The 57671-nt window shown below is 55.2% G+C and carries 46 protein-coding genes and 1 pseudogene (1 of these 47 running past the window's edge); 22 read left to right on the top strand and 25 right to left on the bottom strand.

Annotation, left to right across the window (positions count from 1 at the left end; translation table 11 throughout):
• Window positions 1-781, top strand: partial view of an adenylate/guanylate cyclase domain-containing protein gene (locus AACY09_RS11075; RefSeq protein ID WP_339487986.1) — the 3' portion only. 608 nt of this gene lie to the left of the window's left edge; the window shows 781 of its 1389 coding nt (coding positions 609-1389); its start codon lies off the left edge, out of view; its stop codon occupies window positions 779-781.
• 63 nt (window positions 782-844) lie between these two features.
• Here the strand turns inward: AACY09_RS11075 and AACY09_RS11070 are convergent, their stop codons facing one another.
• Together AACY09_RS11070 and AACY09_RS11065 are read right to left on the bottom strand one after the other, a co-directional pair.
• Complete coding sequence (locus tag AACY09_RS11070; RefSeq protein ID WP_339487984.1) at window positions 845-1876, bottom strand: glycosyltransferase family 4 protein; 1032 nt, start codon at window positions 1874-1876, stop codon at window positions 845-847.
• Entirely contained in the window at window positions 1876-2697 is an 822-nt protein-coding gene (locus AACY09_RS11065; RefSeq protein ID WP_339487981.1) for a UDP-2,3-diacylglucosamine diphosphatase, read from the bottom strand. Before AACY09_RS11065 ends, AACY09_RS11070 begins: the two co-directional genes overlap by 1 nt.
• 514 nt (window positions 2698-3211) lie before the next feature.
• On the opposite strand from AACY09_RS11065, the gene AACY09_RS11060 reads away from it, so the two are divergent.
• Window positions 3212-4063 carry a DMT family transporter gene (locus AACY09_RS11060; RefSeq protein WP_339487979.1) on the top strand — a complete coding sequence of 284 codons (852 nt, stop codon included), beginning with the start codon at window positions 3212-3214 and terminating at the stop codon, window positions 4061-4063.
• A 129-nt stretch (window positions 4064-4192) separates the two neighbouring features.
• Here AACY09_RS11060 and AACY09_RS11055 read toward each other — a convergent pair whose 3' ends face one another.
• From AACY09_RS11055 to recQ, 4 genes are all read right to left on the bottom strand, one after another.
• Window positions 4193-4486 carry a SelT/SelW/SelH family protein gene (locus AACY09_RS11055; RefSeq protein WP_339487976.1) on the bottom strand — a complete coding sequence of 98 codons (294 nt, stop codon included), beginning with the start codon at window positions 4484-4486 and terminating at the stop codon, window positions 4193-4195.
• A gap of 77 nt (window positions 4487-4563) precedes the next feature.
• On the bottom strand, window positions 4564-6732 hold the full coding sequence (locus AACY09_RS11050; protein ID WP_339487975.1) for a FimV/HubP family polar landmark protein: 2169 nt from the start codon (window positions 6730-6732) through the stop codon (window positions 4564-4566).
• Window positions 6733-7081: 349 nt separating this feature from the next.
• The gene (locus AACY09_RS11045) at window positions 7082-7516 is read right to left on the bottom strand and encodes a MarR family transcriptional regulator (RefSeq protein WP_339487972.1); all 435 of its coding nucleotides are present in this window, start codon (window positions 7514-7516) and stop codon (window positions 7082-7084) included.
• A 141-nt stretch (window positions 7517-7657) separates the two neighbouring features.
• A complete protein-coding gene (gene recQ, locus AACY09_RS11040; protein WP_339487969.1) occupies window positions 7658-9793 on the bottom strand; it encodes a DNA helicase RecQ in 2136 nt (711 codons plus the stop codon).
• 254 nt (window positions 9794-10047) lie between these two features.
• Between recQ and AACY09_RS11035 the strand changes: the two genes are divergently transcribed.
• The 4 genes from AACY09_RS11035 (at window position 10048) to lapD (ending at window position 13952) form a co-directional block, all read left to right on the top strand.
• Window positions 10048-10635: a YecA family protein gene (locus tag AACY09_RS11035; RefSeq protein WP_339487968.1), complete on the top strand. Its 588-nt coding sequence runs from the start codon at window positions 10048-10050 to the stop codon at window positions 10633-10635.
• Between the two features lie 15 nt (window positions 10636-10650).
• Window positions 10651-11052 (top strand): YbaN family protein, encoded by a 402-nt coding sequence (locus AACY09_RS11030; protein ID WP_339487967.1) that lies wholly within the window; start codon window positions 10651-10653, stop codon window positions 11050-11052.
• A gap of 242 nt (window positions 11053-11294) precedes the next feature.
• On the top strand, window positions 11295-11984 hold the full coding sequence (gene lapG / locus AACY09_RS11025; protein ID WP_339487966.1) for a cysteine protease LapG: 690 nt from the start codon (window positions 11295-11297) through the stop codon (window positions 11982-11984).
• 9 nt (window positions 11985-11993) lie between these two features.
• On the top strand, window positions 11994-13952 hold the full coding sequence (lapD, locus tag AACY09_RS11020; RefSeq protein WP_339487965.1) for a cyclic di-GMP receptor LapD: 1959 nt from the start codon (window positions 11994-11996) through the stop codon (window positions 13950-13952).
• Between the two features lie 213 nt (window positions 13953-14165).
• On the opposite strand, the gene AACY09_RS11015 is transcribed toward lapD, so the two are convergent.
• Window positions 14166-14504 (bottom strand): tryptophan synthase subunit beta, encoded by a 339-nt coding sequence (locus AACY09_RS11015; RefSeq protein ID WP_339487963.1) that lies wholly within the window; start codon window positions 14502-14504, stop codon window positions 14166-14168.
• A 98-nt stretch (window positions 14505-14602) separates the two neighbouring features.
• Entirely contained in the window at window positions 14603-21916 is a 7314-nt protein-coding gene (locus AACY09_RS11010) for a retention module-containing protein (RefSeq protein WP_339487961.1), read from the bottom strand.
• A 467-nt stretch (window positions 21917-22383) separates the two neighbouring features.
• Here AACY09_RS11010 and AACY09_RS11005 point away from each other — a divergent pair, with 467 nt between their 5' ends.
• From AACY09_RS11005 to AACY09_RS10995, 3 genes are read left to right on the top strand one after another with little or no spacing between them, the layout of a single operon-like run.
• The gene (locus AACY09_RS11005) at window positions 22384-23739 is read left to right on the top strand and encodes a TolC family outer membrane protein (protein ID WP_339487959.1); all 1356 of its coding nucleotides are present in this window, start codon (window positions 22384-22386) and stop codon (window positions 23737-23739) included.
• 31 nt (window positions 23740-23770) lie between these two features.
• Window positions 23771-25921 (top strand): type I secretion system permease/ATPase, encoded by a 2151-nt coding sequence (locus tag AACY09_RS11000; RefSeq protein WP_445323843.1) that lies wholly within the window; start codon window positions 23771-23773, stop codon window positions 25919-25921.
• A 9-nt stretch (window positions 25922-25930) separates the two neighbouring features.
• Window positions 25931-27286: an HlyD family type I secretion periplasmic adaptor subunit gene (locus AACY09_RS10995; RefSeq protein WP_339487958.1), complete on the top strand. Its 1356-nt coding sequence runs from the start codon at window positions 25931-25933 to the stop codon at window positions 27284-27286.
• Window positions 27287-27289: 3 nt separating this feature from the next.
• Here AACY09_RS10995 and AACY09_RS10990 read toward each other — a convergent pair whose 3' ends face one another.
• Window positions 27290-27889 carry a tRNA-uridine aminocarboxypropyltransferase gene (locus AACY09_RS10990; RefSeq protein ID WP_339487956.1) on the bottom strand — a complete coding sequence of 200 codons (600 nt, stop codon included), beginning with the start codon at window positions 27887-27889 and terminating at the stop codon, window positions 27290-27292.
• Window positions 27890-27899: 10 nt separating this feature from the next.
• Window positions 27900-28811 (bottom strand): LysR family transcriptional regulator, encoded by a 912-nt coding sequence (locus tag AACY09_RS10985; protein WP_339487953.1) that lies wholly within the window; start codon window positions 28809-28811, stop codon window positions 27900-27902.
• Between the two features lie 156 nt (window positions 28812-28967).
• On the opposite strand from AACY09_RS10985, the gene speB reads away from it, so the two are divergent.
• Entirely contained in the window at window positions 28968-29927 is a 960-nt protein-coding gene (gene speB, locus AACY09_RS10980; protein ID WP_339487950.1) for an agmatinase, read from the top strand.
• 178 nt (window positions 29928-30105) lie between these two features.
• Window positions 30106-31500: a sodium:solute symporter gene (locus tag AACY09_RS10975; protein WP_339487948.1), complete on the top strand. Its 1395-nt coding sequence runs from the start codon at window positions 30106-30108 to the stop codon at window positions 31498-31500.
• Window positions 31501-31777: 277 nt separating this feature from the next.
• Here AACY09_RS10975 and AACY09_RS10970 read toward each other — a convergent pair whose 3' ends face one another.
• The 4 genes from AACY09_RS10970 to AACY09_RS10955 all read right to left on the bottom strand — a co-directional run bounded on the left by AACY09_RS10970 (window position 31778) and on the right by AACY09_RS10955 (window position 36779).
• Window positions 31778-31912, bottom strand: a complete 135-nt coding sequence (locus AACY09_RS10970) for a PA1414 family protein (RefSeq protein ID WP_010483193.1) — start codon at window positions 31910-31912, stop codon at window positions 31778-31780.
• Between the two features lie 109 nt (window positions 31913-32021).
• Window positions 32022-34046: a TonB-dependent receptor family protein gene (locus AACY09_RS10965; RefSeq protein WP_339487945.1), complete on the bottom strand. Its 2025-nt coding sequence runs from the start codon at window positions 34044-34046 to the stop codon at window positions 32022-32024.
• A gap of 60 nt (window positions 34047-34106) precedes the next feature.
• The gene (gene aceK / locus AACY09_RS10960) at window positions 34107-35831 is read right to left on the bottom strand and encodes a bifunctional isocitrate dehydrogenase kinase/phosphatase (protein WP_445323816.1); all 1725 of its coding nucleotides are present in this window, start codon (window positions 35829-35831) and stop codon (window positions 34107-34109) included.
• Window positions 35832-35912: 81 nt separating this feature from the next.
• Entirely contained in the window at window positions 35913-36779 is an 867-nt protein-coding gene (locus tag AACY09_RS10955) for a LysR family transcriptional regulator (protein WP_339487941.1), read from the bottom strand.
• Window positions 36780-36883: 104 nt separating this feature from the next.
• Between AACY09_RS10955 and AACY09_RS10950 the strand changes: the two genes are divergently transcribed.
• From AACY09_RS10950 to AACY09_RS10935, 4 genes are all read left to right on the top strand, one after another.
• Window positions 36884-38227 (top strand): acyclic terpene utilization AtuA family protein, encoded by a 1344-nt coding sequence (locus AACY09_RS10950; RefSeq protein WP_339487938.1) that lies wholly within the window; start codon window positions 36884-36886, stop codon window positions 38225-38227.
• Window positions 38227-38550: an AtuA-related protein gene (locus tag AACY09_RS10945; protein ID WP_339487936.1), complete on the top strand. Its 324-nt coding sequence runs from the start codon at window positions 38227-38229 to the stop codon at window positions 38548-38550. Before AACY09_RS10950 ends, AACY09_RS10945 begins: the two co-directional genes overlap by 1 nt.
• Window positions 38551-38620: 70 nt before the next feature.
• A complete protein-coding gene (locus AACY09_RS10940; RefSeq protein WP_339487934.1) occupies window positions 38621-39922 on the top strand; it encodes a CitMHS family transporter in 1302 nt (433 codons plus the stop codon).
• 252 nt (window positions 39923-40174) lie between these two features.
• Window positions 40175-41110, top strand: coding sequence for a DMT family transporter (locus tag AACY09_RS10935; protein ID WP_339487933.1), 936 nt, complete (start codon window positions 40175-40177; stop codon window positions 41108-41110).
• Between the two features lie 70 nt (window positions 41111-41180).
• Here AACY09_RS10935 and cysK read toward each other — a convergent pair whose 3' ends face one another.
• On the bottom strand, window positions 41181-42155 hold the full coding sequence (gene cysK / locus AACY09_RS10930; RefSeq protein ID WP_339487930.1) for a cysteine synthase A: 975 nt from the start codon (window positions 42153-42155) through the stop codon (window positions 41181-41183).
• 366 nt (window positions 42156-42521) lie between these two features.
• Here cysK and AACY09_RS10925 point away from each other — a divergent pair, with 366 nt between their 5' ends.
• From AACY09_RS10925 to AACY09_RS10915, 3 genes are all read left to right on the top strand, one after another.
• Window positions 42522-43586 carry a DUF748 domain-containing protein gene (locus tag AACY09_RS10925; protein WP_339487927.1) on the top strand — a complete coding sequence of 355 codons (1065 nt, stop codon included), beginning with the start codon at window positions 42522-42524 and terminating at the stop codon, window positions 43584-43586.
• Window positions 43587-43729: 143 nt separating this feature from the next.
• Window positions 43730-44575, top strand: a complete 846-nt coding sequence (locus AACY09_RS10920) for an AAA family ATPase (protein WP_339487925.1) — start codon at window positions 43730-43732, stop codon at window positions 44573-44575.
• Window positions 44576-44671: 96 nt separating this feature from the next.
• The gene (locus AACY09_RS10915) at window positions 44672-45850 is read left to right on the top strand and encodes a vWA domain-containing protein (RefSeq protein ID WP_339488695.1); all 1179 of its coding nucleotides are present in this window, start codon (window positions 44672-44674) and stop codon (window positions 45848-45850) included.
• Between the two features lie 45 nt (window positions 45851-45895).
• Here AACY09_RS10915 and AACY09_RS10910 read toward each other — a convergent pair whose 3' ends face one another.
• The 3 genes from AACY09_RS10910 to AACY09_RS10900 all read right to left on the bottom strand — a co-directional run bounded on the left by AACY09_RS10910 (window position 45896) and on the right by AACY09_RS10900 (window position 47944).
• The gene (locus tag AACY09_RS10910) at window positions 45896-46420 is read right to left on the bottom strand and encodes a DUF2937 family protein (RefSeq protein ID WP_339487922.1); all 525 of its coding nucleotides are present in this window, start codon (window positions 46418-46420) and stop codon (window positions 45896-45898) included.
• A 33-nt stretch (window positions 46421-46453) separates the two neighbouring features.
• Entirely contained in the window at window positions 46454-47230 is a 777-nt protein-coding gene (locus tag AACY09_RS10905; protein WP_339487920.1) for a class II glutamine amidotransferase, read from the bottom strand.
• Between the two features lie 240 nt (window positions 47231-47470).
• Entirely contained in the window at window positions 47471-47944 is a 474-nt protein-coding gene (locus AACY09_RS10900; RefSeq protein WP_339487918.1) for an MFS transporter, read from the bottom strand.
• A gap of 107 nt (window positions 47945-48051) precedes the next feature.
• Here AACY09_RS10900 and AACY09_RS10895 point away from each other — a divergent pair, with 107 nt between their 5' ends.
• Window positions 48052-50082 carry a S9 family peptidase gene (locus tag AACY09_RS10895; RefSeq protein WP_339487916.1) on the top strand — a complete coding sequence of 677 codons (2031 nt, stop codon included), beginning with the start codon at window positions 48052-48054 and terminating at the stop codon, window positions 50080-50082.
• A gap of 173 nt (window positions 50083-50255) precedes the next feature.
• On the opposite strand, the gene AACY09_RS10890 is transcribed toward AACY09_RS10895, so the two are convergent.
• Window positions 50256-50606, bottom strand: coding sequence for a hypothetical protein (locus AACY09_RS10890; RefSeq protein ID WP_339487914.1), 351 nt, complete (start codon window positions 50604-50606; stop codon window positions 50256-50258).
• A gap of 132 nt (window positions 50607-50738) precedes the next feature.
• Here AACY09_RS10890 and AACY09_RS10885 point away from each other — a divergent pair, with 132 nt between their 5' ends.
• Window positions 50739-51110: a YajD family HNH nuclease gene (locus AACY09_RS10885; protein WP_339487912.1), complete on the top strand. Its 372-nt coding sequence runs from the start codon at window positions 50739-50741 to the stop codon at window positions 51108-51110.
• Window positions 51111-51176: 66 nt separating this feature from the next.
• Entirely contained in the window at window positions 51177-51644 is a 468-nt protein-coding gene (locus tag AACY09_RS10880; RefSeq protein ID WP_339487910.1) for an RNA methyltransferase, read from the top strand.
• 141 nt (window positions 51645-51785) lie between these two features.
• Here the strand turns inward: AACY09_RS10880 and AACY09_RS10875 are convergent, their stop codons facing one another.
• The 5 genes from AACY09_RS10875 to rnd form a co-directional block, all read right to left on the bottom strand.
• Window positions 51786-53021: a hypothetical protein gene (locus AACY09_RS10875; protein ID WP_339487908.1), complete on the bottom strand. Its 1236-nt coding sequence runs from the start codon at window positions 53019-53021 to the stop codon at window positions 51786-51788.
• Window positions 53022-53168: 147 nt separating this feature from the next.
• A complete protein-coding gene (locus tag AACY09_RS10870; RefSeq protein WP_339487907.1) occupies window positions 53169-53618 on the bottom strand; it encodes a YcgN family cysteine cluster protein in 450 nt (149 codons plus the stop codon).
• Window positions 53619-53772: 154 nt separating this feature from the next.
• Window positions 53773-54717 (bottom strand): D-2-hydroxyacid dehydrogenase, encoded by a 945-nt coding sequence (locus AACY09_RS10865; protein ID WP_339487905.1) that lies wholly within the window; start codon window positions 54715-54717, stop codon window positions 53773-53775.
• A 3-nt stretch (window positions 54718-54720) separates the two neighbouring features.
• A complete protein-coding gene (locus AACY09_RS10860) occupies window positions 54721-55014 on the bottom strand; it encodes a YcgL domain-containing protein (RefSeq protein ID WP_339487904.1) in 294 nt (97 codons plus the stop codon).
• Window positions 55011-56159 (bottom strand): ribonuclease D, encoded by a 1149-nt coding sequence (gene rnd, locus AACY09_RS10855; protein WP_339487903.1) that lies wholly within the window; start codon window positions 56157-56159, stop codon window positions 55011-55013. Before rnd ends, AACY09_RS10860 begins: the two co-directional genes overlap by 4 nt.
• 280 nt (window positions 56160-56439) lie before the next feature.
• On the opposite strand from rnd, the gene AACY09_RS10850 reads away from it, so the two are divergent.
• Complete coding sequence (locus tag AACY09_RS10850) at window positions 56440-57498, top strand: SMP-30/gluconolactonase/LRE family protein (RefSeq protein ID WP_339487902.1); 1059 nt, start codon at window positions 56440-56442, stop codon at window positions 57496-57498.
• Window positions 57499-57563: 65 nt separating this feature from the next.
• On the opposite strand, the pseudogene AACY09_RS10845 reads toward AACY09_RS10850, so the two are convergent.
• Window positions 57564-57671 (bottom strand): annotated as a pseudogene (locus tag AACY09_RS10845) (IS110 family transposase); the annotation flags it as partial.

Below are 57671 nucleotides of genomic sequence, written 5' to 3'. Positions count from 1 at the left end.
GTCTCCGCAAGTATGGGAATCGATTTTCAGCGGTAAAAAAACCGTTCGCTTGGAAACTCAGCGCAAAAAACTCACGGTGTTCTTCTCCGACATCAAAGGTTTTACCGAGCTGTCAGAGGAGCTTGAGGCTGAAGCGCTGACCGACCTACTCAACACCTACCTCAATGAAATGTCGAAGATCTGCCTGAAATACGGCGGTACCATCGATAAGTTCATTGGCGACAGCGTTATGGTGTTCTTTGGCGATCCGGCCAGCAAGGGCGCGAAAAAAGACGCCATGGCCGCCGTATCAATGGCCATTGCCATGCGCAAGCATATGAAAGTATTGCGTCAGCAATGGCGAGCCCAAGGCATCACCAAACCCCTGGAAATTCGCATGGGCCTCAATACAGGCTACTGCACCGTGGGCAATTTCGGCGCAGACACGCGGATGGATTACACCATCATCGGCCGCGACGTAAACCTTGCCAGCCGCTTGGAAAGCGCCGCTGAGTCTGGAGAGATCCTGATCTCGCACGAGACTTATTCGCTGGTTAAAGACCTGATCATGTGCCGCGACAAAGGCCAGATCACCGTCAAGGGCTTTACCCGCCCGGTGCAGATATACCAAGTGGTCGACTTCCGCCGTGACTTGGGCGCGACCTCAAGTTATGTCGAGCATGAGCTGCCCGGTTTCTCGATGTACCTGGACACCAACGGCATTCAGAATTTCGATAAAGAACGGGTCATTCAAGCGCTGCAACAAGCTGCCAAAGAGCTGCGCGACAAAGTGATCATGTAATCCCCCGATTAAAAAAGCAGCCCACAGGCTGCTTTTTAATGGATAAATCACCGAGGTGTGCTGCTAGGTAAGCAACACACTCGGCATATACAGTTCACCATCCAGTAAAGGTTGCTCGGCCAAGAACTCATGCGCCGAAACCGTCCATGATTGTTTGGCCGCCTCGCGCGCGCAGCCCTCGCGACTTAGCTGCAAGGCCTGCCTGCATGCTGCGCCCAGATCCTCATGCATATACCCGGTGATGCCCTGCTGCAGTACATCGAGTGGGCCGCGCACCGCAAATGCAGCAACCGGCGTACCACAGGCCAAGGCTTCAAGCATGACCAGGCCATAGGTATCAGTCAGTGAAGGAAACACCAGCACACTGGCTTGTTGATAGGCCTCGGCCAAGGCGTGTCCGTGCTGATAACCGCAAAACTCAACACGCGGATAACGCTGCTGCAAAGCATGGCGCTGTGGTCCGTCGCCCACTACCCGCTTGAGGCCGGGTAAATCCAAGCTGAGAAAGGCGTCGAGGTTTTTCTCAGCGGCAAGTCGCCCCACATAAAGAAATACCGGATCAGACTGCGCATCGCCGGCAACGGGCAGTGGCTTAAACAGGCTGCAATCGACCCCTTTACGCCAGAGTTTCAACTGCCGCAAACCCCGGGCAAAAAATTCACCGCGCAAATGCTCAGTGGTCACGAGCACCGCCTGGCTTGGCCGATGAAAGTGGCGCAAATATGCATAGCCCCAACTCAAGGGAATCAGGGGGCAGCGGGTGCTGACATACTCAGGATAACGGGTATGTATGGCGCTGGAAAAAGCCAGATTGCGCTTCTTCAGCCAGCGTCGAGCGGCCCAACCGAGCGGCCCTTCCGTTGCCAGGTGTACACAATCAGGCTGAAATGCTCTGATTGCGGGGCCTACCCGCCAAAGATTCCAGACCAAGGGAATTTCCGGGTAAGTTGGGCAAGGGATTGAGCGAAAATCACCCGGTGACAAGAGCTTTACTTGATGGCCCATGCCCCGCAACTGACTGATCAACGCCTGCAAACTGGTCACCACACCGTTAACCTGCGGCGTCCAAGCATCACTGACAATCAGAATTCTCATTAAACCGGCTCGGCAGCGGGCGAGTTTTCAGCAGTTTGCAGTGCTTGACGCGCTTGATCCTCAGCTAAACGGTACAACTCGATCTTGCCGTCAAGGTGTTCGATCAGCGCCGTGCATGACTCGACCCAGTCGCCACAGTTCATGTACTCAACATCACCCATTGGGCGAATCTCGGCGTGGTGAATATGACCACAGACTACGCCATTGAAACCGCGCTTGGCACATTCGTGGGTAATCGCCTGCTCGAAATCACTGATGAAGTTAACCGCACTTTTCACCTTGTGCTTAAGGTAGGCGGACAGCGACCAGTAACCGTAACCATAACGTCGGCGCCAGTGATTCAACCAGCGGTTCAACGTCAGGGTAAACTCATAGGCTGAATCGCCAAGAAAGGCCAGCCAGCGGTGGTATCGGGTGATCACATCAAATTGATCACCGTGAATCACCAGCAAACGGCGGCCGTCGGCAGTGACATGCTCTGCCTCGTCAACCAGATGAATATTGCCGAGAATCAGCTTTGAGTAGCGACGTAGAAACTCGTCATGGTTGCCGGTGACATAGATCACTTCGGTGCCACGTTTGCTCATGGTCAGCAGTCGCCGAATAACGTTGCTGTGGGACTGCGGCCAGTAAACTCCGCTGCGCAGCTTCCAGCCATCAATGATGTCGCCAACCAAATACACTTTGTCAGCCTGATAACGCTTAAGGAAGGCTGACAAATGTTCGGCCTGACAATCGCGTGTACCCAAGTGGACATCAGAAATCCATAAGGTCCTGACACGTTGCTTGCGGCTTGGCTTGATCAACTGTGCGCTCGTCATCCTGGCATCCTCAGGCAGAGTTTTATTGAGCTTGCGCGAGGCTGGTGAAAACAATATGACGCTCTGGCTTCAATTCAATGACAGCTGCACAGTTGTGCACTGACCCAATCACACAGCTGATAGAATGGCTGACGCTCTCGCCGGGGAATGACGCTTTTTGTATCCACCCTTTATATCGGCCAGCCCGTTCGTTCATTACGACGCGATGGTGGACAAGCTTCGCGTTGTCGCACCCTACAAAGGCCACTATTTGCGGTCGGATGGATGACCCTTTCGTAAGGTGGATGACGCTCTTTTCATCCACCATTGCGCTCGCGAATATGCCGGCTATTTACATGGCCGCGTGCAAAGAAAGCTTTTCGTAGCGGTACCTTACACTCCACCCAAAACAGTGATTTTTCAGAGGCTTTCAAGTGGTCTATCGGAATGCATCAATGCCTATCATTTCCTCACCAAGCGTCGAGGTGATGCTGCCCCGCTTCAACAAGCCAGTGGCCAATAGTGCGCGTCCGACATGACTGAACGTAAGGCGTTAATGGCCATTCACCTGGGGGCACTGCTATTCGGGCTTTCAGGGATTTTTGGTAAATTGGCCACCACCACCCCCTTGAATATTTCGGCCGGCAGAGCTGTTTTTGCGGTGCTGGCATTGGCCTTGTTTGCACAGCTCTCCAGTCAATCTCGTGGCCTGCGCCCAAGCGTGCGCCAGTTGGGTTTACTGGCCCTCGGCGGACTTCTGCTCGGCAGTCACTGGATCACCTTCTTCGAGTCGGTGAAAATTTCCGGCGTGGCCATCGCAACCTTGGGGTTTGCCAGTTTTCCAGCATTCACCGTGCTCCTGGAGGGCCTGCTGTTCCGCGAGCGTACGCCCAAGCGTGAATACCTGATGGTTGGCGTGGTGTGCTTGGGTTTGATCTTGGTAACGCCTGACTTCAACCTGAGCAGTGAGGCCAACATTGGCCTGTTGTGGGCGGTGTTATCAGGCTTCTTGTTTGCCCTGCTGTCCCTGCTCAATCGCGCGAGCACGCAAGGCTTGGACCCAGTAAAAGCTGCGCTGTGTCAGAACCTGACGGTGATGTTGGTGTTTATGCCAATGGCGTGGCAACAATTGCCCGAAATCACCTTGATCAATTGGTTCTGGCTGGCGTTATTGGGCGTATTTTGCACCGGGCTTGCGCACAGCTTGTTCGTCGCCAGTTTGCGCGTGATTAAGGCCCGTACCGCTGCAGTCATTTTTGCCTTGGAGCCGGTCTACGGCATTGCCTTTGCCTGGTGGCTGTTCAGCGAGCAGCCAACTTTGCGCATGCTCGCAGGCGGCAGTTTGATCATCTTGGCGATCGTTGTATCAGCGCGAATGGCCAAGTAACTGGCACCGTAATGCTGGCCACCGTGGATCAGGCAACACAGGGTTTGAAGTGGGGTCATTAAGCCAGGTTCTGCGATGGAAATGGTGGCCGAAAAAAGCGTCGACCACACTCAAGCTTTACAGGCTGTATCAATGGATCTTGCGATCATCGTTATGGCCAAGATCACGCTGGGGATCAAACTGGTCGCGAACCCGCTGCTTAAGAATCTTGGCCTCGGGAAAGCCGCCGTCCGCCTTGCGCTCCCAGATCTGCACGCCGTTGCAGACGATCTTGAACACACCGCCCGAGGAGGGTTCAAGGCTCACTTTGCCCAGGTCGTCGGCGAAGGTTGAAAGCAGCTCTTGGGCTAACCAGGCCGAGCGCAGCAACCACTGGCACTGGGTGCAGTAAGTGATGGTGATTTCAGGTTTAGCGCTAGGCATGGTCATTCTCAACTGTCACGGGTAGGCCATAGTAGCGCGTGTTAGCCAGCTTGATCTGGAAAAAGGCGACAACTCAGTCAAGCAATCTTGGCCAACAACTTGCGTGCTTCCTGTTTTTGCAGATCGTCTCCGTCATGCAGCACTTCATTGAGGATGTCACAGGCACTTTCGATACTCCCTTGATCGATGTAAGCCAGAGCCTGATTGAGCTTGGCAACATTGCTGGCGTTACCTTCCAGATCTGCCAAGTCATCTAAATTGGCCAGGGATCTTTTCGGCTCATCCTCAAACCAGGCGTCAAGGTCCGCATCATTTTCTGCCGTCAGAGTGGCGAGCGTATCCTCCTCATGGGGCAGCTCTTCAAGTGTCGGCAGGTCGTGCAAGTTGGAACCTATATCAACCTCTTCTGGCTTAGCCGGTTTGGCCTTGGTTTTTGGTGAGAATGGACTCATCAAATCCCAGTCCGCATCGAGGGACAAGTCATCGAGGTTTAATTGGTAATCATCCCCTGCAGTCACTTCGGGTTGCGGCACAGGCGGCTCATCCAGCTCCAATGCATCGAAATCAAGCTGAAGCTCTTCTTCGTGCAACTGCGGATAGCGTGCATTCAATTGATCGATCCGCTCTGAAGCAAAGTTGCTGTGGCGCAGCAATTGTTCTTCTTCCTGATAGCTGGCGGCATCGCCTTGCAGCGCCAGCACTTCAAGTAGGCGGAAGCGAATATCGTGACGCTCCGGGTGAGCCTGCAGCGCTTTGCGTAAAGCGCCTACCGCCTCAGGATAACGACCGTAGGTGATATAAAGGTTGGCAGCCTCAATGGCATCAACCGGGGCGGCTGGACGCTTTGCAGCCGCCACAGCTGCCGGTGCAGCTGCCGTAACAATGACCGGTGCCGCAGGCTGGAAAAGTGGCTCCAAGGTTTTCGGCGCTTGAGTTTCTTCCGCTGTCGCGGCAACAGGCAGGTCCGCCTGTGGCGGCTTCTGCTCACGCTTGGAGCGCCACAATAACAGCAGCAACCCGGCCAATAACAACGCGAGCAGACCGTACAGGTAGTTCATCCAGTTGGTTGGCTGCTCGTCCTCCAGCACCGGCGCAGGTGCAATGGCTGGCGGCTGTTCATTGGCTTGCGGTTGTTGCGCAGGCCCTGCGTCCAATTGTGATTGCAGTTCGGAAAGCTGCTGATCTTTGGCATCGACTTGGCTTTGCAGGGCCGTAACTTGCGCTTGCAACTCAGCAAAGCTTTGCTGCAGGCGCAGGCTTTCGTTGGTCTGATTAGCCAGTTCAAGATCCAGTCGGCGTTGCATCTGCGCCAAGGTTTCAGCCTGAGCATCAAACCCGACGGCCTCTGCGCTTTGCGCCGGGCCATTACTCGCGCTATCTGTGCCAACACCTGACTGAATGGAAGTTGTCTGATCGACACTGGCGGGCTCGGTGTTCGCTTGCTCAGCGCTAACCGGGGCTTCGCTTGAGCCGCCATTGGCAGCGGGCTCACGGGTAGTTGAGCTGGGCACCGAGTCAGCTACAGCACTGTCTGGCAGGCGCAACTCAGCCCCAGCCTTGAGTCGACTGATATCACCATTGGTAAAGGCTTGAGGGTTGAGGGCGTAGATTTCATTCATCAGCGACTGCTGCGACGCCGTGCTGCCTTGATCGCGCAACTGCGATGCGATCTGCCACATGCTATCGCCACTGCGCACCAGATGCGTCTGACCAAGGGTGGTTTCCGGCATCACGCTCGGCGCTTGCGGCACATAAGCGGGCGCAGAAGCAGGCAAACGGGTGGCTGAAGGCGCGGCTACAGGGTTGTACTCATTACGAACCGCAGCAGAACCGGCGCCGTAAGTCGAGGTGATGGGCGGGTCTAGCAGCACCGTGTATTCACGTAACAGCTGGCCATTTGGCCGGGACACTTCGACGATAAAATTCAAGTACGGCTCGCGCACGGCCTGGCTAGAGGTGACCTTGACAATATTGCGACCGTTACTCAGCACCGGAGTAAAACTTAGGTTATTGAGAAAAACAAAACGCTCCACACCGGAGCGATTGAACACATCTGCAGATGCCAGCTTTACCTTGATCTCATTGGCACTCAAGTCACCCACCTGAAGCAGCTGAATTTCAGCCTCAAGCGGTTGATTCAATGCCGAGTGCAAGGTTATTTCACCGAGTCCAAGTGCTGATGCAAAACTGGAATAAAGTGCCGAGCTAGTGACTAGACCGATTAATACGTGACGAACTCGAGACATGGATGCTCCCCTAACGCTTAACAACTCAGCATTCATCATTCACGCATTGCGCGCGTCCTGCCACGCGATGAAACTGTCTGTAGCTGTAGATCCTTTATCGGGGGTAACGTTCCGTGTGCGACCCGGCTGCAACAACAGTATAGCCACTATTCAAACATGCAGCCTACAAGGGCGCGCTGCTTTTTGAGGCAAATAGCCATCACCCAATCAAGCCTAGGCGCGAAAACTCACTCCTGCTGACGAAGTTGATCCAGCTCACAGTTTTCACAAGACGAAAGTACACCTAGATGCAGCGACTCAGGTTGCACATTGAGCCGCTAACATCATCGGGACTTGAAATAGACGGGGTTTAACGCCGTTCCAGGTTGCTGAGGATTTTCGCGTGGACCTGTTGGCAGCGGTCTAACTCTTCTTCGTCGATGCCGGCAAAGAGTTCCTGGCGTAACTCGGTAGAAATAGCTTCGATTTTCTTGATCAGGGGTTCCGCTTGTGGGCTCAAGGCAATTTTCTTCGCCCGACGGTCTTCTGGTACTGCCTGACGACTCACCAAGCCTTGCGCTTCCAAACTGTCGAGCAGGCGGGCCAATGTGGGCCCTTCTACACCGACGCTTTGTGCTAACTCACGCTGTGTCGGCAACTCGGCAAAGCGAGCCAAATGAAGCAGCACAAGCCAACGCGCCTGGGAGAGCCCTAGACCGACCAGACGGCGGTCTAGTTCAGCGCGCCAGGAACGGGACATCTGCGCGATTTGCATAGCAAAACGGTGTTGATCGGATAACGACATGACGGGACGACTCTTATAATATGAAAAACTAATTATTAGTGAGCTAATCATAACCTCAGCGGCAGAGCAAGGTTGATATCTGCCAATGACTTACAAGATGTACCAGACTGTGCGTCAGGATAAATAAATGTCGCTTTAAAACTATTCCAGTCCGCCTTCAAACTCGGCATGCAGCGCTGCACGTACACAATGCAACACTCCTTCTTCAATGCGTCCGGTAAACAAGGGGCTGATGTCATTAACGCTTGGCAGTTCGCCGTCGCCATTGAGAAACACGTCCTGCACTTCGGCTAACAAGTCTTCTGGAATATCCAGGGCTTGATCCAGTGATAACTGCTGACGGCTTATGGCCTCTGCCAGCATGCCATACACACTTTTCGTGCCACATTGCAGCTGGCTGGCGATCTGTTCTGGCGTCATGCCCGCGCGTGCCAGACTCACCAGCTCATGACGCATGTCGGTGACCACCCGCGGGGCGTCTGCCTTGCCGCCGAGTACGTCTAGGAAAGCCTCGCCGTAGCGCTCAAGCTTACGCGCACCAACACCACTGACCTGAGCCATCTCACTCAGGCTGCCAGGCTGGCTGCGCAGCATCTCGAGCAAGGTGGCATCTGGAAAAATGACATAAGGCGGTACTGCATGTTCTTCTGCCAGCTTACGCCGCAGGCTGCGCAGCGCCTCCCACATCTCACGCTCTTCACCACGCACCAACTGACTGGCGGCGCTGCTTGATGCCTTGGCGCTTTGCTGAGGCTTGAGGTCACGACGCAATTGAAGCTGCGCCTCGCCCCGCAGCAGTGGCCGACAACTGTCAGACAGGCGCAAACCGCCAAAGCCTTCCAGGTCAACGTCAGCCAAACCGCGGGCAACCAACTGGCGGAAAAGCGAGCGCCAGTCGCCTTCAGCACGATCCTTGCCCACACCGAATATTGACAGGTGCTGATGCCCCAAACTGCGTACTTTATCGTTGTCCCGCCCCAGCAGCAGATCGACCAAGTGGCCGACGCCATAGCGCTGGCCACTGCGATAAATAGCCGACAATGCCTGACGAGCCGGTTCGGTGGCGTCCCAGGTTTGCACGCCATCGATGCAGTTATCGCAATGCCCGCACGGGTTTTCGAGGACTTCATCAAAGTAGCCCAACAACACCTGACGCCTGCAGCGCGTCTCTTCGCACAGGGCCAGCATCGCGTCGAGCTTATGCTGTTCAACCCGCTTGTGACGTTCATCGCCATCGGAGTTGTTAAGCATTTGCTTGAGCAGCAACACATCTTGCAGGCCATAGGCCATCCACGCATCGGCGGGTAAACCATCCCGTCCTGCGCGACCGGTTTCCTGATAATAAGCCTCTAATGATTTCGGCAAATCCAAGTGCGCGACGAAGCGCACGTTGGGTTTGTCGATTCCCATGCCAAAAGCAATGGTGGCGACCATGATCAAGCCTTCCTCATTCAGGAAGCGCTTTTGATGGTAGGCGCGCAACTCGCTCGGCAAACCCGCGTGATAAGGCAATGCAGGAAAACCCTGGGCGCTGAGAAAGGCCGCGACTTCATCGACCTTCTTGCGCGACAAGCAATAAACGATACCCGCATCGCCTTTGCGCGCAGCGAGAAAACCGAGCAGCTGTTTACGCGGCTGTTCTTTGGGCACGATCCGGTAAAAAATATTGGGCCGATCAAAGCTCGACAAAAAGCGCTCGGCATTCTGCAGGTGCAAGCGGTTGATGATTTCTTCGCGGGTGCGCATGTCTGCCGTCGCGGTCAATGCGATACGCGGCACCTGGGGGAAGAACTCGGCCAACTGGCCAAGCTGCAAGTACTCCGGTCGGAAGTCATGCCCCCACTGCGAAACGCAATGAGCCTCATCAATGGCGAACAAGGCAATATCCAGACGCTGAAGAAAAGCCAGCATGCGCGGCTGAACCAAACGCTCGGGCGCCAGATAAAGCAGTTTGACTTCGCCACGGCGAATCCGATCCGCAATGTCCCGCTGCTCGTCGCTACTCAAGGTCGAATTCAATGCGACTGCCGCCACCCCGAGCTCATCAAGGGTAGCGACTTGATCATCCATCAAGGCAATAAGTGGCGAGACCACCACTGCCAAACCTTCACGCATCAGCGCCGGAACCTGGAAGCACAGCGATTTACCGCCGCCAGTAGGCATCAGCACCAAGGCATCACCACCGCTGGCCACACGCTCGATAATCGCGCCCTGACGGCCACGAAAACTGTCATAGCCGAAGATGTCTTTGAGGATGCGTTGTGCCGGGTCTTGCATGAAAGGTCTCCAAATCGAGGACGGCATTATACGCATGTGCTCGCTGCAGAATATTTTGCATCTGGCATTAGTCGTCGATTAATCCATGCAAATACGCTTTTCGGCCGGCATTTAGCCTTGCAGCCGAGCGATTTCAGTAATTTGCCCACAATCGGCCTGCAACCGTTTATGCATGGGTTAAACTTGAGCTATGGCCGCTGCGCGCTGTCTAGACTAGAATCCAGCCTCGTTTACTTCTTCAAGGTAGCCCCACGATGTCCTTTGCCGAGCAACTGTCCCGTCTACAAGACTTCCTCGATGCTGATGAGTTGCATGAAGAAGCCTTGGACTATGTCGCCGCCCACGGCTACCTCACTGCCCTGTCGATTTGTACCGAGCAGGTGCCTGAGCGTGAGTGGATCGACGCCCTCTTCTCAGAAGCTCCACACTATCGCAGTGACGCCGAACGCGAAGAAATCGAAGCCACACTGGTGCTGCTCAAGGCGCACATCGCCCGTCAACTGGCGAGTGATGATGATCCTGAGATGCCATGCGAGCTTGATCTGGGTGAAGATCCAGATGACTCTGACCTGCGCGGCTGGTGCATTGGCTTTATGGAAGGTGTATTCCTGCGTGAGTCGGTCTGGTTCGAAGACTCCGAAGATGAAGTCAGCGAATTGTTACTGCCGATCATGGTCGGTTCAGGCTTGTTTGATGAGCAACCTGAGTTTGACGAAATCGCCGATGATCGCGATTTGGTAGACAGCATGGTCGAGCAGATTCCCGAGTTGCTGACTGCGCTGTTTCTTCTGTGCAATGCCCCAGAAGAAAAGCCAGCGCTGCTCAAGCCGCGTCAACACTGATCCCCCTCCGTCCGCATGACGGGTAAGGTCAGGCAAAGTCGTAATCCCGCTGTTCGCTACGCCCTGCTGGCCATTGGCTGGCTAAGCGTAGCGCTCGGGGTCATCGGTATCTTTTTGCCAGTATTGCCGACCACCCCGTTTCTGCTGCTCGCTGCCGCCTGCTTTATGCGCAGCTCCGAACGCTTTTACAAGTGGCTGGTCTTTCACCCCAAGTTAGGGCCGTGGATACGTGACTACCTTGAAGGTGAAGGGATTCCGCGCAAGGCAAAAATCTACTCAATAACCCTGATGTGGCTGAGTATTGGTTTGTCCTGCTATCTGGTGCCCATGTTCTGGGCCAGACTGTTTATGCTGATCAGCTCGGTCTGCGTGACGGTCTACATCTTGCGTCAGAAAACCCTGCCAACCCCGCCTTAGATGGATGACGCTCTGTTCATCCACCATTTCTCACCGCAAAACCCTTCAAACTGACCCAACCCTAACCCCCGTATTGCCTGACACATGGTGGACAAGCTTCGCGTTGCCACACCCTACAAAGGCCTTCATCTACGCCCGGATGGATGACGCTTTGTTCATCCACCATAAATTTACCCGCACCCTGAGGCACAAAGCCATTACTGCACCTAGACTTTGTCTCACCCTCCGTCGAGCGGATACAGATGCAGCCACGCGTGTTCAACCGTGCTTCCCAGTACCTCGGTCTGCTATGGCTGGGTGGGTTGGTATTTGCTCTGGGAATTGCTACGGCTGTCGCCAACTGGGATTTCGCCCTGATTATCCAAAATGCTCAATCGCGTTATGGCGCGCTTGGGCCCGCCGAGCAACGCTTGCAACAATGGCAACAACTGATTGAAAGCAATCTCAACACCCCTGAAAGCCAGCAACTGGAAACTGTTAATCGCTTCTTCAATAAACAGTTGCGCTTTACCGACGACCGTCGCAACTGGCGACAAGCCGACTACTGGGCAACCCCTGTCGAATCATTGGTCAAAGGCGCCGGTGATTGTGAAGACTACTCAATCGCCAAGTACTTCACCCTGCGCCGCTTGGGCATTCCCAGTGAAAAGCTGCGCATCACCTACGTCAAGGCGTTGCAGCAAAATCAAGCACATATGGTGCTGACCTATTACTCAAGCCCGAGCAGCGAACCCCTGGTACTCGACAATCTGATTGGTGAAATTCGCCCGGCCTCGCAACGCAAGGATTTACTCCCGGTGTATGCATTCAACGCCGAGGGGGTGTATTTGCCGGGCTCTAACAGCATGAAAAGCGATACCAAAAAATTATCGCGCTGGCAGGAATTACTGAAAAAAATGCGCGCGGAAGGTTTCGCCATAGGCGAAGGCTAGGAGAGAACAATGTCGTTACTTAAACAGCTATTCATTGCCATCTGTCTATTTCTGGTGGTGGCGTTCACGGGCAGCTTTATCACCGGCATGGAGAGCTCACGCGAACAATTGCTGAGCCAGTTACGCTCCCATGCGCAGGATGCGGCAACGGCACTGGGCCTATCCTTGACACCCCATGTTGATGATCCGGCGATGATCGAACTCATGGTTAGCTCGATATTTGACAGCGGTTACTACGCCACGATCCGGGTGGTAAATATTGCTGACAACAGCGTCATTGTTGAGCGCCGCACAACCACTGCGCCGGAAAACGTGCCGACTTGGTTCGTCAACCTGGTGGACCTGACGCCTGAAGGTGGCGACGCTTTAATCATGCGTGGCTGGGAGCAAGCAGCGCGTGTTGAGGTCCTCAGCCACCCGCAGTTTGCCCTGACAAAGCTCTGGGACAGCGCTGTGGGCAGCCTCACTTGGCTGTTAGGGTGTGGCCTCGTCAGTGCGGTACTGGGTGGATGGCTGCTGCGCACCCAGCTTCGCCCGCTGGACAACATGGTGCAACAAGCTCAGGCGATTACCCGGCGTGAGTTCCTGACGCTGCCTAAAGTACCGCGCACCCCCGAATTAAAACGTGTAGTGCTGGCCATGAACCTGATGGTCGAGAAGCTCAAAAATTTGTTTGCGGAAGAAGCGGCGCGCAGTGAAAAGCTGCGTGAAGAAGCCTATCAAGACAGCCTTACCGGCCTTGCAAACCGACGCTTATTTGACCTCAAACTGACGCATCAACTCGACCTTAGCGAGCAAAACACCGACGGCTATTTGATGTTTCTGCGGGTCAATGATCTTGGCGGCCTCAACCAGCGTCTTGGTGGGCAAAAAACCGACAGCCTGATTCAGGCTATTGGCCAGCAACTCACTCAGGTTATGCAACAGCATGAAAGTAGCGCCTGGCTGGCCTCACGCAGCCGTGGCGGGGAGTTTACCTTGCTCGCTCCCGGGCTGAGCGGTGAAGACGCCGACAAGTTGGCGCAACAGCTCAGCGAGCAACTGTTGAACCTGCGCCAAACGGGCGCCAGTGACTGTGATCCGGTGGCACACATGGGCATTGCCGCTTACCGTCCTGGAGAAAGCCCGGCAACGGTGATCGGCCGCGCCGATCAGGCACTGGCTCAAGCACAGAGTAAAACACCCGAACAACCTTGGGAGCGCCTTGATGACTTTAATCAAGCCACTGGCCAAGGCATTCACCAATGGCGTACCTGGATTGATGAGGCGTTAACCGGCAACAAAATCCAGCTGTACTTCCAGCCGGTCACGCACTGCGATGACATTAGTCGCCTCATGCACCACAAGGTGCTTGCACGTTTGCTGGATGCACAGGGTGAAGCAATCCCCGCCGGGCGATTTATTCCCTGGATTGATCGACTCGGCTGGGCAGCAAGGTTCGACTTGGTCATGCTTGAACACAGCCTCACGCATCTGCAACAACACCCTACTCCACTTGCCTTGAGTCTATCGGCAGCGACCCTGCGTGAACCGGAAAGCTGGGCAAAACTCCTGGAGGTGCTTAAACAGCATCCCGAACAAGCCGCATTAATGACGCTGGAGCTTGATGAACGTCACTTGCCGCCCGCTGCTGAGTTAATGGCGCTGGGCCAGCAGATTCGTAGTTCTGGCTACCAGCTAGGCCTGCAGCACTTTGGTGGACGCTTTAGCTTGATTGGCAACCTGACCCACCTTGGGCTGGCGTACCTTAAAGTGGATGGCAGTTACATCCGCGCAATCGATCAGGAGGGCGACAAACGCCTGTTTATCGAGGCCATATTCCGTGCGACCAACAGCATCGACCTGCCGCTGATTGCTGAGATGGTAGAAACCGAGGGTGAACTTGATGTGCTCAAGGAATTGGGCATTGAAGGTGCAATGGGTCGCCTGATCGGCCCACCAAGCCCTTGGCAAGAGGAGCGCGGCTAACGCTTCTGTAGGGTGGATATCGCTTCTCCCATCCACCATTAATAAACACAAAACCCTATCAAACTGACTCAACCCTAGCTCTTGCACCGCTCGATCCATGGTGGCCAAGCTTCGCGTTGACCACCCTTGTCAGCCGCCATTTTGCGCCGTAAAACGCCGCGATACCGACTCACCATTAACCCCCGTGTTGGTCATAACTACCGGCATAACTATCTACGGAATACGCTCCTCGGCATCACCCAACAAGCCACTCAAACCATCCAGGGTGGCCCGCGCTTCGGCACGAACATGCAGCTTACGCCGGGCTGCTTCAGGTAAATCGGTGTAGCGGATAACGCCACGATCCACCAGCACCGTAACCAGGTCTTCCAGTACCCGAACCATTTCCAGGTCGGAGCGCTGCAAATCAATCAAGCGATTATTCAAGGCGTGGCTGGCCAGCCATGCCTGAACATCAGGGTTATCTTGGGCCAGGGTTTTTGTCATGGTCGCAAATGGTTCTTGCTCAACCCGCAAAATTCGTTGTTTCTCATCCAGCTGAACATAAACCATGAACGCCGCCTCACGCAGAATCGAAAAAAGCCCGCCAGTTTTTCAACTGACGGGCCTGGTTAAGGTTAGACGTTGTTTTAGAAGCTGTACGACTGGCCTCAAGAAACCAATGTGTGATTATCCAGCATGTTTTGAATAATGCCTGCTGTATCGCCTCCCGACAGCGTGACGTTCGCCAGGGTCACGGTCTGATCTATGCTGCCTGGGTCGGCTATATGGCCTGAGCTGGAGATATTGATTTGCGTGTCTGCCCCGCCACCGCTTGGAGCAAAATTCAAATAGGCGCTCAGCTCACTGGCACTGCTGTGATCAACCACCCCCACCAGCAACGACGACAGATCCAAGGCATCACCCGGGGCGAAGTCATGCACCACATCGTGGGAACCGCTGCCACGATCGTCTGCGGTCCAGACAAATTTATCCGCTCCGGCCCCGCCAAATAGCTGGTCATTGCCAATACCACCAATCAGCAAGTCATCGCCGCCCTGGCCGAACAACCAATCATTCCCACTGCCGCCTTCAAGTTTGTCATTGCCCCCCGAGTTCAGCACTGATTGCCCAAGGGCTTCGGCATTAGCTTCGATAAAGCTGACAAGTTGCGCCTGACTAGGAGCCGTGCCGCCATTGACACTGGTCAAATGGTCAACCAGCACTTGGAAACCCGGCGCGGTGGTTTCGTAACCGCTTATCCAGCTTGTGTTCAATGCATCACCAAAGATCAGATCATCACCCGCACCACCCACTAGATGGTCATTACCCAGTGGTGACACCGAGCCCGGAGTTGAATGCCCCGGATCAAGCGATACAAAGAGCTGGTCCGCGCTGAGTACAATCTCTGGCTGGCCAGCCACTGCATTCACCGTACCGCCTTGGACCTGGGTGCTGACATTGCCAGTTAGATGGTCGGTATTATCAAAGTAACGCAACACATCACTATTAACGCCAGAACCGATGCCGATGGCATGCAACTCGGCGCGGTCCATCAATACAGTGGCGTCATCCAGCGCACGATTGACGTCCCTGATATTGACCACATCGCTGGTATCGCTGTTGTCGTTGTTATAGGTGGTGGGGTCACCATCAGTCAGAAAATACGCCATATTTTCATAATGATTACCTTCAACCCCGGCAAACCACGCATTGGCGGTCTTGAAGGCGGCCTCATAATTAGTGCCACCATCGGCAGTGACTTTGCTCAGGGCATCTTGATTGCCGTGCAATGCCGCTTGCACATCATCCAGTGAGCCGCTTAGCAATAATGATGAGGTCGATGAAAAAATCACCAGCGCGACGTTGATGTTGCCCGGATGTGATTCGAGCTTATCCAAAAATGAACGCACGGCATCCTTGAGCAGGCTCAGACGACTGCTATATCCACCCAACCCATCCGGGTCGTCGGCCATGCTGCCCGAGCGGTCGAGAATAAGCGCGATGTTGTAGTTTTTCGCCGGATCAATATCGGGCTCTGAACCTCCGCCAACATCACCGATCAAGGTGTCCTTGCCACCGACACCAGTAATCTGGCCCTTGCCATCACTGTCGAATGGGCTGGCAATAAAGTGCGGTGTAGTCGAGCTGTCAGCACCGCTGCCAAAGTCACTGGCGTTATTGCCGACCACCAGCACCGATTGATCGCTGCGAATACAGATATCCAAATTGGCGCTGCTTGGATCGCCATCCCCATCGACCACTGTATAGGTGAAGGTTTGGGTAATCTGCCCCGTTTCGCCAAACACCAGATCGGCATTGGCGGCGAAACTGAAATCACCCGCCGCGTGGCCGGGCGAGTTATCGAGATAGATTGTTAGCTTGCCGGTGGCAGTGGTCAGTACCAGCTTATCGGTCGCGGCGTCATAACTGGCGCTGACGGAGCCCGAGCCGCTGGTGACAATGGCATTGCCAGCCTCATTCAAGCTAAAGGTTTGCGAACCGACAGTGATCGACTGGATATGGTCAATGCCATCGGCTCCAGGCTGATCATTGAGCAGCACATTGCCCGAAACATCGCCGCCTACGCCCGCAAGATCGGCCAAGGTGGCAGATAGATTTTCCGGTGCGGTGTTGGTCACTCCGTGGCTGCTCGAAATTTGGCTTAAATAGGAGCCGGTGAAACTAATCCCAACCGAATAGGCTTGAAAGCTGTTCGTTGCCGGGTTGCCATCACCGTCAATATTGCCGATGAAGTTAGTGCTCCAGTTGTCATTGATCCAATTGGTCAGCGCCTGACCCGTTTTACCTGTAGTCGGCTCACCATCGGAAATAAAGTACAGCTTGTTCTGCGTCGAAGGGTCCGCGCCAAGTGACGCCAAATCATGGCCAATTTCAGTTTTCGCGACATTAAGCGCCGCTTCGTAGTTGGTATTGCCGTTGGCACTCAAGGTTTGCACCTTGGCGATCAAGTCCAGATAGCCCTGATCGGTGGTCGATGAAAAGCTGTAGTCGCCAATTTCCGAGGCCGAGGCTGCAAAAGCAATCAAGTTGATATGGACCGCAGTGCCCAACTCGGCGTAAGACTGGGCCAGATTGCTTACAGCCGCTTTCAACGCCGCCAGTTTGGCACCTTGCATGCTGCCGGAGACATCCAGCACCAAGGTCAGATTCACCGCGGGTTGGGCGGACTGAATGATGCAAGCCGGCTTGTCATCAACCGCTGTCGGCACGTCGTCGATCACCGTCACATCGAGGGTTGCGCTGCCAGTGTCGCCATCCAGGTCGGTGACCTTGACTGCAAACTGCTCAATGATCGAGTTTTCACCATCGGCATTCGGGTGCATCGACGGGTCTTCCAAGGTATAGGCGTAACTTACAGTGCCACCTGCAATGGTCCCGGTGTAGCCCGTGATATGCAGCACACCGGCGGGACTGTCGACAGTCAATGGCGCCCCCGGTGCTGCGGCCTGCAGTTGCGCGAAGGTAAAGCTACTGCTGCCAATCTGAATGCTGGCAATACCATCGCCAGCGGTAATGGTGAAGCTGCCTTCATCGCTGAGCAGGCCGGCATTCGGTGAGCTGCCATTGATCAGGTTTTCCTCATTGAAGGTCAGTTCGCCGCCCTCAATTGCCAAGCCTTCAACCGTCACGCCGGTGTCGCTGCCAACAATGTTGATGGTCAGGGTCGCAGTCGAGATATCACCATCGAAATCGCGCATGGTGTATTCGAGGTTCTGACTGACGGTTTGTCCTTGGGCCAGCGCGATAGTGTCAGGATCGCTGTTATCGAGGGTGAAGCTGTACTGGCCAGTGGCACCGTCAAGCACCAGCGTGCCGTACTTGCTCAGTTCGGTTACGGCCGCAGCGTTAAGCGTGCCATTCCAGCCGACGAACGCCTTACCGCCGTCGTTACCGGCCAAGTCATTAGTCAGGACGAAACCCGAAGCGACATTGTTTGGGTTGCCTTCAGTGAGGGTCTGCGCAACATCGTCAACCGCTGTCGGCGCGTCATCCCTGAAGCTGATCAGTTTGCCCAGATCAAGGGTGCTGCCGACCGAGTCACCGTCATTATCGGTTGCGGTTGCAGTCAGATGGATAAGGTCACCGCCCAGCACTTTGACTTCGTCCGGATCACTGGTGGGGTGAACAATGGCCCGCACTTGATCGAGGGTGACGACACCTGCGGCATTGACGCTGACAGTAAAGACCAGATCACCCGCACTGGTACGCCCCTCGACAGCACCGGCAGGGTTAACCGAGAGCAACACCGCCGAATTGCTCAGCGAGTCGACCAGACCAGAATCGACGTTACCAAACACCGGATCAGCAATACCCAAGGAATACGTCAGGCTGCGCAGGCCATCAGCCCCCGCTTGAACATTGAATACGCCACTGAAGTCGCGACTGGCATCGATATCCAGATGGGTTTCATCAACCTGCAATTGGCCACCCCAGGTAACCGAAGTGCTGACGTCGTTGTAGTCAAAGTCTGAACTGAGGGTTTGATCTTCCCAGTTCTGGTTGCCAGGGTCCGCGGTGTCCTGCAAATGGGCACCTCCCGGATTAAGAGTGGCATCACTGAACAGCACATTGGCGCCATCGGCACCCGTCAAACCAGTGCCATTGAGTTGCGCTTGCCATTTACCATCAACCAGGGCAAAGCTCAGTTCTGCACCGTCGCTCAGACTGGTATTTGCGCCGCCATTTGGAATGATAAAAAACCCCACATCCTCGGGATTCAGACCATTCAAACTCGCCATTTCACCGACGCTGACATTATGCACATTTGCCCAGATAACCTTGCCGCTCGCCGGAGTACCATCGGGATTTTTAATGTAGTAGCCATAGCTATTGCTGTAACCCGCATCACTGCCGTTGAAGGTGACAAACGAGCTGTCGGCAATAGCGCCCTGCTCAATGCTTGGGCTGTCATCGTCAATAGTGACGTGCAGGGTTTTGGTCACGGCGTCCGAGTCACCATCGGTCACGGTGAAGTTGATGTTCAACAGCGCATCGTTTTCCGCACCACCTTCAACATGCAACACCGGCTTTAGCAGGGTCAGGCTGTAGTCACCGGTTGCAGGGTCAAGCACTACCGACACCAGATCCCCCCGGGCAGAAGAAATGATCAGAGTGTTGCTTGCAGCATGCCAAACCGAGCTGACATCTTCAGCCCCCAGTTTGTCCGGGCCGCTAAGCACGACTGACTTCAAACCATCAGCACCTGCCGCATAATCAAGTGTGCCGCTGACACTGGTGGCGGCATTTGCTGTGTCACCAACGCCACCATTGATGCCGCCAGCCAAGCCTTCATCATCTAAAATCAACGGCGCCGTGGCGTTCTGTGCAACAGGCACATCATCTTCAATATTGATGGTAAAGGTGTTTGGCGCAAAGCCACCGGCAACAGGATCGCCATCGCCGTCGGTAGCACTGAGGATGCCGGAAAAATCGATACCTAATCCCGGCAAGGTTTCGGCATCATCGCCGTTGGCGAGCGGGTGATCGATGGGACCTTTGAGCACAAAATCATAGCCGCCCGTTGCCGTGACGCTCAGGGTAAAAATGGTGTGACCATTGGCACTCGCAGTCAGGGTATTGCCAACAAATGCATAGGTCAGCGCAGTGCCTTCACTGGTCAGGTTTTGTGCTTGAAGCGATGCTGTTTTACCGTTCAGGGAGAAATCACCCGGACCGTCAGCACCAAAGCTGACAAGCGCGTTAAGCACACCATCGGCACCATGGGCGCTGACCGACTGAGCGCTTTCAGGATTACCCTGATAAGGCGCGCCACTGGCGGTTAGCAGTGCATCTTCTTGCACCGCACCACTGACAACCGGGCCATTTTCACCGCCGACAAGAATGGGGACATCGTCTTCGATATTGATGGTAAAGGTGTTCGGCGGAAAGCCACCGGCAATGGGATCACCATCGCCGTCGGTAACGGCAAGCGATGCTGAAAAATCGACACTCAATACCGATCGATCTTCGCTGTCATCACCATCGATTAGCGGATGATCGATTGGGCCTTTGAGTACAAAATCATAACCACCGGTCGCGGTGATGCTTAAGGTGAAAATAGTGTGACCATTGGCACTGGCAGTCAGGGTATTACCGACTACGGCGTAAGTTAAAGCCGTGCCCTCGCTGGTGAGACCCTGGGCATTAAGCTGACTGACATCGGCATTGAGGAAGAAATCACCGGGGCCATCTGCACCAAAATTCACCAAGCTGCTGAGCACGCCCGCATCGCCATGGGCGCTGACAACTTGACCACCTTCAGGGTTGCCTTGATAGGGTGCGCCTTGCGAAGTGTTCAGCGCATCTTCCTGAACATCGCCATGTACGCCAAACGGCTGAGCGGCAGCGAATGAAACACGCCCGTTGTCTTGGCCGGTTGGCGGGCCAGCAAAAACCGGCACGTCGTCTTCAATGTTGACAGTGAAACTGCCCGCCGGGAAACCGCTTGCCAGCGAATCACCGTCGCCGTCGGTAGCCGTCAACACCGCTGAAAGGTCGAGAGGCAGGCTCAGCAGTTCATCGTCATTACCGTCTTGAACCGGGTGATCAACGGGCCCGCTGAGGGTGAAGTTGTAACTGCCGTCTGCGCCAACGGTAAAGGTGAAGATGGTTTGACCATTGGCCACGGCGGTCAGAATATTGCCTGCCACGCTGTAGCTCAAAGCTGTGCCGCCAGACGTCAGCCCCTGGCTTTCGAGCGCACTTATCGCAGCGCTGCTGTGAGAAAGACCAAATGCACCAACGCCATCCGCCCCAAAATTGACCAGGCTATTGAGGGTGCCAGGTGCCCCCGAGGTGACATTGGTGGTGCTGTCGTTATCGGTGTTGCCTTGAGCGGTCTCATCTTCATCGACGAACAAATGAATCTGCGCCGCCTCACCCACCGCAGCGATCGGGCCATCGTCATTGACCAGTACATTCAAGGTTGCGATCGGGGAAACGTCGCCATCAAGATCAGTGACCCGCACACTGAAACTTTCACCCACTTGATCGCCAGCCCCGGTCGCATTCGGGTTGGTGTGATCCAGGGTATTGGCGCTCAGCTCAAAGTGCCAATTGCCATTGGCATCCACGGTTAGCACACCATATTGGCCTTGCACGGTGCCGCCTTGAGTGACATTGACCCAGTTGCCACTTACATCCATGACCTCAAGCGCCGAGACGCCATCGCGAGACTCAATCACGAAGGTGCCGCTGGCCTGTTCAGCGCCACTCGCAGGGTTTGTGCCCTGAGCTAATGCTGCTTCCTCGACTATAGCCGGCCCAGCAATCACGCTGCCGACAAAGTCCTGATATCCCACTGTAACCACGGGCGTGAAGTCTTCAGGCACAGGAGGCGCCGGCGGTTCTATCACCGGAGGAACAACCACTGGAGGCTCCACCGGTGGTTGGACGACAGGAGGCTCCGGGGCCACAACCGCTTCAGCCCTAGGGTCCACCTCAATGTCAGGATTAACAAACTCAGGGCCGCGGTTCAGGCCCGCAGTGGGAAAGCCGAGTTCAGGATTAATCGCGCCGCCGACCGCATCCAGCAGCACAAAACTATGGCCGCCACCAACACCGCCAGGGCCGCCGGAACCGCCCGCACCACCTGGACCGGCAGCTGTAGCCTCAGCCTCTTGGGTCGGGTCGGCGCCCGCCTCAATGGCAGCCTGCAGTTTTTCGACATCGGTTAAATCATTGGCACTCGGCGCGGCAACAGGCAGGTCCTGTACCGGTACGCCTGAACCATCTGCGGAATGAGCGAGCATTTGCTCGGAAAGATTAAGACTGCTGTCACGGCCCAACGTGAGCATTTCACCATTGCTCAGCTTCACCGCAAGGGCTCCAGCAGCGCCGGTAACGATTTGCTCCCCTGCGAACAGGCGATCGCCCTCTACCAGGGGCCGCCGTGAACCGTTGCTGGCTACGGCCAATACTTCGCCAACGACTTGGGTAACTACACCAATCAGGGTCGCCATGGTCTCGTCCTCATCTACGACGGCCGGCTTTTACCGGCAAATATCTTAGAAGACGAACACACAATTTTCAGGTATCGAGCGCTGCACTAAAACCGATTCAAATGGCGCGATAAGCACTTCAAAAACACATCATGCCAAAAAAATGTCGCTTAAAAAGTTACCCACCGCGTCCATCTGAATCTGCCCCGCCCTAATACTTATTTCTTGGTATTCGCCCTTGCACCTTTGCTGCAAAAAAACTGCATAAATGCGCCACACCCATCATTTGCTGGCCCATCTGTAAGTAACAATGTGCTGTTTTCCCAAGAGTGCCTAAGATTTTTTAGAAATAACCCTTGTGAAAAAACTTTATGAGGCTGCGCCAAAGATGTTCTTAGCTTTGTTGTTACAAACCTGAAACGGTTTAACACTAAAAAACGTCAACTAATTGGCGACAAGACTAGGGCACGGAACAAGGAGTTCTTCTCATGCGCACACTTAACTTACTCTACAGCGGCATCCTCATAGCGGTTTCATGCGCTCAGGCTCAGGCAATGTCACTGTCTGAGGCCATACAAAGCACGCTCGATAATCACCCTGAATTACACGCGGGGATGAACAGCCGACTCTCGGCCGACGAGGATGTGAAAATTGCCAAAGGCGGCTACCAACCCAGCGTGGACTTACTGGCAGGCTATGGCCGGGAAAATACCGACAGTCCGAGCACGCGCTTTCTTGGCAACCACAATGACGAAACGCTGAACTACGCCACCTCAGAATTGCGCCTGCGCCAGATGCTTTTCGATGGATTTAATACACCCAATGAGGTGGCGCGCACTGAGGCGGTGGTAAATTCCCGCGCCTATTACGTGCGTGGGACTGCGGAGAGTCTGGCTTTACGAACTGTCGAGGTGTATCTCGACGTACTCAAACGGCGTGAAATGGTCAGCCTGGCTAAGAATAATCTGCAGGCGCATACACGCATTAACGACCAGATTGACCTGCGCAGCCAGCAAGGGGTTGGCAGCACGGCAGACTTCGATCAGTCCAGCGCGCGTCTGGCATTGGCGGAAAACAATCTGTATACCGAGCAAGTCAACCTGGCGGATGCTGAAGCCAATTTTTTCAGCGCCGTCGGCCGCCCCGCTGATGAGCTGGAAACCCCTGCCACCGTCAGGGGCAACATGCCCCAAGACATTCTGGTCGCCCGGCAAACCATGCTGGAATCCAACCCCTACTTGAAATCAGCACAGGCTGATGTCAACGCCGCCGAGAAACAATACGAGGTTGCGAAATCGCCGTTCTATCCACGCTTCGATGGTGAACTGGCAACCACGGCAGACAACAATATTCAGGGTGATGAAGGCCACTACAACACCTGGCGTGCGGCGGTGGTAATGAACTACAACTTGTATAACGGGATGCGCGACAAAGCGCGGATGCAATCCTCAGCCTATCAAGTCAATCAATCGATGGATATCCGCAACAACGCATTGCGGATGCTCAACGAAAACCTCTCTCTGGCTTGGAATGCCTTGCAGAACGCTCGGCTGCAAACTCCTAAAGCGCGTGATTATGCAAACTACACAGCAAGCGTACGTGAGGCCTACCAGCAACAGTTCAGCCTGGGACAACGCACCCTGCTCGACTTGCTCGACAGTGAAAACGAATTGTTCACAGCCAACCGCCGCTATGCCGATGTGCGTTACACCGAAGAATTTTCAATGTACCGCGTGATAGCCAGCATGGGCGACTTGCTGCAGCAACAAAAAGTGATCGTTCCGAGCGAGGCAATTGCTTTGAGTGACGTTAAAAGTGAAGCCCGTCTGCCAGAAATGAAGTAGTTCAGCGCGAGGAGCAGTGAATTTGACCACCATGGAGCTGCCTACCAGCCACAGCGACCCGCGCCTGACTCACGACGATCCACTACTGGATGGTCTGTTGATTCTGTGCAAACTCCACGGCTGCACCGTCAGCCGCGGTAGTTTGAGCGCGGGTTTGCCGATGCCCAAACAATGCCTGACGCCTGAATTGCTGACCCGTGCGGCGGCAAGGGCCGGATTGCAAGGACGCTTGTTGCGCCGTGAATTAAGCGCCATATCAGCGCTTAATTTGCCGGTACTGCTGCTGTTGAAAGACGGCCGTAGCGCCGTACTCCATAAGTGGCTTGATCCCGATAAAGCGTTGATATTGCCCTGCGAAGCCGACGGTGGAGAGCAGTCGGTCAGCCGTGCTGAATTGGAAGACGCCTACTCTGGGCAGGCACTATTTGCGCGCCCTCGACATGAATTGGAAGAGGCGCGACAGCCTCTTGTGCCGCGGATTGAAGCATGGTTTCGCGACACCCTGAAACTGTCGCGCTGGTTGTATGCCGACGCGGTACTGGCCAGCTTGCTCATCAACCTGTTGGGGTTGTTGGTGCCCTTGTTTGTGATGCAGACCTATGATCGCGTGGTTCCCAATCAAGCCACAGCGACCTTGTGGGTCTTGGCCATTGGTTTATTTATCGGCACCAGTTTTGAGTTATTGCTTCGCGTTCTGCGCGCGCACCTGCTGGACACCGCCGGGAAAAAGACTGACGTGGTGCTTTCTGCGACGTTGTTCCAGCGCATCACCGGCATGTCGATGACCTCACGGCCCACCAGCATTGGCGGCTTCGCGCAAAGCATTCATGACTTCCAAGGCCTGCGCGAGTTCTTAACCGCAGTGACCTTAACCAGCCTGATCGACCTGCCCTTCGCGTTGCTGATGATCACCGTAATTGGTTTGCTTGGCGGCTGGCTGGTGGTGATTCCGATTCTGGCCTTCCCGATCACGGCCCTGTTCGCCTTGATCATTCAGGTGCAATTGCGCGACACGGTGGAAAAGAGCCTGGCCCTGGCTTCACGGCGTCAGGCCTTGTTGATCGAAACCCTTGGCGGGCTGGAAACCCTCAAAGCCTGCGGCGCTGAAAGTGAACGCCAGCACGAGTGGGAAAAAACCCACGGCGCTCTCACCCGCCTCGACACCCACGCCCGTTTCCTGGCGTCACTGGCCACTAACGGCACCCTGTTCTTACAACAGTTTGCCGGAATGGCGACCATTGTCGCCGGGGTTTACAGCATCATCGCCGGCAATCTCAGCGTCGGCGCCTTGGTTGCCTGTTACATGCTGGGCAGCCGGGTGCTGGCCCCTCTTGGACAAATTGCCGGTTTGATTACCCGTTACCAGCAAGCGCGGCTGACCATGAGCAGCACAGACGCGCTCATGGCGATGCCACAAGAGCGTCAAGCCAAGCAGCGACCTTTGGAGCGCACCCATCTGTCCGGTGAACTGCAACTGCGCCAAGTGAGTTTCAGCTACCCCAATCAGTCCAGCCCCGCGTTGAGCGATGTCAGCGTGCATCTGGCCGCAGGTGAACGGGTGGGCATTATCGGCCGCAGTGGCTCGGGCAAAAGCACCTTGGCGAAACTAATCATGGCGTTTTACATGCCCGCAGAAGGTCAGGTCCTGCTCGACAACCTGGATCTGCGCCAGCTCGATGTGGCCGATCTACGCCACCAGATAGGATTTGTCTCGCATGACTTGCCGCTGCTATCGGGCAGCCTGCGCGACAACCTGACCCTGGGCGCGCGCTATGTCAGCGATGCACGCATGCTCGAAGTTGCCGAGTTAACCGGCGTCAGCGAGCTGGCCAAGCAGCATCCGCAAGGGTTTGATCGCCCGGTAGGCGAACGCGGCCAGTTACTTTCAGGAGGCCAACGCCAAGCGGTATTGATGGCCCGTGCCATGCTCCTCGACCCGCCGATTATGTTGCTTGATGAACCCACCAGCGCAATGGATAACGCCAGTGAGGAAACACTGCGCAACCGTCTGCAAACCTGGTCTCAAGGCAAGACCATGCTGCTGATCACCCACCGTGCCTCAATGCTCAGCCTGGTTGATCGGCTGATCGTTCTGGATAACGGGCGCATTGTCGCCGACGGCCCGAAAGAGTCAGTCATCGAAGCGCTGCGCAAAGGCCGTGTCGGCCCCGCCTCGGTTTAAGGAGCCGTCATGAGCCAGCAGATTCTCAGCAACTATTTCTCCGCGAGCAAAGGCCGTAAGCAAGACACCGAGTTTATGCCGGAGATTGACGGCGCTGTACTTGAAGACACACCCTGGTTTGCGCGCATCACCATCTGGGCCGTCACCGCCTGCATTGCCTCGGCGCTGGTTTGGGCTAACTTTGCCGTGCTGGATGAGGTAACCACCGGCCAGGGCAAAGCCATTCCATCGAGCAAAATCCAAGTGATACAGAATCTTGAAGGCGGCATTGTCAGCGAGATTTTCGTCCGCGAAGGTCAAGTGGTGAACAAAAACGATGTATTGCTGCGCCTCGATGACACCCGGTTTCTCTCAAACAAGGGTGAGAGTGAAGCTGACCGCCTGGCCCTGACAGCCCGGGTTGAACGGCTAAGTGCCGAGGCTGAAGGTCGGCCCCTGGCCATGCCCGAAGAAATAACCCGCGGGGCGCCACAACTGGCCGATGATGAGGCCGGACTCTACACCTCACGCCAGCAACGGTTGCAAAGCGAGCAGCGCACACTTGGCGAACAACTGCGGCAAAAAACTCAAGAACTTGCAGAGTTTCGCGCCAAGGCTCAGCAGTACCGCTCCAGTCTTGGCTTGATTCAGCAAGAACTCAATATGTCGCAACCCCTGGTCAAAGCCGGCGCTATTTCCCCCGTGGAAATTCTGCGTTTGCGCAGAAGCGCAATAGAAGTGCGCGGCTCGCTCGACGCCACGACCTTGGCAATTCCACGGGCGGAGTCGGCGATCAATGAAATAAAAAGCAAGGTTGAAGAATCGGAGCTGAGCTTCCGATCCGACGCCTTCAAAGAACTAAATGATGCGCGCACCGACCTGAAGAAAATTAACGCCAGCGGTTCAGCCATTGCAGACCGAGTCAGCAGGACCACTGTAATTTCACCGGTCAATGGGATCATCAAGCAACTCAAGGTCAACACCATTGGCGGCGTGGTTCAGCCTGGCAGCGACATGCTTGAGATTGTGCCGCTGGAGGACAATTTGCTGATTGAGGCCAAGGTTCGTCCGCAGGATGTTGCGTTTCTCCACCCCGGACAAAAAGCCATGATCAAATTCAGCGCTTATGACTACACAATCTATGGTGGTTTGAAGGCGAATCTGGAGCTGATCAGCGCCGACACCATCACCGATGATGAAGGCAACAGCTTCTATCTGATCCAATTACGCACCGATAAGAGCCATTTAGGCAGCGACAAACACCCGCTGATGATCATCCCCGGCATGATCGCCACCGTTGATATCATCACAGGCCATAAAAGCGTGCTCGATTACCTGCTCAAGCCCGTATTGAAAGCGCGAACCGAAGCACTGCGTGAGCGCTGATCCCTACTTCTGATGATTTCGCGCAAAGGTATGCTCGCCCATGGCGCTGATCTGGGCTTCTATCAATGCATCGAAGGGCCGCAACAATGCCGCAAATGATTGCTCTGGCTCAAGCAATTGCAAAGCAGCGGTCACCGCTTCTATCGTCGATAACGCACCCGGCGCCGGGGCTTTTCGCAGGCGATAGCGCGACGCCTGACCCGCAGGCAGAGTTACTCGCGGCAAGCCTTCCAACACAGGATTGAGGTACAACAGCTTACGCGCTTTACGCCAAGTGCCATCTGGCACAACCAGGCGAACAGGCTTGCCATCAGCCACCTCACGCGCATCGGCTAACGACAACGCCGCCTCACCCGGAAACAACAAATAACTGCGGTAATCAGGTTGCGCCAGATACTCAGCCAGTTGTTCAAAGTGCTCACCGACCCACAACTCGGCACTTTGCAGCCCGAGCGCCAGCAACCTCGCGGTATTCAATGCATGTTTGACTTCGCTGGGATGCTGCAGAATCAGCACCTGCGTCTCACTGTGCAGGCTTGGAATCAGCGCGCACAAGCAGTGTTCAAGCGGTCGCGCGCAACGGTCACAGCGGGGGCGAACCATAAATTTTTCCTCAGCCCGTGGCGTGCTTATCAACGGCGTTCAATTGGGTCTTGAGTAGATCGCGAAAGGTCTGAATCAAGGGCTCACGCGAGCGGCCCCGGCGAAGGATCAAGGAAAACGGCGCTTGATAACCAAAGGTGGCTGGCAGCAACACACGCAGTTGCTTTAGCTCGACCCAATGCTGCGCATAATGCTCAGGCAAATAACCAATGTAGGCCCCAGACAAAACCAGGATCAACTGCGCCTCCATCGACTCAACCGTTGCAGCGCTGTGCTTGAAACCATGGCGCGCCAGTTCCGCCTGACTCCAGTAGCCGCGACCAACCATGCGTTGCTGGGTAATCACTTCACCGGGAATGCGCCGCTGCGAGAATAACGAATGACGCTCGCTGCAATAGAGCCAATGCTGCTCGCGGTACAGCGGGTGATAAAACAGACCATTCATCCGAGTGGAAAAGGCACCGATGGCAATATCCAAACGGTTATCCAAAACGGCAAGTTGCAATTCATACGGACTCATCACGGACAAGTGCAGATGCACGGCCGGGTGCTCATGGCTGTATGCGCCAATCACTTCAGCTAATGGTAAAGCAGTGTCGCTGACCGTTGAATCAAGCACTCCGAGATTCAGGGTGCCGCGAAGCTCGCCTTTCAGCGCGGCGGAATAGCGCTCGAAGCCTTCAAGTTCACCGAGCAGTCTCAAGGTTTCCTGATGGAAAAGTTCACCTTTGCTGGTCAGGCTAAAGCCGCCCCGCCCCCGATGACACAAGCTTAAACCCAAGGCGCCCTCGAGCTGACTCATATAGGTACTGATGGCCGAGGTCGACAGATTGAGCTCTTGCTGAGCCGCTGCAAAGCCTTGGTGGCGCACTACGCTGGCGAAAATCCTAAGTAACTTAAGATCGGGTAAAGCCTGGCTCATAACAACTCCGATTCAGCACTTTGTGGATTCTAACCCCATGCCATTAGTTTAGAAATTCCTGAACTGATTTTTTGATCTCAGCGATTTGTCACACCGCTCGGATGACCAAGAATCGGCGCTACATCATTACAACCATAACAACTGTGAGGCCTTCCCATGGACAAGATATTGCACCAGCCCCTGGGCGGTAACGAAATGCCGCGTTTCGGCGGCATTGCCACCATGATGCGCCTGCCGCACATCCAAACCCCTGAAGAGCGCAAAAAACTCGACGTTGGCTTTGTCGGCATACCGCTGGATATTGGCACCTCATTGCGTTCTGGCACCCGCTTTGGCCCTCGTGAAATCCGCGCCCAGTCGGTGATGATCCGCCCGTACAACATGGCCACCGGCGCTGCCCCGTTTGATTCACTTAACATTGCTGATATCGGCGATGTGCCGATCAACACCTTCAACATGACCGAAGCCGTGCGCATCATTGAGGAAGCTTACGAGCAGATTCTCGAAGACGGTATTCTGCCGCTGACGCTCGGTGGCGACCACACCATCACCTTGCCGATTCTGCGAGCAATCAAGAAAAAGTTCGGCAAAGTGGGTTTGGTCCATATCGACGCCCACGCTGACGTCAATGATCACATGTTCGGTGAGAAAATCGCTCACGGCACCACTTTCCGCCGCGCCGTTGAAGAAGGCCTGCTTGACTGTGACCGTGTGGTACAGATTGGTTTGCGCGCTCAGGGCTACACCGCAGAAGACTTCAACTGGAGCCGCAAACAAGGCTTCCGTGTGGTGCAGGCTGAAGAATGCTGGCACAAGTCCCTCGAACCACTGATGGCTGAAGTACGTGAGAAAGTCGGTGGCGGACCGGTTTACCTGTCGTTTGATATCGACGGAATAGATCCAGCGTGGGCCCCCGGCACGGGCACCCCGGAAATCGGTGGTTTAACCACCATTCAAGCGATTGAAATCATCCGCGGCTGCCAAGGCCTCGACCTGATTGGCGGTGACCTGGTTGAGGTTTCCCCACCCTATGACACCACGGGCAATACCTCGCTACTGGGCGCCAACCTGCTTTATGAAATGCTTTGCGTATTGCCCGGCGTGGAACGTCGTTAAAACCGAGTGGGGTCGCGCAGCCAGCCGATAGGCTGCGCGCACCCATCTGACCGGCCACTGGGTTTGGTTTAGCTAGACCCCTTAACAGGCCAATGTCGCAACAGGCACTTAAACCTGAGCTGAAGATTTGCACTGAAACCCGTGCGAAACATAAAAACAATTAAAAGAGACACAACACATGACTCTCGATCTGTTTGTAATCCTGATTTACGTTGCCGCGATGCTCGGCTTGGGTTTCTACGGCATGCGCCGCAGTAAAAGCCGAGAAGATTATTTAGTGGCAGGACGCAACCTGGGCCCCATGTTCTACCTCGGAACCATGGCTGCAACCGTGCTCGGCGGCGCATCAACCATCGGCACAGTACGCTTGGGTTATGTTTATGGCCTCTCCGGTTTCTGGCTCTGCGCAGCGCTAGGCGCGGGCATCATCGGCATCAGTCTGTTGCTTGCCAAGCCGCTGTTAAAACTCAAAATCTACACCGTCACCCAAGTTCTTGAACGTCGCTATAGCCCAACAGCACGGCATGCAAGTGCGGCCATTATGCTGATCTATGCAGTGATGATTGGCGCGATTTCAACCATCGCCATTGGCACGGTAATGGAAGTACTGTTTGGCCTGCCTTTCTGGGTGACCGTGTTGATTGGTGGCGGGATTGTGGTCGCCTACTCAACCATTGGTGGCATGTGGTCGTTGAGCCTCACGGATATCGTCCAGTTTTTGATCATGACCATTGGCCTGGTGTTTATTCTGATGCCAATGTCGATCAGCGATGCTGGCGGCTGGAATGCACTGGTTGAGAAGCTGCCAGCCAGTTACTTCTCGCTCACTGCAATTGGCTGGGACACTATCATCACCTACTTCCTGATCTACTTCTTCGGCATCTTTATCGGCCAGGATATCTGGCAGCGGGTCTTCACTGCACGCAGCGAGAAAGTCGCAAAGATCTCCGGCACCGCTGCAGGTATCTACTGCATCCTTTATGGCTTGGCCGCCGCGGTTATCGGCATGGCCGCGAAAGTGGTATTGCCGGACTTGGCCAACGCCAATGATGCTTTCGCCAGTATTGTCCAAGCCAGCCTGCCAGATGGCATACGCGGATTAGTGATTGCCGCCGCTCTGGCCGCCCTGATGTCAACCGCCAGCGCCGGACTGTTGGCAGCCTCTACCACTGCCGCACAAGACCTGTGGCCACTGTTCAGTAAGCGCAAGAACAGCAGCGAAAGCGCCCACATCAACCGTATCTTTACCTTGCTTCTGGGTTGCGTTGTGCTGGCAATTGCCTTGGTCGTCAGCGATGTCATCAGTGCCCTCACGCTGGCCTACAACCTGCTCGTTGGCGGCATGCTGATTCCACTGCTGGGTGCGGTCTACTGGAAGCGAGCAACCACAGCGGGTGCAATCGTGAGTATGGCGCTGGGCAGTCTCACCGCCGCAGTGTTCATGTACATCGATGGTCTGGAAGCCAATACTCCGATCTACTACAGCCTTGCTGTAGGTGCAGTCAGCTTCATTGTGGTTAGTTTGCTTGCGTCGAAACAGGCCCCGGCAATGCACTTGGCGGCTAATGACTAAACCCGTTATCGGGCGCCCATCCTCAGTCATCCTCATTCGCCGGTCCTAGCCGGCGTTTTTTTGGGGTCGATAAAAGCACCACGCGATACAGCAATGTCCCGAGCGGCAGCTGAAAGTGCATATTTACAAATCCCAGAATTATTCAAGGCGCACAGAGTCGTGCTCTGGATACAAGGTCCAGAGCACGACCTGGGTATTTATTCAGCTGTACAGACACCTGATCAGCAGCTGCAAAGCCACTGATCCAAGTTTATCCACCTAAAGGGCTGAGCAGCGCTCAGCGCTGGCGGCGCGGCTCTCGTGGCCGACGAGGATCGTCGTTGCGCACGGGAATGGGTTGCAGCTTGGGCCGATCAAGCAGCCCCAGCGCGACCAGAAGATCGTGAAAAGCATTCTGCATCTTGGCGATCATATAACTTCCTCCTGCCAAGGCTTACGGGTAAGACGTTGTCCACGTCTTGTATAAGCATAGATTACCTTGATTGACTCTGCGTCAGTTTGATGTGAGTCAGTAACTTTGCTCAAAATGTTACACGTACCCCTGTATAGACCGTACGCCCCGGCCCCGGTTCAAAGTACCGACCGTTAGCGTCATTTATCCGCACGTTGTCGTAATACTCGCGGTCAAACACATTATCGACGCCCAGATAAGGCTCCCATGTCTGCTCGCCCGCCTTGATCCGCTTACCAATACGCAAGTTGGTCAGGGCATAGCCCGCGACCTCCACACTGTTGGCATCATTGGCATACATGGAGTCGTACGCACTTAGGTTCAAGCGCGCGTAGTTGTCGTTGTGCTCATAAGCCACTTCGGTGAACAGGGTTTGCCGGGGAATACCGGCCAGTGAGTTGCCGTGGTAATCGTTGGCGTCGACCTGATAATCATCAAACTTGAAGCGGCTGTAGGCATAAGCGCCGGTCAAGCGCCAAGCCTCGGCCACCTGCCAACTGAGACTCATCTCCAGACCATCGCGCCGCGACGTGCCGGCATTGCGGTAATAGTTACGCCCTGATTCACCCGGCAAGCTGTAGCCAACCAGTTCGTCATCCAGCTTCATGCTGAACAGCGCCACGTCATACCGCAGAGTTGACCACTCACCTTTGAGCCCGATTTCGCGATTGAGTGTGCGGGCGGGTTCCAGTGAGGAGTTGAAGCCGCCGCCATTGGGGTTGGCCAACTCGCTGATGGTCGGCGTCTCAAATGAGGTGCCAACCTTGGCGTACACCGACTGGTGCGGATCAAGCCGGTAGCTCAAGCCTGCGCTGTAGTTCCAGTCTTCGAGGTTACGTGAGCCAGAGTCATTGCCATCGCTGAGAAAGCGGTCATCCGTCGATAAGTGCACACGGTCGTAGCGCACGCCCAAGGTTGCCTGCCAATCATCAGTCAGGTCGATCTGATCTTCGAGAAAGATGCCACTGCTGTCGGCGTTTTCATCTTGTTTGAGGGTCTCAGCACCGCGTTCACCGAGCAGATTGTCATAGCGCCTGCGGTCATCGCGCTGGAGCTCAAGATCAAAGCCACCGGTGAACTTGTGCGCCATGCCGAGCAGTTCTTCGCGATGGCTGTATTGGCTGCCAACCCCAGCAAATAAGCGATCAAAGGTGGTTTGCCCGCCATTGGTGAACGACAAGCTGTTGCCAAACTGACGCTGCCCGACATAGGTGCGCAGCTGATATTCATCATCACCGGCGCCGTAACCATCCCAAATCGCACTGAGGCGCTGCTGACGAATCCACTCATCGGCGTCGTAGCGCAGGTTATTCGGTGCAGCCTGACCTCGATCATCGGCCACCTCGCTGGCATTCAGGCCACCCGGGTCTTCAGCGCGGTTATCGATGGCATTGAAATTGATGCCCAGACGACCATAGTCGCTGTACCAATTGATCTTGCCCGTCAGGCTGTTGGTTTCGGCCTTGGCGTGATCTCGATAGCCGTCCGACTGGGTGCTGTTGAACGCCAGCAATCCACCGATATCACCCACTGTGCCGCCAGTCTCAACCCGGGCGCGCTGATAACCCAGTTCGCCCACACTGATGTCAAAAAAGCTGTAAGGCTTAGCCGGTGGCTGCCGGGTTTCGATATTCAGCACACCACCTGCCGCGTTGCCGTAAAGCACTGAAGATGGGCCACGCAACACTTCCATGCGCTCAACCAAGCCCAGATCCAGACCATCAAGCTCGGTTTGCCCGTCTGGCATGGTCAGCGGTACACCGTCGACCAAGACGCGCACCCCGCGAACACCAAAATTGCCGCGGGAACCAAAACCACGGATAGACGGACGCAAGCCCTGGGCAAGGTTGTATTGGTTCTGGCTAAAAACACCCGGCACCGAGGCCAATAAACCCTGCAGCGTAAGGTTCTTCTCAGCGCTGGACTTATTGCTTTCAACCACGCTCACTGCCGCCGGAGTGCTCAACCAGCGGGTACTGGTGCGCGGCGAAACAATTAATAATGGCGCCATCTCAAGCGTCTCAGTTTTACCGGTCTCTGCCGCGGACAAGAAACCTGCATGGGCTCCCAACAGCACGCCGGCCGCCGTAATCATGGGTAATTTCAAAACAATCCTTGGGTACTTGAGAATATCTAGCCGAGCACGTTGGCCGGGTTATTCGGATTTGCGCCGATAGGGGAACACATCGATGACTTTACCTTCAACAATCGCCGCCTGCAGACTCTTCCAGTAATTGGCATCGTAAAGTTCACCATGTAGCTGGCTAAATAGCCGCCGCTGTTTGATATCGGCAAATAGAAATGGAGGAAATTCCTCCGGAAACACGTCGTTAGGTGCAACTGAATACCAAGGCTCAGACGCCATTTCATCTTCTGGATAGCGCGGCTCAGGTATGTGCCTGAAGTTAACCTCAGTTAAAAAACAGATTTCATCATAGTCATAGAACACCACCCGACCATGTCGAGTCACACCGAAGTTCTTCAGCAGCATGTCGCCTGGGAATATATTCGCCGCGGCTAGCTGCTTAATCGCCAAACCATAGTCCTCAAGCGCTTCGCGCACTTGCCCTTCACTGGCACTTTCAACATACAGATTAAGCGGCGTCATGCGCCGCTCTGTCCAGCAGTGCCGCACCAACACGGTATCCCCTTCAACCTCAACGGTAGACGGCGCGACCTCAAGCAATTCAGCCAGGCACTCGGTGGTAAATTTGGATTTTGGAAAACGAAAATCTGCGAATTCCTGGGTATCTGCCATGCGCCCTACCCGATCAACACTCTTGACCAGCCGATACTTCTCTATAACCGTGTTGCGCACCACCGTTTTGGTTGGCGAAAAGCGATCCTTGATGACTTTGAACACAGTATTAAAGCCCGGCAGCGTAAAAACGCTCATCACCATGCCGCGGACACCCGGCGCCATGATGAACTGATCATCAGTGTTGGCCAGATGGTTGATCAACGCCCGGTAAAACTCGGATTTCCCGTGCTTGTAAAAACCGATCGAGCTATACAGTTCGGCAATGTGCTTGCCCGGCAAGATACGCTGGAGAAAGCCGACAAACTCAGCGGGAATTTCCACATCCACCATGAAGTATGAGCGGGTGAACGAGAAAATAATCGACACTTCGGCTTCATCGGTAATCAGCCCGTCAACCTGAATACCCAAGCCTTCGCGGTGCAGCAAGGGAAATACCAGCGGCCATTGTTCATCCTGGTTGAACACGCGCCCTACCAGATAAGCACCTTTATTGCGGTAGAGCACGGAATAGAACAACTCGATGGTAAGGTCCGGGTCTTTGCACACCCAGTCGGGCAGGTTCTCGCGCAGTTGCGCCTCAAGGCGCACAAGGTCACGGGACAAATCCTCAAATGGCGCACTGAAGCTGTAATCACTGAAGATCGCCTCCAGCATCAAGCCAAGACCATTGGCCTGCGCATGGCCTGCACCCAGGCTGTAACGCCGGGTTTGCGCGGCACGCTGACGGCTGTGTAGCGAAGGCCGGGTGGTGTGGATAAACATGCAGCCATCGCTGATCTGGTCGTGGCTGAATAAGCTGCAAAAAATCGAGTTGAACCAGGTTTCCGACAACTCATCGTCAAAACGCGTGTCAATCAACTCAATGTAGGCCAATTTGACCTGCGGCCACTGCTCTACATCAAACAACTCATCGCCAAGGCTTTCGCACAGCCGCTGCCTGACTTCCTTGACTTTCTCTTCATAAAGATTAATCCGCGCAGCTGACGCGCTCTGCCCCGCCTGCCATTGCGCCAGCTCAAAGCGCGCACGGGCGCCGTCGGTTATCTCGCGAAACGCCTCGCGATAGTCATCAAAACCATCAAGCGTCAGGCGAGCGATATCTGCTGCCGGGGGGGTCATGGGCAATCCTCTGCTGAAACATTGCGTTGCGTCCGAGCTTATCCAGATGCCAGCTGCAGCGAAAGCATTGTAGACAAATGCCTAGTTCAAACGCTGATCAAGGAAATGCTCAAACATCTGCATAGCGGGCGTTTGCCTTACTGGCTTGCGCAGCAGCAGGCCTAAGGCGCGTTGCACGGGTTGGTCCACAGGCAACACCCGCAATGCTTCACCAAGGTGTAAGAACGCCGTGCAACTCGCCGGCAACAAGGAAAAGCCCAATCCCTCACGAACCATCGCGGCGGCCGTGCTCATATGAGCGACTTGCCATGACGGTTGAGTACTCACGCCGAGATGCTCCAAGGTCATATCCGCCAAGGGACGAATACTGGTATCCGTTGTTAACGCAATATAGGGCCGAGATTTCCAGTCTTCCGCGTCGTCACCCTCATCGCGTACCAGCAGCACCAAGTTGTCATTAACCAAATGCTTGAACTCAAGCCCCAGCATGTCCTCCGGCAATGAAGTGATGCCCACATCAACCTCACCTGCAAGCACCCAGTCCCTAACCTCTCCTGCTCGACCATCTTGTAACGACACCTGCACCCCCGGATGTTCACGGCTATAGGCCGCAATCACCCCCGGTAAAAATGACGCTGCAGCGGTCGGTAATGCCGCAAGGCGCAAGGTGCCGCTGTCAAGATTCAGCAGCTCCTGAGCATCGCTGACCGCATCACTCATAAGCCGTAAAAGCTGCTGCGCCTGCGGCAAAAAGTGCGCACCCGCCGAAGTTAATTCAACGCTGCGAGTATTGCGGGCCAGCAATTTCAAACCAAGGCTTTCTTCAAGTTTACGGATGCTGTAGCTAAGCGCAGGCGGCGACAAGTGCAGCCGTTCGGAGGTGCGGGTAAAGCTCAATGTTTGCGCGATCAGGGTGAACGCACGCAGCTGGCGGAAATTGATATCCATTCTGGTCTATTAGAATTATTCGAATAGTTATTCTTATAATTAAAATTCACAGAAATATCAATTGACGCCAGTATTGCTCGGGCACACATACCGAGCGTTAAGCCATGACACCTATAATTCACATCGGTTGCGGAGCAGGTTTTGCCAGTGATAGGCCAGACGCCACCCTGCGCTTGGCCCGAAGCCTGGCCCAGCGTTCTGGGCAGAGGTACTTAATGCTCGAACTGCTGGCTGAGCGCACCCTTGCCGAATCCCAGTTGCGCAAACAGCTAGACGCCGATAGCGGCTATGCCTCACGCCTGTTTGACTTCCTTGATCCGATTCTGGATATCTGCGTTGAAGCCAACATTCCCATCATTACCAATGGTGGAGCTGCTAATCCACAGGCAGCTGCGGTTAACCTCCGCGCCAAACTGAATGGTCACCATCCGCAGCTGAAAATCGCCTGTGTTTTAGGTGATGACTTGCTCGAACAGCCGTTTCAGCAGTGGCTTCCAACCAGCGAGCTGCCCGGTGAGTTGGTCTCGGTCAATGTCTATACGGGAGCCGACGGCATCGTTCAGGCATTGGCAGAAGGTGCCAACATTGTCTTGTGCGGCAGAGTCGCAGACCCCTCGTTGGCGGTCGGTCCAATCCGTCACGCATTGGGTTGGGCCTTTGATGACTGGCAAAAGATGGCCATTGCCACAACCGCTGGCCATCTTCTGGAGTGTTGTACTCAGGTCACCGGCGGCTACTTTGCCCACCCCGGCATCAAAGATGTGCCTAACCCGGCCAACCTTGATTGCCCGATTATTGAAATCAGCGCAACCGGCGACTTGATCGTGACCAAGGTCGAAGGCGCCAGCGGTTACGTCAATGAGCGCACCGTCAAAGAACAATTGCTCTACGAAATTCATGACCCCCGCCGCTACCTCACCCCGGATGTAATACTTGACCTCGGCCAGGTCCGCGTTGAGCAAATCGGTGAAAACCGGGTCCGGGTTTCCGGTATTCAAGGCCATCCACAGCCTGAAACACTCAAGGGACTGGCTGGCGTCCGTGGACTTTGGTTCGGCGAAGCTTCCATAAGCTACGCCGGCCCCGGCGCGGTGGAGCGGGCCAATCTGGCCCGCGAAATATTGCACCAACGCTTTGCTCAACGATGCCCGCAGTTGAAGCCCTGGATTGATCTGGTTGGTGTTGCCAGCCTGTTCAATGACCAGCAGGGTCACTACCTCAACAAGCGCCTTGGGCAATCGCCAACGGTTGAAGATGTGCAGGTTCGCGTCGGTATCGTTGATGAAAATCGCCAGTTGATCGAGCAACTCCAGGCCGAAGTCGAATCCCTGTACACCAATGGCCCCGCGGGAGGTGGCGGCGTGCGCAGGCACCTTAGTGAATCACTCACCACCCGTGACTTTCTGGTCCCCCGCAGCGCTGTTGAAACCCGACTGGAGTGGTACTGATGAGTACGTCAATTACCCTTGCCGACTATGCCCATGCCCGCGCGGGCGACAAAGGCAACATTCTCTGCATCGCGGTATTCCCGCTGAACCCTGAGCACTACCAATGGCTCAAGCGTGAGTTAACCCCAGCGCGGGTGGGCGAACAATTTGCCGGCCGCCGACCCAGTGCGGTCAAGCGCTACGAAATCGACTCATTGCAGGCACTCAACTTCGTGTTGGATGGCGCCCTGGAAGGCGGCGTTACCCGCAGCCCAGGGCTGGATCGCCACGGCAAGAGCCTGAGCTACCTGCTTTTGTCCATGCAATTGCCGCCACCGCACTAGCGCCACCAGGCTTCCCGCCGCATCAAGACGGCGCACTGAACAATAAAAATAAATACCGAGGTAGAACCTAATGATTACCGCCATGGGCTTTCTGATGATGCTTGGCATCATCTCGCTAATATTGCTGCGCAAAATGAGTCCGGTAGTGGCCTTCACCACTGTCCCAGTCGCTATCTGTCTATTGGCAGGCTTCAGCCCCGCCGAAGTGGGTGTGTTTATCAAGAACGGCTTGATAACAGTCGCCCCCACCGCTGCGCTGTTCCTGTTCGCCATTCTTTACTTTGGCATCATGCGCGACCGTGGCTTGTTCGATCCCTTGGTCAACTTCCTGATCCGGCGTACCCGCGGCAAACCCTTGGCGATTGCGCTGGTTACCGTATTGATCACCGCATCGGTGCACCTTGATGGTGTGGGCGCCGCGACCTTCCTGTTGGTTATCCCAGCGTTGCTGCCGATCTATAAGCGCCTGGATATGAGCCCTAACCTGTTATTGATGCTGGTTGGCACAACCGCTGGGGTGATCAATATGGTGCCATGGGGCGGCACCACTGCTCGTGCAGCGGCAACCACAGGCCTGGATGCAACTGAGCTTTGGTTAGGCCTGCTTCCGGTGCAGCTTGTCGGGTTGGCGATGATGTTACTGATTGCCACGTGGCTCGGTTTGCGCGCCCAACGCAAGATACCTGTGTCCGTTGGCGCTGCAGCGACGTTCGACCCGGGTCAACCTGAATCACGGGAGTTTGGCTTGTCGCCGCGCACGGTGCGCTACTGGTGCAACGTCGCGCTCACGGTGGCCATTCTCGCCTGCCTGTTTACCGGCACATTTCCGCTATACGCATGCTTTATGGTGGGACTGGGGATCGCCCTGCCGCTGAACTTTCCGGATATCAATGTGCAGACTGAGCGGATCAAAGCGCACGCCGCCGATGCCTTGCAAATGTCACTGGTGATGATGGCTGCTGCCGTACTGCTGGGCGTGCTCTCTGGTGCCAAGATGTCTGATGCGATGGCGCTGTCGATCATTGATATCCTGCCCAACGGGTCCGCTCAATACCTGCATGTGCTTGTTGGTTTTTTCGGTGTGCCGCTGGGCATGATCTTCTCACCTGACGCTTACTACTTCGCACTGCTGCCGGTTATCCGCGACGTTGCCGTGGCAGCCGGCGTATCTTTGGAGTCTGTTGCGCGAGCCATGCTGATTGGTGAAAACACCGGCTTCGCCATCAGCCCGGTAGTGCCAAGCGTTTACCTCGCCCTTGCGCTGGCAGGCGTGGAATTGCGCAAGCACATCGCCTACACCTTTTTCTGGGCATGGAGCGTGAGCATAACCATGCTCGCGTTTGCCTTGCTCACTGGTGCCGTGCAGATCTAACTAAAGCGCTTGCAGAGCGCGGCAGCTCGAAGACTGTCCGCCGTGACCTACCAACAAGCCGAACATTCGTGAGCATAAATGGCGGATAAAAAAGCGTTATCCGCCCTACGGGTGAAACCAAAAAAGGTCGGCGCATGCATGCAAACCCATCGGCTTACAGCTACTGCATCAGAGATTTAAAGCGAAACTGTGTATTGCATTAGCGGCTGCTGACGGCAACACTTCCTGGCTACTTCTGCCTGGAGTTGTACCGTGCGCCTGATTGATCTAAGCCGACTGTTGTTGCTTGCCGCCATCTGGGGCGCCAGCTTCATGTTTATGCGCATCGTCGCACCGGTGCTCGGCAGCATGCCGACGGCATTCTTTCGCGCCACATTAGGCGCCTTGGGTTTGCTGGCGATTTTGCTGGTAATGCGCGTCAAATGGGACTTTCGCGGCAAGCTCAAGCAATGTTTGCTGCTTGGGGTTATCAACGCAGGTCTGCCTTCAGCCATGTATTGCCTGGCTGCCCTGGTCTTACCCGCAGGTTACTCGTCAATATTCAATGCAATGACACCGCTGATGGGCGTGCTGATCGGCATGCTGTTTTTCAGTGAGGCGCTGACCACCAGCAAAGCCGCTGGTGTGGCTTTGGGTCTGTTCGGGGTATGGCTTTTCACCCAGACGGGTCCAATCAGCGTTGACCTGCAGATGCTGATGGGCGCCGCAGCCTGCCTGGTGGCGACCACGTGCTACGGTTTTGCGGGATTTCTAACCCGCAAGTGGATTGGCCAGCAAGGCGGGCTGGATAACCGCCTTACCGCATTTAGCAGCTTGGTAGGTGCCAGCCTGTTTTTGACTCCGCTATTTATTGGCTCATTGATTGTGCAGCCGCCGACTTCATGGGGTGGCAGCAGTGAGTGGCTATCGCTGGCAGGTCTGGGCTTTATCTGCACCGCGTTCGCTTATGTTCTGTATTTCCGCTTGATCAGCGATATCGGCCCGGTTCAGGCTTCAACCACAACCTTTCTGATTCCAATCTTCGGCGTACTCTGGGGCTGGCTGCTGCTTGATGAGCCGTTGTCGTGGGCCTATGTGTATGGCGGAGCAATTATTGCTGTTGCCTTGTGGCTGGTGGTCAGGCCGAGTAGATCACCGGCCCAAGCCCCACCCGCTGCGCCACTGGTGACTGACAAAGCCGCGCAGTAGACAGAGTTACCCTCATAAAAAACCCCGCGAGCAGTTGCTTTGCGGGGTCCATTCAAACCAGGTTAAATGCTTACTGCTCCAACTCCTGCGCTTCGAACATGTCGCTGAACAACATGCTCGACAGGTAGCGCTCGCCGGAGTCTGGCAGGATTACGACGATGGTTTTGCCCTGCATGTTCGGCTCGTTGGCAATGCGCAACGCGGCGGCCATGGCGGCACCGCAGGAAATTCCGCAGAGGATGCCTTCTTCACGCATTAAGCGCAGGGCCACGGCTTTTGAGTCTTCATCGGTCACCAGCTCAACCCGGTCAACCATGCTCAGGTCGAGGTTTTTCGGGACGAAGCCTGCGCCGATGCCTTGGATCTTGTGCGGGCTTGGTTTTACCTCTTCACCGGCAATGGTCTGGCTGATGACTGGCGAGCTAACAGGCTCAACCGCGACCGAGATAATAGGCTTACCCTGGGTATTCTTGATGTAACGGGAAATTCCGGTAATAGTGCCGCCCGTGCCGACACCCGAGACCAGTACATCAATTGCGCCGTCGGTGTCATTCCAGATTTCCGGCCCAGTGGTTTTCTCGTGGATTTCCGGGTTTGCCGGATTCTCAAACTGTTGTGGCATAAAGTACTTGGCGCTGTCCGACTGAGCGATTTCAGCGGCCTTCTCGATTGCCCCTTTCATGCCTTTCGCCGGCTCGGTCAGTACCAGTTCAGCGCCTAACGCTTTAAGCACTTTACGCCGTTCAAGGCTCATGGATGCAGGCATGGTCAACAGCAGTTTGTAACCCCGCGCCGCGGCCACAAAGGCCAAGCCAATACCGGTGTTGCCAGAGGTCGGCTCGACGATGGTCATGCCCGGCTTGAGCACACCACGGGCTTCCGCATCCCAGACCATGTTGGCGCCAATCCGGCATTTAACCGAATAGGCAGGATTGCGACCCTCGATTTTGGCAAGAATGGTCACGCCTTTCGGGCCCAAACGATTAATCATCACCAAGGGTGTGTTACCGATGGCTTGCGCGTTGTCTGCAAAGATGCGGCTCATGACAGGATCCTTGAACGAAGTAAGTTGATTAGCCTATGACGCAAGCGAGCTCCAGTCCAGTGGCCAGGCAATTGCTGATAGCTGGTGCGCCAGGTATTACTGGGCCAAGCCGTGCTGCGGTGAGAATTTCTCACCGCAGCACGGCTGAACGCACTTGAGTGTGGCTGCCATTGCTGCTGCCCCTAAAGGGTGAGCCCTACGAATCAAATGTTCATGAGGGACAATTAAAGTCGAACGCGACCCCGAGCGCCTTCTCAGTCTTTCGCCTTGAACGGCCGACGCTTGCTACCTTTTACAGACGATCCCTAGCAACTGCTTAACTAAGATGATTGGAACCTAATTGATAGTTGTTGAGTCGATTTATTTATGAGAAAACGTTTCGCTATACCTTTGTGGACCCTAATCACCTTGGCCTGCGCTTTGGTGGTCCTGCACATCATGCTGCCATCGATTGTGCGCGACTATCTCAACGACCAACTAGCCGACATGGGGGATTACCGGGGGCAAATTACTGACGTGGACTTAGCGCTGTGGCGCGGTGCGTATCGCATCAATCAGCTAAACATCACCAAGGTTAACGGCAAGGTTCCTGTGCCGCTGCTTGAAGCGCCATCGATTGATCTGTCAGTGAGCTGGAAAGCCTTGTGGAACGACCATGCTGTGGTTGCCAGCGTGGTCCTGGACCGACCCAAGCTCACCTTTGTAGATGGCGGCAATGCCGAAGATTCGCAAACCGGTGAAGGCGTCGACTGGCGTCAGCAGCTCAAAGCATTACTGCCGATCACACTCAACGAAGTCAGGGTTGACCAGGGCACCCTGGCGTTCCGCAATTTCAACTCGAAACCACCGGTGGATCTAAAGGCCACCCAGGTCAATGCAACCCTGCTCAACCTGAGCAACACCAATAAAAGCAAAGAACTGTTGCCCGCCAGCTTTCAAGCTACGGCGAATATTTTTGGCAATGCACCCCTGGAAACCAGCGCCAAGCTTAATCCGCTAGGCAAGCTGGATGACTTCGATATGAAGCTGCGCATTACCGAGATTGAACTCAAGCAGCTTAATAGTTTCACCCGCACCTACGCTGACTTTGACTTTGTTAAAGGCAATGGTGATTTCGTCATGGAACTTGATGCCCGCAAAGGCAAAGTAAAGGGTTACGCCAAACCCCTGCTGCGAGACATGGAGATTTTCGACTGGAAACAGGATGTCGAAGCCAAGGACAAAAACTTTTTCACGGGCATTTGGGAAGCATTGGTCGGCAGCGGCGGCTGGCTCTTGAAGAACCACAGCCAAGACCAGTTTGCCACGCGCATCGAGATTTCCGGGGATTTGAAAGCCACCGACGTCAGCCCTTGGCAAGCCTTTATCGAAATTCTGCGCAATGCCTTCGTCAAAGCATTCAGCAATAGGTATGACTCCCCGCAGGAGTAACTGCGCAGTCACCCAACGACCCGCCATTCAGTGACTGAATACCCCGTATTCGTTCACAGTCGCCCGGGCAGCGCGGTATAGTCGCTTCTTTATTTAGCTGACCCGCGGTCAATCCCCGGGCGTTCTGGCGTGAGGATTTACCCATGAAGTTCGAAGGCACTCAGTCATACGTCGCTACCGACGATCTCAAGCTTGCGGTCAACGCTGCCATTACTCTGGAGCGCCCGTTACTGGTTAAGGGTGAGCCTGGCACCGGTAAAACCATGCTCGCCGAGCAACTGGCGGAGTCCTTTGGTGCGCGCCTGATCACGTGGCACATCAAATCGACGACCAAGGCTCACCAAGGTCTGTATGAATACGACGCGGTAAGCCGACTGCGTGACTCACAACTCGATTCCGACAAAGTTCACGATGTGCGCAACTACATCAAGAAAGGCAAGCTCTGGGAAGCGTTTGAATCCGAGGAGCGGGTCATTCTGCTGATCGATGAGATCGACAAAGCCGACATCGAATTTCCGAACGACCTGCTGCAAGAACTCGACAAGATGGAGTTCTACGTTTACGAGACTGACGAAACCATCAAGGCAGTGCAGCGCCCCATTATCATCATTACCTCGAACAACGAAAAAGAGCTGCCGGACGCCTTCCTGCGTCGCTGCTTCTTCCATTACATCGCCTTCCCCGATCGCACCACCTTGCAGCGCATTGTTGACGTGCACTACCCGACCATCAAGAAAGATCTGGTCAGCGAAGCACTCGACGTATTCTTTGATGTGCGCAAAGTCCCGGGCCTGAAAAAGAAACCTTCTACATCAGAGTTGGTGGATTGGCTGAAGCTGCTGATGGCTGACAACATCGGCGAAGCCGTGCTCCGTGAGCGTGATCCGACCAAGGCTATCCCACCGCTGGCTGGGGCCTTGGTCAAGAACGAGCAAGATGTTCAATTGCTCGAGCGCCTGGCTTTTATGAGCCGCCGCGCCGGTCGCTAACTGTCGATCGTGACGTCGGGCTGCCCCACTTGGCCGAGTGCTCTTGAGTAGAGCCCGGCCGTGGCGCAGCAAGAACCCACACATGAGGGCGCAGCGATGCTGCTTAACCTGTTCAACGAAATGCGTGCAGCCAAAGTGCCGGTCTCGGTGCGCGAGTTGCTCGACCTGATCAACGCGTTGAAACACAACGTGGTGTTCGCAGACATGGACGAGTTTTACTACCTCGCCCGCACTATTCTGGTCAAAGACGAACGCCATTTCGACAAGTTTGATCGCGCGTTTGGTGCCTACTTCAAGGGCTTGGAAAACCTCAATCAACATATCGAGGCGCTGATCCCTGATGAATGGCTGCGCAAGGAATTTGAGCGCTCTTTAAGCGACGAAGATCGCGCCAAGATTGAATCGCTCGGCGGCCTGGACAAACTCATCGAAGAGTTTAAAAAGCGCCTTGAAGAGCAAAAGGAACGCCACGCCGGTGGTAACAAATGGATTGGCACGGGTGGCACCAGCCCGTTTGGCTCTGGCGGTTTCAACCCGGAAGGTATTCGCGTTGGGGACGCCGGCAAGCGTCAAGGCAAAGCCGCCAAGGTCTGGGACCAGCGCGAGTATAAAAACCTCGACGATCAAGTTGAGCTGGGCACGCGCAACATCAAAGTGGCCCTGCGTCGTCTGCGCAAGTTTGCCCGTCAGGGCGCAGAAGATGAGCTGGATCTCGACGGCACAATCGACCACACCGCCAAAGATGCCGGCCTGCTCAATATTCAGATGCGTCCAGAGCGGCGCAACACGGTCAAGCTGCTGATTCTGTTCGATATCGGCGGATCGATGGACGCCCACGTCAAAGTCTGTGAAGAGCTGTTTTCCGCGTGCAAGACCGAATTCAAGCACATGGAATACTTCTACTTTCACAACTGCGTCTATGAGTCGGTGTGGAAAAACAACCTGCGCCGCACATCCGAGCGCTTCTCCACCCAAGACTTGCTGAACAAGTATGGCGCTGACTACAAAGTAGTGTTTGTCGGTGATGCGGCCATGGCGCCCTATGAAATCACCCAGGCGGGGGGCAGCGTCGAGCACTGGAACGAAGAGCCGGGTTACCTGTGGATCAAACGGTTTATGGAGAAGTACAAAAAACTTATCTGGATCAACCCCTACCCGAAAGACACCTGGGGCTACACCGCTTCGACCAACATCATGCGGGAGTTGGTCGAAGACAAGATGTACCCCTTGACCCTGCAAGGGCTTGAAGACGGCATGAAGCTGCTTTCCAAATAGTCGCCCATCCGCGCCGCATCGGTTTAAACCGCTGCGGCGTGATGCTTAACGCCAGTGGCGATCACGCACGCGGCGGTCTTGGCCGCCACCCAGCAATCGGGTGACTGTCACCAGCAGCAGTTCGATCAACCAGGCCAGAAGCAAGGCACAGGCAATACCCCAGGCAATGGCCTCGGGCACCAGCAACACCTGGAAGGTATAGGCGTCATAGGTTTCCTCAAGCAACTGCGAGTCGGCTGCAGTACTGATATGCCAAACTTGTTGATACCACGGGCCCTGCATGGCTTGGGACTCGGCTTTAAGCTTATCGGCGCGCATCACAAGCGTATTGACGCTTTTGGCATCGCTTTGCATCACTGGATCATCGCTGGCCTGGTAATGCGCAACCAGTGCAACCATATCGCCCTTGAAGAAGCGCTTCGCAGTCTCGCGAAAGCCTTGCAGGCTCTGCTCGGATTCAAGCAAGTGCGCGTCGACACGCTTGCTGTAATCGTTGATGTAGCCGGGCACTTGCACACCGACCAGTAAGCCCAAGGCAAACAACGCCAAGCGTAAATAGCTTCTAAACATCCGAGCCCCCGTTAGTCGTTGATGTGGCGAACGTTAAGCCGTCTGCCCCTGTGCAATACATTCCCCAGCACGCCACAAACGCCACTCACCCGGCTGGTATAGATTCCAGTTCTCGTTATTGGTCAGGGGCGCCGTTGCCAGCACCGTGACTATGTCGTTGGGCGTGGTTTCTGACTGAAAATCCACCTGCACATCGGCATCCATCAAATGCGCCGGACCAAATGGCGCACGACGGGTGATATGGGCAAGCTTGCTTGAACAAAAACTAAATAGCCAATCGCCATTACTGAGCATGCAGTTGAACACACCCAGACGCCGATAGGCTACGCATGCATCCACCAACGTCGGTAACATTTGCTCAACATCGACCGCGCAAGGGAACTGGCCGCGCAGACGATTAAGCACGTCACAAAAAGCCGCTTCGCTGTCCGTATCACCAATGGGTTGATAAAAGCCCAACTCAGGGGCGAAGTCGGCCAACTGGCCATTGTGGGCAAAACACCAACTGCTTCCCCACATCTCGCGCACAAAAGGATGGGTATTGGCCAAGCACACCCGCCCTACGTTGGCTTGACGAATATGGCCAATCACCACTTCACTCTTGATCGGATAACGCTGTACCAACTTGGCCACTTCCGATTCATAGCTGGCGCTTGGATCTTGAAACAAACGCAAGCCACGGCCTTCATAAAAGCCGATACCCCAGCCATCACGATGCGGCCCGGTACTGCCGCCGCGCTGCATCAGTCCGGTAAAGCTGAAAACGATATCAGTCGGCACATTTGCGCTCATGCCCAACAGTTCACACATTAGTGTTTCTCCATCCGCCACAACTGTCCTGACTCAATGGTTGCCTCGAGACTAAGCGATCTGCCCGGATTAAAATAACAGCAGTGCGCAATGCACAAACAGATCAGGGATTTAGTCGTTAATATTGCGCGAGATAAAGCCTAGGTTGCATGGCGTTTGACGCAGACTTTCCAACATGTACTGGAAAGCCATCTGAAGGCCCAGGCATTGGCCGAGGGGCGAGCACCGCCCCAAGCCAGGTTACAGTCGAGGCTCTACGCGCATGCCGCGGCGATCGTTCGGCAGGTAATCCGGCTCGGCATCGCCATCATCCATAATTTCACGCAGGGTGCGTGGATCGCTCTGCTCTTCAGGCTCAAGCGTCGTTTGACGGCGATTTTTCCACCAGCGCTCGAGCGGCCAGCGAACGGCGACAAAAACCAGATACGCCACAAAGGCGATCATTCCGTAAAGGGCCAAGTCCGCCACAGCGCGCCACAGGTTGTTGCCGACTTTGAACAGGATATCCAGAGCGCTCACGGCAATCGCCGGGGCAAACAGCTCTTTACTCGGGTCAACAATGGTTGGGCTGAACAACAAAACCGCGACTAAAACGCGCAAAGGCTCGCGCAGATAACGCCACATCCAGCTGGTTAAACGGAACCAAACCAATAGACAGCCCAGCGCAGCAATGGCGTAGACAGCCCAGGCGAGTAGGTTTTCGTTCTCAAACATAAAGTGGCAAATCCTTGGCACGGCGTTGTAAGGTCACGCTTATGATAGCGACTTTTACGCTGCACGGCTCACCTGCCGTCGCTACTGATTAATTCTGGAGTTATTCCATGGCCAACGCCCCTATCGCCCGCCGTGAAACTGGTAGCGATCCCTATCGCTGGCTGGAAAATCGCGATAGCCAAGATGTTCTCCAGTATTTACGCGCCGAAAATGACTACCTTGGGGCGCAACTGAGCGACGAGTCCGCCCTTCGCGAACAGCTTTTCCAAGAGATTAAAGGCCGAATCCGCGAAACCGATCTGTCACTGCCTTCCCCTTGGGGACCTTATCTGTATTACCAGCGCACCACTGCTGGCGATGAATATCCGCGCCATTACCGCTGCAAGCGACCGGCAGATGGCTCGCATGTGGTCGATGACAGCAGCGAACAACTGCTTCTCGACCCCAACCAACTGGCTGACGGCGGGTTCTTTTCCCTCGGGGCGTTCAGCATCAGCCCGGATCACCAGCGTCTGGCCTACAGCACGGACACCAGCGGTGAAGAAATCTACCAACTGCATGTCAAAAACCTGAGTGACAACCACGTCCAGACCCTTGATTTTGAGGACTGCGACGGCAGCATGACCTGGGCTAATGACAGCCATACCCTGTTCTTTGTTGAACTCGATGAAACCCACCGCCCGCACAAGCTGTATCGCACCACGCTCGATAGCGATAACGCCGAGTTGGTGTTTCATGAACCCGATGGACGCTTTTTTCTGCACTGCTACCGCGCCTCATCCGAGCGCCAGCTGATTCTGATGATGGGCAGCAAGACCACCAGCGAAGCCTGGGTGCTCGATGCCCAGACGCCTGAACAAGCCTTTAGCTGCGTGGCCCCGCGTGAAGAAAATCACGAATACGACGTGGATCACGGCCTGCACAACGGCGAATGGCAATGGTTTATTCGCAGCAACCAGAGCGGCATCAACTTTGCCCTGTATCGTGCGGCGGAGCATGACTTCACCCGTGACAACTGGATTGAGCTGCGCGCCCATGATGAGCAGGTGATGATTGACGGCATGACCCTCAACGCCAATGCCTTGCTCCTGAGCTTGCGTGAAGGGGGTTTGCCGGTAATTGAAGTGACTCCACAGGATCTGACCACTTACCGAGTCAGCCTGCCAGATGCGGCTTACAGCCTGTATGTACAGGATGCTCTGGAGTTCGAAAGCAGCACCATGCGCCTGCGCTATGAGGCGCTCAATCGCCCGGCACAGGTCCGCCAGTTAGATCTGGCCACAGGCGAACAGCAGGTCCTCAAGGAGACCCCAGTAGAAGGTCCGTTCGACCCTGACGCCTATGTTTGCCAGCGCACCTGGGCCACAGCTGCCGACGGTCAACACGTCCCAATTAGCCTGGTTGCGCGCAAAGACCTCCTCGGCACCCCCTGCCCGCTGTATCTCTATGGCTATGGCGCGTACGGCGAATGCCTTGATCCCTGGTTTTCCCACGCACGCCTGAGCCTTTTGGATCGTGGCATGGTATTCGCCATCGCCCATGTGCGCGGTGGCGGTGAACTGGGTGAAGCCTGGTATCGCGCGGGCAAACTTGAGCACAAAGGCAACAGCTTTACTGACTTTATCGCCTGTGCCGAGCATTTGTGCGCCGCCGGCATTACCCGCAGCGAGCAGCTTGTGATCAGCGGCGGCAGTGCAGGCGGTTTACTTATGGGAGCAGTGCTCAATCAACGTCCTGACCTGTTCGCCGCAGCCATTGCAGAGGTGCCCTTTGTTGATGTGCTCAACACCATGCTCAACCCGGACCTGCCGCTTACCGTCACTGAATACGATGAATGGGGCGATCCCAACCAACCCGAAGTGCATGCCTTGATCAAGGCTTATGCACCTTATGAGAACGTCAGCGCGCAAGCCTACCCGGCAATGCTGGTGGTTGCAGGCTACAACGACAGCCGTGTTCAGTACTGGGAGGCTGCAAAATGGGTGGCCAAGCTGCGCGCCAGTAAAACCGACAATAACCTGTTGCTGCTTAAAACCGAGCTTGATGCCGGTCACGGCGGCATGAGTGGGCGGTATCAGGCACTCAAGGATGTGGCGCTGGAATATGCCTTTATATTCAAGGTTTTGCAGATTGGCTAGCAAAAATGGTGGCTGAAAAAAGCGTCATCCACCTCCGAAAGCCTCGTCCATTCGAGCGTAGGTGGTGGCTTTTGTAGGGTGTGACAACGCGAAGCTTGTCCACCATGGGCCGCGCAAACACCCCCTAGCAGTCGAGACTGCAATGGTGGATGGAAACAGCGTCATCCACCCTACTACTCGGGCTTCTTCTCTGGTTTCAGGTCGTCGCGGTTGCGTCGTAGTTGCTCTTCCAACTCAGGTATCGGCTTGTCTGCCGGACTCAAGGTGGTGGTTGGGCGTTGCTGGCGAGCCGGTTGGTTTACCGAGTTATTGAGCAAACGCGGGCTGCTGGCCGGAGCGCCGCTTGGCGCCGAGCGCAAACGCGGCTGCTCATAAGGCTGCGGGTTGGCGCTGCCGGGAGTCGCCGAAGATGAGCTGCCGGAGCCGCCAGAACCTAGCGTCCCGTAGTTTTGCGCCTGCAACGTCGTTGCCGTGGCGCATAAACTCAGTGTCAGTGCACTGATAATAGGTATAAAACTTCGCATATCAGCCTCCAATTCCTCGGCTTTAGTTTAGCTACTGCCGAGTAGATTGGACGCCAGACACTCAAGACAGTTCTCCTGGATCACCGCTAGCGCTAGACTAGTCAGCATTGGCCACTCTCTCGGACACCCTGCATGAACTCGCCTAAATCGCCTGCCACCGCCAAACTCGACCGCATCCTCGCTGACGCACAGCGCAGCCGCGAAGAAGGTTATCGCGACAAAGCCCTGAAAATGTACCCCCATGTCTGTGGTCGCTGTGCCCGGGAGTTCGCCGGAAAACGCCTGAGCGAGTTGACTGTCCACCACCGCGACCACAACCACGACAACAACCCGCAAGACGGTTCCAATTGGGAATTGCTCTGCCTGTTCTGCCACGATAACGAGCACTCTCGCTATACCGATCAGCAATACTTTTCAGACGACTCGCTGAGCTCACCGAAAGCCTCAACCGCCAAGCACAATCCCTTTGCTGACTTGGCTGCACTCCTAAAAAGCAAAGAGTAAACGCCCTCGCCCATCCACTCGCAACTGCACGTATAATCAGCGCCTTTTGCGCGAAGGGCACAAGCCGTGGCGAACAAACGATACAGTTGCATTGGCTTGGTTAACCCGAAGTCACCCGACAACGTCGGCTCTATTATGCGGGCTGCAGGCTGCTACAGCGTAAGCAGCGTGTTTTACACCGGCACCCGCTATGACCGCGCCAAGGACTTCGTCACCGACACCAAGCGGGTGCACCTTGATATTCCACTCATCAATATCGATGACCTGCAGAAGATAATTCCGCTGGGCTGCACGCCTGTCGCCGTGGAATTGGTTGATGGCGCCCACTCTCTGCCGGAATACACCCACCCGGACCGGGCTATTTATATCTTTGGCCCGGAGGACGGTTCGCTGAGCAAAGAGATTCGCGCCTGGTGTGAAGACGTGGTGTACATCCCCACCCAAGGCTGCATGAACCTGGCGGCTACGGTGAATGTGGTGCTCTATGACCGCATGGCCAAGGGCAATAACACCAAGTCCGGACCAAAATTCTAATAGTGGCCGTCTAGGGTACGTCAACGCGAAGCTTGTCAAACATGGCCCGCGCAAACAACCCGAACCTGCGAGACTGCAAAGGTGGATGAAAAGAGCGTCATCCACCCTTGTATCTACGGGACCTTAGCCATCGGATGCAGTTTATTTGCTTTTCAGCAGATTGGTGTCGAGCACTTCAGACGACTTGCCCATGACATTTTCGCTGATTTCGATAAAGTCCTTGGTGCTGACCTTATCCATACGCATCAGGCCACGGGTTACGTCATCGAGCGACAGCTGCTTACGATCCTTGGTGGCTTTGCGGATTTCACGATCCAAATCCTGCAGCATCAGCACCGCACGCGCCGTGATGGGTCCTGTTGAGTTCTCAGTGCGCAAGCTTTTGACTGGCTTGCTCCATTTCATCAGCTGTTCACGGATTTTTTGGTAGCGCTCTTCGGTCATCCCCCCGGAACGACGCACCAACTCAATGGCGTAATACTCGGCCAGGCCTTCGCTGATCCAGTCGCTCTTGTCGGTGTCCTTGATCTGGGTGAACACATGGACCAACTCATGAACCAGTGAACTGGTACCGTTCTCACTGACGGTTGGCCGTCCGGCATGCATAAAGTAGGAGTTAGTCGCCGACAGGCCACCCCGCCACATTGGATCATTCGCGCCTACAACCAGCAGCTTCTTCGGGTCTCGCGGGAACACTGCCTGAGCCTCTGGCCAGACATAGGTGAGCATGGTCAGCATGTCCATGCGGCGCATGCCTTCCCCATCTGGCGCCGCGATGGTGACATCGGTTTCACCCAGCTTGGTCCGACGGGTGCCTATTTTACCGGCGAGAATCCAGCCTGTCGGGCGGTCGAACTTTCGCTGCGGGTTGTTGATCCTGAATTTGTTTTTGCCCACCCGTGGCCAGCCGGTTTCAACACTAGGCCAGCCTTTAGGCAGCTTAAAGGTGAGGTGGGCGAACAGCAGGGTTTTATCCTGAATGTGCATTGAGGCGCTGGGAATCAGGTTGTCGCCGCGAAACAGTGCCCAATCCTTGGTCATGCGTGCATCAAACTTGCCATCATCGCGTGGATGACTGATTTTCACCCGGTAGCTTAGCGTGGTCTTGCCCTTACCCGGCTTCCAGATCCCGCGCTCAGGGCTCTCCTGCGTCCACTCGCCTCCTTCAGTAGTGAAATCCGAGTACCGTTGCTCATCACCCAGATTAAAGGAAAACTGGCTGATGGCCTCGCCTTTATCCAGCGACATACTGACTTCGGCGACGTCGTTCTCTGGCACGAATTTTACGTTGTAATCCAGATCGACCTTACTGGCTGCCCACAATGGCGAGCCAAAACTAAGCAATGCTACAGACAGCAATACACGACGAATCGACATCACAGGGCAACTCCATGGCGGACAAGGTCAGTTCCAAGCATAGACAAGGTGCGCGCTTGGCAATTCCTGCCGGGCGCGGCTTTTTAACGCATGCAGCAGATTAATACTTCAGCAATCCCATACGTGAGCAATCTGTGTGCGGGCAAATCAGCCCGAGCGAAAAATCAAATAATCTTCCCAATCATCTTCTGCGACATTCTTTTCGCTGAGCATCCGCCCTGACTGGGAAATCCGCTCGACATGCACCGCTTGCGGGTCACCACATACGAGATGATGCCAAAGCGGCAGGTCTTTACCTTCACTGACCAAGCGGTAACCGCACGTCGGTGGTAACCACTGGAACTGGTCAGCCTGGGCAGGCGTCAGCTGAATGCAGTCAGGCACGAATTTGATTCGGTTTTCGTAGTTGGTGCAGCGACAGGTATCGAGGTCGAGTAACTTGCAGGCAATACGCGTGTAGTAGACGCTGCCGTCGTCTTCATCTTCAAGTTTCTGCAGGCAACAAAGTCCACAACCATCGCACAGCGACTCCCACTCGGCTTGATCAAGCTGATCGAGGGTTTTACGTTTCCAGAAGGGTTCAACTTTAGCGGCCATGGCAAAAAACTACACGAGGGGTGCGAAAAGGCCGGCAGTCTAACGCGGCGGCCTTGCGCGACCAAGCTTACTTCGGCGGATAGCTATGATTTAGCCACAATTTCAGGACCTGGCATTCGCTCTACTGCTAAGCCTAGACGGAATCTGCGCTGAATTAATAATCGCGGGTAAAATCGACTTGGCCTTGCAACACCTGCCCGGCCATAAACCGCTGCAAGTTGCTGACAAATAACTGGGCCATCAGCGCTGGTTGTGTAGGCGCAGAACTATGACCTGTGAGCAGTAAACGGGGCGCAGTCCAGAACATGTGCCCGGCTGGCAGCGGCTCGACCCGGCACACATCGATCACTGCTGCCGCCAACTGATCGGCCTGAAGTGCGCTAACCAGATCCGCATCAACCACAGCTACGCCACGCCCGGCATTGATGAAAACAGCACTGGGCTTGAGTTGAGCGAGTAGCTCAGCGTGATAAATATCATGGGTGGCTGGGGTATCCGGCAGTAGGTTTATCAGATAGTCCGCCTGTGCCGCCATGCGCGGCAGTTCTGAAATGGCCGCCACCTCGGTAAACGGCCCCTGCTGCCGGGCCTGGCTGGCAATACCATACAGTTCAACGCCAAAAGCGGCTAAAAACAAGGCAACGCTGTGACCGATATCGCCGCAGCCAACAATCAACACCCGCCGCCCAGCCAAACTGTGCGGTAAATCTGGACGCCAATGTTGCTCAGCCTGCGCCGCTTGCTGAGCCCAAAGCTGCCGTTCATGGGCGAGCATATGGCAAAGCACATACTCCGCCATGACCTGACCGAAAATACCGACAGCACGACTTAACAGGTAGTCACGGGGCAGTTCACTGGCCATAAACGGTGTGATGCCTGCCCAGGTCGACTGCAACCACTGCGGCTTGATGCCTTTGCCAAGCAAGTCGACCAGCAGATCAGGCTGCCCCAGCCAGACTTGGCATTCAGCAGCCAAGGCCGGCAAGCACTGAGCATCATCACTGCCAACCAACTCAACCGCCTGCGAACTTGCATTCAGCAATTGATTGAGCCGTTGGCGGTATTCGGCATGTGACCTTTCGGCAATTAATACGCGCATGGCTTAAACAGGATCGTTACGGCGCAACAATTCTTCGGGCAGATGCTGAATGTAGTCTTCTTCCTGCGGGGGCATCTGCAGGTGATAGCCCTGCTTATCGAGGTTTTCCAGGACCTGATGAATATCCTCACGGGCCAATGCACGCTCAGGCGTCAGAATCATGCTGAACGCCAAGGTTGGGGTACCGAATGCAACCAACAGAGACTCAGGCACACGCTTAAGCTCGTCGCTTTTTAGCACGTAGAGGTACATCTCATTGCGCTTGGGGCTTTTGTAAATATTGCAGATGCGTTTCACACCCGTTCCTCTTCTTTGGCTTCGCTGATTTTAGCCAGACGATCTAATAATGCTTGCCCCATCAGTTCCCGGCGCCAGCCAGTCAGGGATTCAGGTAATTCGTACGGCCCCGTTGGGTAGCCGCTTTTCAGCAAGGCTTCGAGAATCTTCTTGCGCAGCATTAACTCGGGCGCAATATCCAGACGCTCCGCCTCACGCTGGCCAATAGCGCGCAACTTTTTCAGCACCGAAGAGGCTTCAATTGGCAGTGGCTCTGGCAATGCGTCCGGCCACTGCGAGGCGGGAATGGCTGCCGCCCCCTTGATTAAGTCGAGAATAAATTCGCCGTCCTGGCGCACCGTTTTCGGGTGCATTTCTTCGATACGCGCCAAGCTCTGCAGGTTATCCGGCTGAGTCTTTGCCAATGGCCACAATGAATGCTCGCGCAAGATCCGGTTACGCGGCTGATTACGCGCACGCGCTTCACGTTCACGCCAGGCACACAGTTCGCGTAACACCGCCAATTGAGCGCGAGATAACTTCCACGCGAGCTTTGCATCGCGGTAAGCATCTTCAGGGGCAATTTCACGGCCGAGGTTATTGACCATATCGGCGCAGTCTTCCAGTACCCATTGGTACTTTTCTGGCGACAGCTTGGTTTGCAGCTCACGATAAACCTGGGCCAGGTGCAGCACATCTTCGGCGGCATAGCTGACCTGCGTCTCTGAAAGCGGGCGTTTGAGCCAGTCAGAGCGCGTCTCACCCTTGGGCAGATCAATGTCCAGCACGGCTTTGACCAAGCGTGAATAACCCATGGAGAAACCCAGATTGAGATACCCCGCCGCGATCTGACTGTCAAACAAAGGGGCTGGCAGGCTGCCGGTCAGGCGCAGAAAGACTTCGAGGTCCTCACTGCAAGCGTGCACCACTTTAACCACCTGTGGGGCTTGGAGCAGCGTGGCAAATGGCGCCCAGTCGGTAATCAACAGCGGATCAATCAGGTAGGCACGCTCACCCTCGCTGACCTGAAGCAGGCCCGCAATCGGGTAAAAGGTGTCAACCCGCATAAACTCGGTATCCAACGCTACAAACGGCAAGTTCTGCCATTGAGCGCAGTACTGAGCCAGGCTTTGGTTGTCACTGATCCACTGAATATCAATCGCCACGCGGCTCTCCCATGCTGAATGACAGGCAGTATATATGCCCGAGCCACCTACCGGGGCGTGATCGGGCAATGCAAACCTGTAAAGATCGTTGTTCCTGGCTGAATTGACAGCCACTGCCACCCAAATGCCAAGGCACCTAACGCTGCCTTGACCCTAACTCTCTCGCTGAATGATGAAACCACAAACTGCTGCATAGTTAGCGCCACACGTGCCTTTGCCCTGTAGTCTGCAGGCCAGCGTTAAAACGTGCTGCGCCCATCACCCGACACGGAAAATAACAATGAAAAAACTCTTTGGTCTTTTAATCCTGCTGATCGCCTGTGCGGCGATCTTTCTCGCCCTGACGCCGAGTCCTATCAATCCAGTCGCCTGGCAGGCGCCCAAAGCCCCCGCAATGACCGGTGTACTTGAGCCAAATGACACCCTGATGAAGGCGCAGCTAATCGCTAAAGGCCAGGTTCATGGCCCGGAAGACACAGCGATTGACGCTCAAGGTCGTGTGTACGCGGGGCTTGCAGATGGCCGGGTTGTGCGCATTGATGGCGATAAAGTCGACACCTTCGCTGACACCCAAGGCCGCCCACTCGGCATGGATTTCGATGCACAGGGCAACCTGATCGTAGCGGACTCATACAAAGGCCTGCTGTCGATTGACCCCAAGGGCAGTATCAAAGTCCTGACCACCAGCGCTGAAGGCGTGCCCTTCAAGTTCACTGACGACCTGGACATTGCCAGCGACGGCACGATTTACTTCAGCGATGCCAGCTCACGTTTTGCTCAGCCCGACTACCTGCTCGACCTGCTCGAAGCGCGTCCATGGGGCCGCTTACTGAGCTACACCCCGAGTACCGGGGAAACCAAAGTCCTGCTCAAAGATTTGTACTTTGCCAATGGCATTGCCTTATCCGCTAAAGAAGACTTCGTGCTGGTCAATGAAACCTACCGCTACCGGATTAGCCGTTACTGGCTGAAGGGCGAGAAAGCCGGCACCCATGATGTGTTTGTCGATAACCTGCCAGGCCTGCCCGACAACCTTGAAGGTGATCGCGCTGGCACGTTCTGGGTCGCGATGCCCTCACCGCGCAAAGCCGACGCCGACTTCCTGCACCAACACCCTTGGCTAAAAGCGCAAATCAGCAAGCTGCCACGCATGTTTTGGCCCAAAGCCACGCGCTACGGACTGGTGATAGCACTAAACGAACAAGGCGAAATTACGCAGAGCCTGCATGACACCAGCGGCAGCCATTTGAGCATGATCACCTCAGCCAAACCGGTTGGCGATTATCTGTATCTGGGCAGCCTGGAAAATGATCGGATAGGCAAACTCAAAATCCGCTAACGCACGCACCTTTCTAATTGTGGACGCTTCTGTGCTTGACGCTCTTGTAGATACCGTCTTGAACCTCACCTTGCAATAGCGAGATGAGGATCAAACGGTTTCCCGGATTTCAGTACGCCGTAGGCGATGCAAAGCAGTTTGCGCATCGCTGCGCAGACGATCTGCTTACCCGT

Origin of the sequence: Pseudomonas sp. EL_65y_Pfl2_R95 (assembly GCF_963971045.1) — a bacterium.
Classification (GTDB): domain Bacteria; phylum Pseudomonadota; class Gammaproteobacteria; order Pseudomonadales; family Pseudomonadaceae; genus Aquipseudomonas.
The sequence above is the reverse complement of the archived record's forward strand: the minus strand, read 5'-3'. Positions and strand labels throughout refer to the sequence as shown.

What these genes read in the sequence shown, in the direction of transcription:
- AACY09_RS11070 (WP_339487984.1), bottom strand. Translation starts at nt 1,876, where the DNA reads ATGAGAATTCTGATTGTCAGTGATGCTTGGACGCCGCAGGTTAACGGT.
- AACY09_RS11065 (WP_339487981.1), bottom strand. Translation starts at nt 2,697, where the DNA reads ATGACGAGCGCACAGTTGATCAAGCCAAGCCGCAAGCAACGTGTCAGG.
- AACY09_RS11060 (WP_339487979.1), top strand. Translation starts at nt 3,212, where the DNA reads ATGACTGAACGTAAGGCGTTAATGGCCATTCACCTGGGGGCACTGCTA.
- AACY09_RS11055 (WP_339487976.1), bottom strand. Translation starts at nt 4,486, where the DNA reads ATGCCTAGCGCTAAACCTGAAATCACCATCACTTACTGCACCCAGTGC.
- AACY09_RS11050 (WP_339487975.1), bottom strand. Translation starts at nt 6,732, where the DNA reads ATGTCTCGAGTTCGTCACGTATTAATCGGTCTAGTCACTAGCTCGGCA.
- AACY09_RS11045 (WP_339487972.1), bottom strand. Translation starts at nt 7,516, where the DNA reads ATGTCGTTATCCGATCAACACCGTTTTGCTATGCAAATCGCGCAGATG.
- recQ (WP_339487969.1), bottom strand. Translation starts at nt 9,793, where the DNA reads ATGCAAGACCCGGCACAACGCATCCTCAAAGACATCTTCGGCTATGAC.
- AACY09_RS11035 (WP_339487968.1), top strand. Translation starts at nt 10,048, where the DNA reads ATGTCCTTTGCCGAGCAACTGTCCCGTCTACAAGACTTCCTCGATGCT.
- AACY09_RS11030 (WP_339487967.1), top strand. Translation starts at nt 10,651, where the DNA reads ATGACGGGTAAGGTCAGGCAAAGTCGTAATCCCGCTGTTCGCTACGCC.
- lapG (WP_339487966.1), top strand. Translation starts at nt 11,295, where the DNA reads ATGCAGCCACGCGTGTTCAACCGTGCTTCCCAGTACCTCGGTCTGCTA.
- lapD (WP_339487965.1), top strand. Translation starts at nt 11,994, where the DNA reads ATGTCGTTACTTAAACAGCTATTCATTGCCATCTGTCTATTTCTGGTG.
- AACY09_RS11015 (WP_339487963.1), bottom strand. Translation starts at nt 14,504, where the DNA reads ATGGTTTATGTTCAGCTGGATGAGAAACAACGAATTTTGCGGGTTGAG.
- AACY09_RS11010 (WP_339487961.1), bottom strand. Translation starts at nt 21,916, where the DNA reads ATGGCGACCCTGATTGGTGTAGTTACCCAAGTCGTTGGCGAAGTATTG.
- AACY09_RS11005 (WP_339487959.1), top strand. Translation starts at nt 22,384, where the DNA reads ATGCGCACACTTAACTTACTCTACAGCGGCATCCTCATAGCGGTTTCA.
- AACY09_RS11000 (WP_445323843.1), top strand. Translation starts at nt 23,771, where the DNA reads ATGGAGCTGCCTACCAGCCACAGCGACCCGCGCCTGACTCACGACGAT.
- AACY09_RS10995 (WP_339487958.1), top strand. Translation starts at nt 25,931, where the DNA reads ATGAGCCAGCAGATTCTCAGCAACTATTTCTCCGCGAGCAAAGGCCGT.
- AACY09_RS10990 (WP_339487956.1), bottom strand. Translation starts at nt 27,889, where the DNA reads ATGGTTCGCCCCCGCTGTGACCGTTGCGCGCGACCGCTTGAACACTGC.
- AACY09_RS10985 (WP_339487953.1), bottom strand. Translation starts at nt 28,811, where the DNA reads ATGAGCCAGGCTTTACCCGATCTTAAGTTACTTAGGATTTTCGCCAGC.
- speB (WP_339487950.1), top strand. Translation starts at nt 28,968, where the DNA reads ATGGACAAGATATTGCACCAGCCCCTGGGCGGTAACGAAATGCCGCGT.
- AACY09_RS10975 (WP_339487948.1), top strand. Translation starts at nt 30,106, where the DNA reads ATGACTCTCGATCTGTTTGTAATCCTGATTTACGTTGCCGCGATGCTC.
- AACY09_RS10970 (WP_010483193.1), bottom strand. Translation starts at nt 31,912, where the DNA reads ATGATCGCCAAGATGCAGAATGCTTTTCACGATCTTCTGGTCGCGCTG.
- AACY09_RS10965 (WP_339487945.1), bottom strand. Translation starts at nt 34,046, where the DNA reads ATGATTACGGCGGCCGGCGTGCTGTTGGGAGCCCATGCAGGTTTCTTG.
- aceK (WP_445323816.1), bottom strand. Translation starts at nt 35,831, where the DNA reads ATGACCCCCCCGGCAGCAGATATCGCTCGCCTGACGCTTGATGGTTTT.
- AACY09_RS10955 (WP_339487941.1), bottom strand. Translation starts at nt 36,779, where the DNA reads ATGGATATCAATTTCCGCCAGCTGCGTGCGTTCACCCTGATCGCGCAA.
- AACY09_RS10950 (WP_339487938.1), top strand. Translation starts at nt 36,884, where the DNA reads ATGACACCTATAATTCACATCGGTTGCGGAGCAGGTTTTGCCAGTGAT.
- AACY09_RS10945 (WP_339487936.1), top strand. Translation starts at nt 38,227, where the DNA reads ATGAGTACGTCAATTACCCTTGCCGACTATGCCCATGCCCGCGCGGGC.
- AACY09_RS10940 (WP_339487934.1), top strand. Translation starts at nt 38,621, where the DNA reads ATGATTACCGCCATGGGCTTTCTGATGATGCTTGGCATCATCTCGCTA.
- cysK (WP_339487930.1), bottom strand. Translation starts at nt 42,155, where the DNA reads ATGAGCCGCATCTTTGCAGACAACGCGCAAGCCATCGGTAACACACCC.
- AACY09_RS10925 (WP_339487927.1), top strand. Translation starts at nt 42,522, where the DNA reads ATGAGAAAACGTTTCGCTATACCTTTGTGGACCCTAATCACCTTGGCC.
- AACY09_RS10920 (WP_339487925.1), top strand. Translation starts at nt 43,730, where the DNA reads ATGAAGTTCGAAGGCACTCAGTCATACGTCGCTACCGACGATCTCAAG.
- AACY09_RS10915 (WP_339488695.1), top strand. Translation starts at nt 44,672, where the DNA reads ATGCTGCTTAACCTGTTCAACGAAATGCGTGCAGCCAAAGTGCCGGTC.
- AACY09_RS10910 (WP_339487922.1), bottom strand. Translation starts at nt 46,420, where the DNA reads ATGTTTAGAAGCTATTTACGCTTGGCGTTGTTTGCCTTGGGCTTACTG.
- AACY09_RS10905 (WP_339487920.1), bottom strand. Translation starts at nt 47,230, where the DNA reads ATGTGTGAACTGTTGGGCATGAGCGCAAATGTGCCGACTGATATCGTT.
- AACY09_RS10900 (WP_339487918.1), bottom strand. Translation starts at nt 47,944, where the DNA reads ATGTTTGAGAACGAAAACCTACTCGCCTGGGCTGTCTACGCCATTGCT.
- AACY09_RS10895 (WP_339487916.1), top strand. Translation starts at nt 48,052, where the DNA reads ATGGCCAACGCCCCTATCGCCCGCCGTGAAACTGGTAGCGATCCCTAT.
- AACY09_RS10890 (WP_339487914.1), bottom strand. Translation starts at nt 50,606, where the DNA reads ATGCGAAGTTTTATACCTATTATCAGTGCACTGACACTGAGTTTATGC.
- AACY09_RS10885 (WP_339487912.1), top strand. Translation starts at nt 50,739, where the DNA reads ATGAACTCGCCTAAATCGCCTGCCACCGCCAAACTCGACCGCATCCTC.
- AACY09_RS10875 (WP_339487908.1), bottom strand. Translation starts at nt 53,021, where the DNA reads ATGTCGATTCGTCGTGTATTGCTGTCTGTAGCATTGCTTAGTTTTGGC.
- AACY09_RS10870 (WP_339487907.1), bottom strand. Translation starts at nt 53,618, where the DNA reads ATGGCCGCTAAAGTTGAACCCTTCTGGAAACGTAAAACCCTCGATCAG.
- AACY09_RS10865 (WP_339487905.1), bottom strand. Translation starts at nt 54,717, where the DNA reads ATGCGCGTATTAATTGCCGAAAGGTCACATGCCGAATACCGCCAACGG.
- AACY09_RS10850 (WP_339487902.1), top strand. Translation starts at nt 56,440, where the DNA reads ATGAAAAAACTCTTTGGTCTTTTAATCCTGCTGATCGCCTGTGCGGCG.